At 61.4% G+C, this 57,671-nt stretch carries 47 protein-coding genes and 2 riboswitches (1 of these 49 running past the window's edge); of the genes, 28 read left to right on the top strand and 19 right to left on the bottom strand.

All coding sequences use genetic code 11. The features are described from left to right. The 3 genes from T3A99_RS06330 to T3A99_RS06320 form a co-directional block, all read left to right on the top strand. On the top strand, positions 1-672 hold the 3' portion of the coding sequence (locus tag T3A99_RS06330; protein ID WP_310662829.1) for an amino acid ABC transporter permease. It extends 9 nt beyond the left edge of the window; the window shows 672 of its 681 coding nt (coding positions 10-681); its start codon lies off the left edge, out of view; the stop codon is at positions 670-672. Between the two features lies 1 nt (position 673). Further along, a complete protein-coding gene (locus T3A99_RS06325; RefSeq protein WP_316911935.1) occupies positions 674-1,321 on the top strand; it encodes an amino acid ABC transporter permease in 648 nt (215 codons plus the stop codon). 194 nt (positions 1,322-1,515) lie between these two features. Further along, the gene (locus T3A99_RS06320) at positions 1,516-2,535 is read left to right on the top strand and encodes a hypothetical protein (protein WP_322834142.1); all 1,020 of its coding nucleotides are present in this window, start codon (positions 1,516-1,518) and stop codon (positions 2,533-2,535) included. 8 nt (positions 2,536-2,543) lie between these two features. Here the strand turns inward: T3A99_RS06320 and T3A99_RS06315 are convergent, their stop codons facing one another. Next, positions 2,544-2,738, bottom strand: a complete 195-nt coding sequence (locus T3A99_RS06315) for a hypothetical protein (RefSeq protein WP_047227792.1) — start codon at positions 2,736-2,738, stop codon at positions 2,544-2,546. A 279-nt stretch (positions 2,739-3,017) separates the two neighbouring features. On the opposite strand from T3A99_RS06315, the gene glsB reads away from it, so the two are divergent. Next, entirely contained in the window at positions 3,018-3,926 is a 909-nt protein-coding gene (gene glsB, locus T3A99_RS06310; protein ID WP_047227793.1) for a glutaminase B, read from the top strand. A gap of 55 nt (positions 3,927-3,981) precedes the next feature. On the opposite strand, the gene T3A99_RS06305 is transcribed toward glsB, so the two are convergent. Together T3A99_RS06305 and T3A99_RS06300 are read right to left on the bottom strand one after the other, a co-directional pair. Further along, entirely contained in the window at positions 3,982-4,311 is a 330-nt protein-coding gene (locus T3A99_RS06305; protein ID WP_047227794.1) for a hypothetical protein, read from the bottom strand. 649 nt (positions 4,312-4,960) lie between these two features. After that, on the bottom strand, positions 4,961-6,907 hold the full coding sequence (locus T3A99_RS06300) for a DNA topoisomerase III (RefSeq protein ID WP_047227795.1): 1,947 nt from the start codon (positions 6,905-6,907) through the stop codon (positions 4,961-4,963). Between the two features lie 241 nt (positions 6,908-7,148). On the opposite strand from T3A99_RS06300, the gene T3A99_RS06295 reads away from it, so the two are divergent. The 4 genes from T3A99_RS06295 (at position 7,149) to T3A99_RS06280 (ending at position 11,726) form a co-directional block, all read left to right on the top strand. Further along, complete coding sequence (locus T3A99_RS06295) at positions 7,149-7,556, top strand: response regulator (protein ID WP_047227796.1); 408 nt, start codon at positions 7,149-7,151, stop codon at positions 7,554-7,556. A 113-nt stretch (positions 7,557-7,669) separates the two neighbouring features. Continuing rightward, complete coding sequence (locus T3A99_RS06290) at positions 7,670-8,191, top strand: sigma-70 family RNA polymerase sigma factor (protein ID WP_047227797.1); 522 nt, start codon at positions 7,670-7,672, stop codon at positions 8,189-8,191. Continuing rightward, positions 8,188-9,147 carry a FecR domain-containing protein gene (locus T3A99_RS06285; RefSeq protein WP_107322639.1) on the top strand — a complete coding sequence of 320 codons (960 nt, stop codon included), beginning with the start codon at positions 8,188-8,190 and terminating at the stop codon, positions 9,145-9,147. Before T3A99_RS06290 ends, T3A99_RS06285 begins: the two co-directional genes overlap by 4 nt. Positions 9,148-9,248: 101 nt before the next feature. Further along, the gene (locus T3A99_RS06280; RefSeq protein ID WP_107322640.1) at positions 9,249-11,726 is read left to right on the top strand and encodes a TonB-dependent siderophore receptor; all 2,478 of its coding nucleotides are present in this window, start codon (positions 9,249-9,251) and stop codon (positions 11,724-11,726) included. Positions 11,727-11,768: 42 nt separating this feature from the next. On the opposite strand, the gene T3A99_RS06275 is transcribed toward T3A99_RS06280, so the two are convergent. After that, a complete protein-coding gene (locus tag T3A99_RS06275) occupies positions 11,769-13,391 on the bottom strand; it encodes an MFS transporter (protein ID WP_047227800.1) in 1,623 nt (540 codons plus the stop codon). Positions 13,392-13,598: 207 nt separating this feature from the next. After that, the gene (locus tag T3A99_RS06270; RefSeq protein WP_316911930.1) at positions 13,599-15,242 is read right to left on the bottom strand and encodes a GMC family oxidoreductase; all 1,644 of its coding nucleotides are present in this window, start codon (positions 15,240-15,242) and stop codon (positions 13,599-13,601) included. A gap of 129 nt (positions 15,243-15,371) precedes the next feature. Between T3A99_RS06270 and T3A99_RS06265 the strand changes: the two genes are divergently transcribed. From T3A99_RS06265 to T3A99_RS06250, 4 genes are all read left to right on the top strand, one after another. Continuing rightward, positions 15,372-16,256 (top strand): LysR family transcriptional regulator, encoded by an 885-nt coding sequence (locus T3A99_RS06265; RefSeq protein ID WP_322834141.1) that lies wholly within the window; start codon positions 15,372-15,374, stop codon positions 16,254-16,256. A gap of 159 nt (positions 16,257-16,415) precedes the next feature. Then, positions 16,416-16,787 (top strand): c-type cytochrome, encoded by a 372-nt coding sequence (locus tag T3A99_RS06260; RefSeq protein WP_047227803.1) that lies wholly within the window; start codon positions 16,416-16,418, stop codon positions 16,785-16,787. Positions 16,788-16,902: 115 nt separating this feature from the next. Then, complete coding sequence (locus tag T3A99_RS06255; protein WP_322834191.1) at positions 16,903-18,201, top strand: D-arabinono-1,4-lactone oxidase; 1,299 nt, start codon at positions 16,903-16,905, stop codon at positions 18,199-18,201. 74 nt (positions 18,202-18,275) lie between these two features. Continuing rightward, a complete protein-coding gene (locus T3A99_RS06250; protein WP_177513955.1) occupies positions 18,276-19,484 on the top strand; it encodes a DSD1 family PLP-dependent enzyme in 1,209 nt (402 codons plus the stop codon). Positions 19,485-19,623: 139 nt separating this feature from the next. Here T3A99_RS06250 and T3A99_RS06245 read toward each other — a convergent pair whose 3' ends face one another. Next, entirely contained in the window at positions 19,624-20,562 is a 939-nt protein-coding gene (locus tag T3A99_RS06245) for a SphA family protein (RefSeq protein ID WP_047227806.1), read from the bottom strand. A gap of 206 nt (positions 20,563-20,768) precedes the next feature. Here T3A99_RS06245 and T3A99_RS06240 point away from each other — a divergent pair, with 206 nt between their 5' ends. The 7 genes from T3A99_RS06240 (at position 20,769) to T3A99_RS06210 (ending at position 30,286) form a co-directional block, all read left to right on the top strand. Further along, the gene (locus T3A99_RS06240) at positions 20,769-21,809 is read left to right on the top strand and encodes an AraC family transcriptional regulator (RefSeq protein WP_107322645.1); all 1,041 of its coding nucleotides are present in this window, start codon (positions 20,769-20,771) and stop codon (positions 21,807-21,809) included. Positions 21,810-21,885: 76 nt separating this feature from the next. Next, positions 21,886-22,503, top strand: coding sequence for a transcriptional repressor LexA (lexA, locus tag T3A99_RS06235; protein ID WP_047227808.1), 618 nt, complete (start codon positions 21,886-21,888; stop codon positions 22,501-22,503). Then, the gene (gene imuA, locus T3A99_RS06230; RefSeq protein WP_047227809.1) at positions 22,503-23,135 is read left to right on the top strand and encodes a translesion DNA synthesis-associated protein ImuA; all 633 of its coding nucleotides are present in this window, start codon (positions 22,503-22,505) and stop codon (positions 23,133-23,135) included. Before lexA ends, imuA begins: the two co-directional genes overlap by 1 nt. A 7-nt stretch (positions 23,136-23,142) precedes the next feature. Further along, the gene (locus T3A99_RS06225) at positions 23,143-24,564 is read left to right on the top strand and encodes a Y-family DNA polymerase (RefSeq protein ID WP_076384029.1); all 1,422 of its coding nucleotides are present in this window, start codon (positions 23,143-23,145) and stop codon (positions 24,562-24,564) included. Next, the gene (locus T3A99_RS06220; RefSeq protein ID WP_416221546.1) at positions 24,540-27,638 is read left to right on the top strand and encodes an error-prone DNA polymerase; all 3,099 of its coding nucleotides are present in this window, start codon (positions 24,540-24,542) and stop codon (positions 27,636-27,638) included. The genes T3A99_RS06225 and T3A99_RS06220 overlap by 25 nt, the downstream gene beginning before the upstream one ends. 159 nt (positions 27,639-27,797) lie before the next feature. Continuing rightward, on the top strand, positions 27,798-29,909 hold the full coding sequence (locus T3A99_RS06215) for a hybrid sensor histidine kinase/response regulator (protein WP_107322648.1): 2,112 nt from the start codon (positions 27,798-27,800) through the stop codon (positions 29,907-29,909). 95 nt (positions 29,910-30,004) lie between these two features. Further along, complete coding sequence (locus T3A99_RS06210) at positions 30,005-30,286, top strand: hypothetical protein (RefSeq protein ID WP_047227813.1); 282 nt, start codon at positions 30,005-30,007, stop codon at positions 30,284-30,286. Positions 30,287-30,357: 71 nt separating this feature from the next. On the opposite strand, the gene T3A99_RS06205 is transcribed toward T3A99_RS06210, so the two are convergent. Then, positions 30,358-31,518 carry a hypothetical protein gene (locus T3A99_RS06205; RefSeq protein ID WP_173406788.1) on the bottom strand — a complete coding sequence of 387 codons (1,161 nt, stop codon included), beginning with the start codon at positions 31,516-31,518 and terminating at the stop codon, positions 30,358-30,360. Between the two features lie 444 nt (positions 31,519-31,962). On the opposite strand from T3A99_RS06205, the gene T3A99_RS06200 reads away from it, so the two are divergent. Then, a complete protein-coding gene (locus T3A99_RS06200) occupies positions 31,963-32,889 on the top strand; it encodes a hypothetical protein (RefSeq protein WP_274090993.1) in 927 nt (308 codons plus the stop codon). Positions 32,890-33,134: 245 nt separating this feature from the next. Here T3A99_RS06200 and T3A99_RS06195 read toward each other — a convergent pair whose 3' ends face one another. Continuing rightward, complete coding sequence (locus T3A99_RS06195; protein ID WP_047227815.1) at positions 33,135-33,656, bottom strand: DUF4142 domain-containing protein; 522 nt, start codon at positions 33,654-33,656, stop codon at positions 33,135-33,137. A 217-nt stretch (positions 33,657-33,873) separates the two neighbouring features. On the opposite strand from T3A99_RS06195, the gene T3A99_RS06190 reads away from it, so the two are divergent. After that, entirely contained in the window at positions 33,874-34,110 is a 237-nt protein-coding gene (locus T3A99_RS06190; protein WP_047227816.1) for a YdcH family protein, read from the top strand. Positions 34,111-34,174: 64 nt separating this feature from the next. Here T3A99_RS06190 and T3A99_RS06185 read toward each other — a convergent pair whose 3' ends face one another. The 3 genes from T3A99_RS06185 to T3A99_RS06175 form a co-directional block, all read right to left on the bottom strand. Then, positions 34,175-35,038: a LysR family transcriptional regulator gene (locus T3A99_RS06185; RefSeq protein WP_047227886.1), complete on the bottom strand. Its 864-nt coding sequence runs from the start codon at positions 35,036-35,038 to the stop codon at positions 34,175-34,177. Positions 35,039-35,312: 274 nt separating this feature from the next. After that, entirely contained in the window at positions 35,313-35,630 is a 318-nt protein-coding gene (locus T3A99_RS06180) for an SCP2 sterol-binding domain-containing protein (RefSeq protein ID WP_076384034.1), read from the bottom strand. Positions 35,631-35,681: 51 nt separating this feature from the next. Next, positions 35,682-36,392 (bottom strand): histidine phosphatase family protein, encoded by a 711-nt coding sequence (locus T3A99_RS06175; protein ID WP_047227818.1) that lies wholly within the window; start codon positions 36,390-36,392, stop codon positions 35,682-35,684. 229 nt (positions 36,393-36,621) lie between these two features. On the opposite strand from T3A99_RS06175, the gene sohB reads away from it, so the two are divergent. Then, the gene (gene sohB / locus T3A99_RS06170; protein ID WP_322834139.1) at positions 36,622-37,653 is read left to right on the top strand and encodes a protease SohB; all 1,032 of its coding nucleotides are present in this window, start codon (positions 36,622-36,624) and stop codon (positions 37,651-37,653) included. A 202-nt stretch (positions 37,654-37,855) separates the two neighbouring features. Here sohB and T3A99_RS06165 read toward each other — a convergent pair whose 3' ends face one another. From T3A99_RS06165 to metH, 4 genes are all read right to left on the bottom strand, one after another. Continuing rightward, entirely contained in the window at positions 37,856-38,350 is a 495-nt protein-coding gene (locus T3A99_RS06165; protein WP_047227820.1) for a DUF934 domain-containing protein, read from the bottom strand. After that, a complete protein-coding gene (locus tag T3A99_RS06160; RefSeq protein ID WP_322834138.1) occupies positions 38,334-39,992 on the bottom strand; it encodes a nitrite/sulfite reductase in 1,659 nt (552 codons plus the stop codon). The genes T3A99_RS06165 and T3A99_RS06160 overlap by 17 nt, the downstream gene beginning before the upstream one ends. Positions 39,993-40,530: 538 nt before the next feature. Then, complete coding sequence (locus T3A99_RS06155) at positions 40,531-40,749, bottom strand: DUF2970 domain-containing protein (RefSeq protein ID WP_047227822.1); 219 nt, start codon at positions 40,747-40,749, stop codon at positions 40,531-40,533. A gap of 113 nt (positions 40,750-40,862) precedes the next feature. Further along, positions 40,863-44,573: a methionine synthase gene (gene metH / locus T3A99_RS06150; protein ID WP_047227823.1), complete on the bottom strand. Its 3,711-nt coding sequence runs from the start codon at positions 44,571-44,573 to the stop codon at positions 40,863-40,865. Positions 44,574-44,727: 154 nt separating this feature from the next. Here metH and T3A99_RS06145 point away from each other — a divergent pair, with 154 nt between their 5' ends. After that, entirely contained in the window at positions 44,728-47,019 is a 2,292-nt protein-coding gene (locus T3A99_RS06145) for a fatty acid cis/trans isomerase (RefSeq protein ID WP_322834137.1), read from the top strand. 94 nt (positions 47,020-47,113) lie between these two features. Next, on the top strand, positions 47,114-47,698 hold the full coding sequence (nfuA, locus tag T3A99_RS06140) for a Fe-S biogenesis protein NfuA (RefSeq protein ID WP_003182850.1): 585 nt from the start codon (positions 47,114-47,116) through the stop codon (positions 47,696-47,698). Between the two features lie 192 nt (positions 47,699-47,890). Here nfuA and cobM read toward each other — a convergent pair whose 3' ends face one another. The 4 genes from cobM to T3A99_RS06120 all read right to left on the bottom strand — a co-directional run bounded on the left by cobM (position 47,891) and on the right by T3A99_RS06120 (position 50,009). After that, positions 47,891-48,637, bottom strand: a complete 747-nt coding sequence (gene cobM, locus T3A99_RS06135; RefSeq protein ID WP_047227825.1) for a precorrin-4 C(11)-methyltransferase — start codon at positions 48,635-48,637, stop codon at positions 47,891-47,893. 75 nt (positions 48,638-48,712) lie between these two features. Beyond that, positions 48,713-49,117, bottom strand: a complete 405-nt coding sequence (locus T3A99_RS06130; RefSeq protein WP_322834136.1) for a cobalamin biosynthesis protein — start codon at positions 49,115-49,117, stop codon at positions 48,713-48,715. After that, the gene (locus tag T3A99_RS06125; RefSeq protein ID WP_322834135.1) at positions 49,114-49,809 is read right to left on the bottom strand and encodes a CbtA family protein; all 696 of its coding nucleotides are present in this window, start codon (positions 49,807-49,809) and stop codon (positions 49,114-49,116) included. Before T3A99_RS06125 ends, T3A99_RS06130 begins: the two co-directional genes overlap by 4 nt. Before the next feature lie 11 nt (positions 49,810-49,820). After that, the gene (locus tag T3A99_RS06120; RefSeq protein WP_047227828.1) at positions 49,821-50,009 is read right to left on the bottom strand and encodes a CbtB domain-containing protein; all 189 of its coding nucleotides are present in this window, start codon (positions 50,007-50,009) and stop codon (positions 49,821-49,823) included. 101 nt (positions 50,010-50,110) lie between these two features. Continuing rightward, a riboswitch (cobalamin riboswitch) is annotated at positions 50,111-50,334 on the bottom strand. Positions 50,335-50,534: 200 nt separating this feature from the next. Continuing rightward, positions 50,535-50,749, top strand: a riboswitch (cobalamin riboswitch). 98 nt (positions 50,750-50,847) lie between these two features. On the opposite strand from T3A99_RS06120, the gene cobW reads away from it, so the two are divergent. The 4 genes from cobW (at position 50,848) to T3A99_RS06100 (ending at position 57,550) form a co-directional block, all read left to right on the top strand. Continuing rightward, on the top strand, positions 50,848-51,912 hold the full coding sequence (cobW, locus tag T3A99_RS06115; RefSeq protein WP_047227829.1) for a cobalamin biosynthesis protein CobW: 1,065 nt from the start codon (positions 50,848-50,850) through the stop codon (positions 51,910-51,912). A 3-nt stretch (positions 51,913-51,915) separates the two neighbouring features. Further along, positions 51,916-55,677 (top strand): cobaltochelatase subunit CobN, encoded by a 3,762-nt coding sequence (gene cobN / locus T3A99_RS06110; RefSeq protein ID WP_322834134.1) that lies wholly within the window; start codon positions 51,916-51,918, stop codon positions 55,675-55,677. 194 nt (positions 55,678-55,871) lie between these two features. Next, complete coding sequence (locus T3A99_RS06105) at positions 55,872-56,873, top strand: ATP-binding protein (RefSeq protein ID WP_322834133.1); 1,002 nt, start codon at positions 55,872-55,874, stop codon at positions 56,871-56,873. 53 nt (positions 56,874-56,926) lie between these two features. Next, positions 56,927-57,550 carry a vWA domain-containing protein gene (locus tag T3A99_RS06100; protein WP_409936844.1) on the top strand — a complete coding sequence of 208 codons (624 nt, stop codon included), beginning with the start codon at positions 56,927-56,929 and terminating at the stop codon, positions 57,548-57,550. Positions 57,551-57,671 lie beyond the last annotated feature (121 nt).

Below are 57,671 nucleotides of genomic sequence, written 5' to 3'. Positions count from 1 at the left end.
TCAAGCGAGCTGAGCAAGTCCCTCGACCTGCTGCCTTATTTTCTCGAAGTGCTGGGCATCGGCGCACTGACCACCCTGGGCCTGACGGCAGCGTCCTTTATCGTCGCGGCGCTGCTGGGGTTCGGCCTGGCGTTGATGCGCCTGTCGCGCAACCGAGTCCTGCAGTGGGTGGCCAGCGTTTATCTGGAGGTGTTCCGCAATATCCCGATCCTGACCCAGCTCTTCATCCTCTATTTCGGCCTGACGTACATCGGCATCACCTTGCCGGCTATCGGTGCGGCGATCATCGGGTTCGGTCTCAATGGGGCAGCGATGCTCTCGGAGGTGTTCCGTTCCAGCATCCTCAACGTTGATCGCGGGCAAAGCGAAGCGGCGTTCTCCATCGGCATGACCCGGGCCCTGGCGATGCGCATGATCGTGTTGCCCCAGGCCTTGAAAGTCTCGATTCCAGGCATGGCGAACTTCGCCATCGGCCTGCTCAAGGACACCTCGCTGGCTTCGGCCGCTGCCGTGCCGGAGCTGACGTTCAAGGCCAAGATGCTGGTGAGCGAGACCTACCAGACCAACCTGATTTATTTCCTGCTGGCCATCATTTACCTGGTGTTGAGCCTGGTGCTGTCCCACTGGGCGGCGCGCACCGAGCGGCGCCTCACTGTGATCAAGGAGCGCTGAGATGGGCTATGGCGAGTTGTGGGAAGCCACCCACGTCGAATTGCTGCAAGCGGCCTGGGCCACGTTGCGGCTGGCCTTTGGCGCGCTGGTGATCGGCCTGGCGGTCGGTTTGCTGGTGGCTTTGGCGCGATTGTCCGGCTCAAGGGCGTTGCGCCGATGCGCACTGTTCTACATCGAGATCTTTCGTGGGACGCCGGCGTTGGTGCAGCTGTTTATCGTTTATTTCAGCCTGACGGCGGTAGGCGTGCAGTTCAGCTCGTTCCAGGCGGCGATGATCGGCTTGGGGCTCAATGCAGCGGCGTACCTGTCGGAGATCTATCGCTCGGGCCTGGAGGCTGTGCCCAAGGGCCAGGTCGAGGCGGCGAAGGCCATCGGCATGCCGCGGCTTCAGGTGCTGCGTTGGGTCGTGTTGCCCCAGGCGATTCGCATTGTGCTGGCGCCCATTGGCAATGTGGCGATCTCCTTGCTCAAGGATACCTCCGTGGCCTCGCTGATCGCCGCGCCGGACCTGATGCTACGGGCGCAGGATCTGAGTTCTGTGTATTTCATGCCGCTGGAGACCTACGTGTTGGTGGGGGCGATGTATTTTGCCATGTGTTATCCGCTGTCGATGGTTGTGCGCAGGTTGGAGCGGCGGCGTAAATACTGATCACCCTTCACGCAGATCCTTGTGGGAGCGAGTCTGCTCGCGATGGCGGCGTATCAGTCGATATCCCTGTTGCTGATACACCGCTTTCGCGAACAGGCTCGCTCCCACATTGGTTTGTGTTTTTCCTCCAGGCCCGTGTTCCTCGCGACCTATACTCAACCCCGTGGATGACTTGACCTCGGGATGGCGCAATCGTGCTGCGTTCACTGATGCTGGCCGTTTTGTTGGTTCTGGCGGGGTGCGCCACGTCGCCGCGCGAGCAGCAGGTCGCCACCGTGGCGGTTTCCCAGGATACCTGGCGGCAGGTTGACCGGCAGATCGTCGCCGCGTCGAAAAGCGCTATCGAACAGGCCGGGCTCTACGCGCGCGGCTCGATGGAGCATTGGCGCCGGCTCGTGTATGAACGGACCGAGATTCAATTCATCCCCTGGTTCAGCAGCTACTGGACCCAGGAATGGCTGGCGGTGAAGGTCAGTTGGTATGCCGCCAGTGCCGAAGGCGAAGAGGACTCCGCGGCCACACGTCTGGCGGTTTATCTGCAAGAGCAGTACCGCGAGCAGGTGCTGGCACCTGTGGCGGTGGAAATCGACCCCGAGGCGATCAGGGCCAACGCGACGGGCTACTACGTGCGCCTGCTCAATCAACAGGTCCAAGTGATTGCCCGCCAGCACCGAATCCCGCCGGAGCTGATGAGTCGGCGCCTGCACGGCATTCCTGCCATCAGCCTGGGGCCGCCAGCGGCGCGTAACGCCTCGTTGTATGAGATGGCGCATACCGAGCCCCTCAATACATTGCCGGCGTACGCCGCGCTGATCGACCACGTCAACAAAGCCGCCGTGACAGGTTCGGGGCCATCGGATGCGGTGATCGCCACGGTGGCACAACGCACCAGTGAAAAAATCGAAGCGCAATTCGCCACGCGAGGTGCGGCCGGGGCGGCGGCAGCCGTGGCCGGGAAAGCGGCGGGGGCGTTGATCTCAGTTGGCGTGGCGGGGATTCGCGCGATCATTCATGAGGGCGAGCGTCCGGAAATGGAGACTCAAATCCGCAAGAGCCTCAGCGCAGCGTTCGACGAAGCCTGGTTCCAGTCGCTCAAGCATCCCCTCAGCGGGGTGATGGCACCGGTGTACTACCTGGCCGAGGAAATCGAAGGCAGCCTGGTGGCGGCGGACCTGGCCAATCGCGCGGTGGAGTTGCCAGCCATCAAACCGTGACGGACGGTTCATTCTGCCCCGAGGGTGACGCGGCAACCCTTGCGATGACGGATCTGTTCGTCCGAGGGCCGCTCCTTGATGAATTCGAAGCGCGGCTCTCCTTCGCTGTAGATCACCAGCCAGCCCCATTCCAGCTCACTTTCATCTTGACCGGGTCTGGGGGGCGAGGCCCACCAGGGTTCCTTCTGCATGATCTGTCGCATCGATGTCTCCTGCCGATTGATCCCTTCAACTATAGACCGCTCGATTGGATGACAAGCGCCCATGAAATCTCTTGAATTCTGTGGGAGCAAGGCTTGCCCGCGAAGCAGGCGATTCGGTTCCAGAAAGACCGCGTGAGCTTGATCGCGAGCAAGCTTTGCTCCCACGGATCGCCTCGCAACAGATGTTGCTGGTCTATTGAGTGTGCTCTGATCGCACCCATCAGCGTCTAGCGTCTGTATCCCCGCACTCGAACGGGGAATGATTGGACCCATGCGCATATGCAAGCATTGTTGAACGAGATCCTCGATGCGGTTCGCCCCCTGATCGGTCAGGGCAAGGTGGCCGACTACATTCCCGCCCTTGGCACCGTTGCGGCCAACCAGTTGGGCATTGCCGTCTACGGCAACGATGGCGAAATGTATTGCTCAGGTGACGCTGAAACGCCGTTTTCGGTGCAGAGTATTTCCAAGGTTTTCAGCCTGGTGCAGGCCATCGGCCATTCCGGCGAGGCAATCTGGGAGCGTTTGGGCCATGAGCCCTCCGGCCAGCCCTTCAATTCTCTGGTGCAGCTGGAATTTGAACGCGGTCGGCCGCGCAACCCGTTCATCAACGCCGGCGCCTTGGTGATCTGCGACATCAATCAGTCGCGTTTTGCCGCGCCAGCGCTTTCGATGCGTGATTTCGTACGGCGCCTGTCGGGCAATCCACAAGTCATGGTGGACGGCAAGGTCGCTGAGTCGGAATACCAGCACCGCGCCCGCAATGCGGCGATGGCCTACCTGATGCAGTCCTTCGGTAATTTTCATAACGACGTGGAAGCGGTGCTGCGCAGCTATTTCAGTCACTGCGCGTTGCGCATGAGCTGCATCGATCTGGCCCGGGCGTTCTGCTTCCTGGCCAACGACGGCTTCTGCAAGCACAGTGGCGAACAGATCCTGAGCGCCCGCCAGACCCAGCAGGTCAACTCCATCATGGCCACCAGCGGGCTGTACGATGAAGCCGGCAATTTTGCCTATCGCGTTGGCCTGCCGGGCAAGAGCGGGGTGGGCGGCGGGATTGTTGCCGTGGTGCCGGGGCGTTTCACGGTGTGCGTCTGGTCGCCGGAACTCAATGTCGCGGGCAATTCCCTAGCAGGCATGGCGGCGCTGGAATTGCTCAGCCAACGAATCGGCTGGTCGGTGTTCTAACGCCCAAAAAAAGGGCCCGTTCCAATCAGGAACGGGCCCTTTGTTTTAAGCGCGATCAGCAGAGGCGGTCGATGACCCGAACTTCAGAGGTGTTCTGCATCGACTGCCACGCCTGGGTCAGCGTTTGCAGCACGCGACCCATGAAGTCTTTGTCGGCCGCGGCCTTCTTGCCGACGTAGCCCTGGCCACGACGGTACATCTTCAACCGGGCACACAGGTCCTGCTGATTCTTCTCGAATTCGTCTTCCTGGGTGAACGGCGACAGGCAGTCCATATGGACCTGGCCATTCTTGCTGATCCACAGGATATGGCTGTCCAGGGTGTCTTTGTGTGCTGCGAACATGCGAGCCAGTTCATCAATAGATGGTTGATTATTCAGATTCATGTGTAAGCCCCTTGACCATTTGGTTGATCTGTCTGGTGGTTCGCAAAAACTTCGCTTCTTTCGGTAAGTGCCTGTCCAGTGCTGCATGGCTAGCACCGAAACCAGGCCGTCAGCACCCGGCCGTCTGACTTCGACGGGGTCGTGCATCGGTTGTGTAGTGTTATCGAAGGGCTGCTACGCAAATGCGCTACAACGAAGAGAAACAGCGAAGAACCTTCAGGCATTGTCAACTTTCGAGGGTCGACCACGCGCGTCATGAGGATCGTCGCCGACGTTTCTCGTCCTTGTCACCGGACGGTCATGCCAGGTCAGCACCTTCAATCTGCCTTGTGGGCAGTCCCTTATCCAAAAAACAGCTCGGCGGTCAGACGAGCTTGCTCAAGCATTTACCTGTACTCCCGATCGGGGAGACGTCTGCATCATGCAAGGCCAAATCGGAGGCGTCAACGGTTTTGTAGTGATTATTTTTGGTCACTACATATTGTCGGACAAAATGGTTTTGTTATGAAAATTCTGGATCAGGGCAGATATCCCTGTGGGAGCGAGCCTGCTCGCGATGGCGGTGTATCAGTCGGTATCCATGGTGACTAACATAACGCTATCGCGAGCAGGCTCGCTCCCACAGGGCGACGCGTCGAACATGTATTTATCAGGTCGTCTTGGCTTTGCTCGCCTTGCGAGGTGTACCGCTGGCCTTGCGCTTGGCCGGCTTGCGTTTGCTTTTCCATGGGGTGGCCCCTCGGCCGGCAGGGCTGGCCGGGCCGTGGATGGTCAGGCTCATGCCCTGGCAGCGGGCGATGTGTTTGCTCATCCAGGCGGCCTGGCGGGTCACGAACTCTTCCAGGCTCATCTCTCCGCTTTGCACCATGTCCAGCGCCTGCTCCCAGATGGCGGTAGTGCCTGGATCGGCGATGGCGCGGGGCACCGCATCGATCAGGCTGAAGGCCGCCGGTGTGGCGGACAGGGCCTTGCCGTTTTTCACCAGGTAACCGCGGTCGAGCAGGCCCTGGATGATCGAGGCCCGGGTCGCTTCGGTGCCGATGCCGGTGGTGTCCTTGAGCTTTTGCTTGAGCTGCGGATCCTCCACCAGCCGGGCAACGTTCTTCATCGCCTTGATCAGGTCGCCCTCGGTGAACGGTTTGGGGGGCTGGGTCCACAGGTCCTTGAGTTTGACCTCGTCCACGGCGCAGTCGCGACCTTCGACCAGGGCCGGCAAGGTTTGTGGTACCGGTGCTTCACGGCCTCGTGCCGGAGCCAGCGCTTCGGGCAGGGCGCGTTTCCAGCCGGGTTCGATGATTTGCTTGCCCACGGCCCGCAATGCCTGGGCGGCGCAGTCGAAGTCGGCCTGGGTCCGGTCGTATTCGTGGTTGGGCAGGAACTGCGCCAGATACCGCGCCCGTATCAGCGTATAGACAGCCCGCTGCTTGCCGGCGAGCTTGTCGAGGTTCTTCGCCGCAGCGGTAGGGATGATGCCGTGGTGGGCGCTGACCTTGGCGTCGTTCCAGGCCCGGGATTTGCGTTGGGGCTGCAAGTGCTCGCGCAGCGGCGCCAGACCCGGGTCGGCCTGGGCGAGGGCGGCGAGGATGGCCGCAGCTTCGCTGTGCTGGCTCAAAGGCAGGAAACCGCAATCGCTGCGCGGATAGGTGATGAGCTTGTAGGTCTCATAGAGCGACTGGGCAATGTCCAGGGTTTCCTGGGCGCCGAGGCCGAGTTTCTTCGAGCAGACTTCCTGCAGGGTGCCCAGGTCGAACGGCAACGGCGCCGCTTCGCGCAAGCGCTCGGTGCGCACTTTCATCACCCGGGCGGTGGCAGCGTTGCCCATGGCTTGGGCGGCGTCCTGGGCGAGGGCCTGGTTCAAACAACGTTCCTGATCGTCGCAGGCATCCGGGTCGGCGCGCCACTGGGCGGTGAACACAGTGCCGTCGTGGCGCAGTTGCACGTCGATGGCCCAATAGGCGACCGGTACGAAATCCGCGATGCTGCGGTCGCGATCCACCACCAGGCGCAGGGTGGGGGTCTGCACGCGGCCCACCGGCAGCACGCCCTGATAACCGGACTGGCGCCCCAGCAACGTGAACAGGCGGCTCATGTTCATGCCGATCAGCCAGTCGGCCCGGGAGCGGCCGAGGGCCGAATGGTAGAGGTTGAAGGTTTCGGCGCCCGGCTTGAGTGCGGCCAGGGCCTTGCGGATCGACGCTTCGTCCAGGGCCGACAGCCACAGACGCTGGATCGGTCCACGGTAGCGGCAATGCTCCACCAGTTCCCGGGCAATCATTTCGCCTTCACGGTCGGCGTCGGTGGCGATGACCAGCGTCTTGGCTTCCCCCAACAGGCGCTTGACCGCCTTGTACTGGCCCGCGGTTTTCGGCTTGACCGTCATTTTCCACTGCGTCGGCACGATAGGCAGGTCTGCCAGTACCCAGCGCTTGTAGCGGGCATCGTAGGCGTCGGGCGGGGCGGTCTCCAGCAGATGGCCGATGCACCAGGTGACTGTGATGTTCGCGCCCAGCCAGCAACCGTCACCGCGGCGCGTGGCACCGAGCACGGCAGCGATGTCTTTGGCCTGGGACGGTTTTTCACACAGGTACAGCTGCATAGCGCCCTTTTCCTAAGCAGATTTCATGGGGCTGTAGCATGGTCATGGATGGGCGTCGGAGCAAGTTTTATCTGTATGGATATACAGATAAAGCGTTGCGATGCGTTGCTCCAGGGCGGTTATCGCAACGTTTGGCGGTGTATTTGCACGCAGAATGAATTTCTCGCAAGGGCATCGCTCATAACTTGCAGAGCGGTTGAAACCGCAAAGAACGTTTATGGGGTCAAGGAGAGTCACTTACATGAATTCGATGCCAAAGGGCAACGGACAGGCGGCCGCGCGTTTGATTCTCGTCGTTGAAGATGATCAGACCATTCTGGAGTTCCTGTGTGAGATCCTGCAAGACGAGGGCTTTGCCGTGGAGCCCCGGGAAAGCGCCGACGCGGCGCTGGAATTCCTCAAGCAGAGCGCTGACGATGTGGACTTGTTACTCACCGATATCACCATGCCCGGCAAACTGAACGGCGCGGACCTGGCCAATTTGACCGGCGACCGGTGGCCACAGATACCCTTGTTGATCATGTCCGGTTTCGAAACCCCGGAAAGCGCCGGGATCAAGCATCATGCCTCGTTCATCGCTAAGCCCTGGGCGCTGGGGCAGATGCTGGATCTGGTGGAGAGCACGGTGAAAAATCACTCTGTGCATTGAGCAATGCCAAGAGGGTGAGGTGGCAGGCCTGGGACTGTGCATGTTTGGGTTGCAAGCGGCGATGCGCTCCATGACAATGCGAGTCATTATCAGTCGCGAATTATTCCATTGCCATGCCCGCCAACGATCTGTCCTTACGCAGTGCCGTCGACGTTCTGTACAGTGATCATCACAGTTGGCTCCAAGGCTGGCTGCGCAAGCGTTTGGGCAATGCTTTCGATGCCGCGGACCTGACCCAGGATACCTTCGTGCGCGTCATCAAGGCTCGCTCCGCGTTGGATATTCGTGAGCCGCGACCGTACCTGTCGATGATCGCCAAGGGGCTGTTGATCGATCTGTTTCGCCGCCGTTCGTTGGAACAGTCCTACCTCGAAGCCTTGGCCGCCATGCCGCAAGAGCAGCACCCGTCGCTGGAAGAACAGGCCATCCTGCTCCAGGCCCTGATGGAGATCGACCGCTTGCTGCTGGGGTTGGGGCCGCGTGTCAGGCAGGCGTTCATCCTGTCGCAGTTCGACGGCCTGACCTACCCGCAAATTGCCGAGCGCCTGGGCGTCAGCGTACGTACGGTGAATAACCACATGGCCAAGGCCATGGAACATTGCTGCCTGATGCAGATTCAATTGCAACTTTCATGAACCTGCCAGCCGAAGAGTTGCAAGCCATCCGTGTGGCGGCGCAGTGGTACGCCCGGCTTCACTCCGGCATCACGACCGACGCGGATCGAGCCGGGTGGAATGCCTGGCTGAGTGCAGACCCGCTGCATAGCCAGGCCTGGCAACGAATGACAGCGGTGGCTGAACAGATGGCGAGTGTGCCGGGCGCCCTGGCGGCACCGACCTTGAGTGAACGCCACAATCGATCCCGTCGCCAGGTATTGCGCAGCGTCTTGTTACTAACGTCCGCCAGCGGCCTGGGTTGGTTGGGCTGGCGCAGCCAGGCTACGCAGAACCTGCTTTGCGATTACCGCACCGCAGTGGGCGAGCGCCGCGAGTTTCAGCTGGCGGACGGCAGCACCGTGCTGCTCAACACCGACACCTCGGTCAATGTTCGTTTCGACGGGCGCCAGCGGCTACTGGAGCTGTTGTGGGGGGAGATCCTCGTCACGACGGCGATCGATCCCTTGCAGCGGCCTTTCAAGGTCATCACCGGTCATGTCGAAGTGCTTGCGCTGGGCACGCGTTTTATCGTCCGAGGCCAGGCGCGGGGCGGTGAGGTGGCGGTGCTTGAAAAAGCGGTCGAGGTGAGTCTCCCGACGATTGGCTCGAGGATGCGCGTCGAAGCCGGCCAGCGCCTGGATTTCAATGACCGGTCGCTGGGTACGCTGCGCGGCAACGATGTGTCGGTCGGTGCCTGGCAGAAGGGAAGCATCATCGCCATTGACCGTCCTCTGGCGGCGCTGCTGGATGAACTGTCGCGTTACCGCAACGGCGTGTTGCGTTGTGATCCGGCCATTGCCGACTTGAAGGTTTCCGGCGTGTTTCCCGTCGATAACACCGATCTCGCCCTGGCGGCGCTGGAGAGTGGCTTTTCGTTACGGGTGACCCGCTACAGCCGATTTTGGGTCCGGGTATCGAGCGGCGATCAGCGCTGACGTGGCGGCGCGATAAAAAAGAACACTGTCCTGCACTTTTTATCTCCATCGTTCGGCTCTTCCTCAGTGAGTTTTTATCGACCGTTTGGGGGAGGGGAAGCATGTCTTGGGTAAGCGCGCCAGGTCGTCTGGTGTTTGCAGTGAAAATCGGCTTGCTGGCAGCCGTGACCGGCAGCGTCGGGGTCGTGAATGCCAGTCCGGCTCCAGGTGCCTCGGCGCAGCAGCGTTCGGTGCAGGCCTACGATATCGGGGCCGGCAGCCTGGTGGATGTCCTGACCCGGTTCTCCAGTGCCGCCGGTGTCGCCATTTCGTTTGATGCCCGGCAACTCCAGGGCCTGCAATCGCCCGGCCTGAGAGGTTCGTTCGGCGTGGGCGATGGGTTTGCCCGCATTCTTGGCGGTAGCGGCCTGCAAGCCGACCTCCAGGCCAATGGCACGTACGTGCTGCGCTCCGTGCCGGCCAACGGTTCGGCCATGCAACTGGGAGCAACCACCATCGAGGCGCAGATGCTCGGAGCGACCACCGAGAACAGTGGCTCCTACACGACGGGGGCGGTCACGATCGGCAAAGGCGAGCACTCCCTGCGCGAGACGCCGCAATCGGTGACAGTGATCACTCGCAAGATGCTCGATGACCAGAACCTGAACACCATCGATCAAGTGATGGAAAAAACGCCCGGCATTACCGTCTACGACTCGACCATGGGCGGCAAATATTTCTACTCCCGTGGGTTCCGGATGTCCGGTCAGTATCAATACGACGGTGTTCCGCTGGACATGGGCAACAGCTATGTCCAGGCCGACAGTTTCAGCAGTGACATGGCGTATTACGATCGGGTCGAAGTCCTGCGCGGTGCCGCCGGGATGATGAAGGGCGCCGGCGGCACGTCCGGTGGCGTCAATTTCGTCCGTAAACGCGGCCAGGCCACGGCCCAGACCGAACTCAGCCTCTCGGGCGGCACCTGGGACAACTACCGCGGGCAGGTCGATACCGGTGGCCCGCTGAATGATTCCGGCACCCTGCGGGGCAGGGCGGTGATCGCCGAACAGAGCCGGCATTATTTCTACGACGATGCTCGGCGCAAGGACCAGATTTACTACGGTGCCCTGGACTTCGACCTGACGCCCGACACCACCCTCGGCCTGGGCCTGGCCTATGAGGACGTCGATGCGAGTCCTTGCTGGGGCGGGCAGCCGCGCTACAGGGATGGCAGCGATTTGAAACTCAGTCGCTCTACTTGCCTGGATCCGTCGTGGAACACCTGGCGTAGCCAGCGGACCACGGTGTTCAGCGATCTCAAGCATCAACTCAATGACGACTGGGCCGTGAAGGTGGCCGGTGTCTATACGAAAAACACCCAGGACATCAAATACGCCTTTGCATCCGGCTCGGTGACGCCGGGTGTCTCGACCACCAATGTGCTGGGCAGCATGTACGACTATGACCAGGTCGATTACGGCCTCGACGCCTACCTGGACGGCAAGTTCGACGCCCTCGGGCAGCAGCATGAATTGATCGTCGGCTTCAACGCCAGCCGTTCGGACAAGGACGATTTTTTCTCGGTCGCCTTCCTGCCGCAGCAACAGAACGTATTCGATCCGGATCGACACATTCCGGAACCGGATGACAGTTACTTCATCGAGAACTCGACGCGCGGTGGCCCGGTGAAAACCGTCACCCGGCAACAAGGCCTGTATTCGACCCTGCGCCTGAAACTGGCGGACCCATTGACCTTTGTCGTGGGCAGCCGGGTGAGTTGGTACAACTCCAAGACCGACTCGGTGTTCCTCACCGGCGGTTCGGAACACGCCAAGAGCACGGAGACAGGCCAGGTCACCCCGTTTGCCGCTGTGTTGCTGGACCTCAACGAACACCTGACGGCCTACGCCAGTTACTCGGACATTTTCACGCCCCAAGGCAACTACCGTTCCGAAAGCGGTTCGGCACTCAAGCCCCTGGTGGGTGAAAGCTATGAGCTGGGGATCAAGGGCGAATGGTTCGAGGGACGCCTGAACAGCGCCTTCAATCTGTTCCGCACGTTGCAGAAAGACCAGGCCCAGACCGACTACAACTCAAGCTGTGCGTCCTCGGACGGTTACTGCTACGAGAACGCCGGCAAGGTTCGCGCCCAGGGTTTCGAAGCCGAGATCAGCGGTGAAGTCATCGAGCGCCTGCAACTGCTTGCCGGTTACACCTACACCCAGACCAAGACCCTGAACGACATTGATACCAGCCTCAACGGCGGCTCGTTCAACAGCTATGTGCCGCGTCATGTGCTGCGTCTGTGGGGCGATTATGCCCTGGGTGGGGCGTTCGAACGGTTCAGCGTCGGTGCGGGGGTCAATGCCCAAAGCGACAATTTCCGGGTATCGCCGGCGACGGGGGAGAAGATCACCCAGGCCGGTTATGCCGTGTGGAATGGTCGCGTCGGCTACCGCATTGATGACACCTGGTCGCTGGCCCTCAACGGCAACAACCTGTTCGACAAGCGCTACTACAGCACCATCGGGACCGAGAGCTTCGGTAACTATTACGGTGAGCCGCGCAACCTCACCATGACTCTGAAGGCGCACTTCTGATCCGCTGGCGAGGGAACAAACGCCCTCGCCACGGTTTTGCCCTCAGTTTTTATCCAGGTCCACGTTCCGGGTTTCCCGCAGGCAAATCATGCCCACCACCAGGCTCACCCCGGTGATCATCACCGGGTACCACAGCCCGTAGAAAATGTCCCCGGTGTAGACCACCAGGGCAAACGACACGGTGGGCAGGAAACCGCCGAACCAGCCGTTGCCGATGTGGTAGGGCAGGGACATGGAGGTGTAGCGGATCCGAGTGGGAAACAGTTCGACCATCAGCGCCGCCAGTGGGCCGTAGCACATGGCTGAAATGATGATCAGCGCCACGATCAGTGCCACGATCATCGGCCGGTTGATCTGCTGGGCATCGGCCTGTTGTGGGTAGCCCGCCAGGGTCACCGCGCCGCGCAGGGCGGCTTCGTCGTAGCCTTCAAGCTTCACATCACCGACGCTGACCTGCACATCACTGCCGGCCGGCGCCGCGACACTGCTGTAGGGCAGGCCTTGCTTGACCAGGAAGGTCTTGACCTTGTCGCATGGGCTATCGAAACGGGCCTTGCCCACCGGGTCGAACTGGAAGGTGCACGTGGCCGGATCGGCGATCACGGTGATCGGCGCCTGACGGCTCGCCAGGTCAATGGCCGGGTTGGCGTAGTGGGCCAGTGTCTTGAAGATCGGAAAGTACAACGCCGTCGCCAGCAACAGGCCAATCATCAGTACCGGTTTGCGCCCGACCTTGTCCGACAGCCAGCCAAAAAAGATGAAGAACGGTGCGCCGATGACCACGCTGACGATCAGCAGGCTGTTGGCCAGGGCCGGATCCATTTTCAGGAACTGGGTGAGGAAAAACAGCACATAGAACTGCGCGGCATAGAAGGTCACCGCTTGCCCGGCGTTGATGCTGAACAGCGCGATCAGCACCACCTTGAGATTTTCCCACTTACCAAAGGATTCGCGGATCGGCGCCTTGCAGCACTTGCCTTCTTCTTTCATTTTCAAGAAGGACGGCGATTCATGCAGGCTCAGGCGGATCCAGGTGGAGATGCCCAGCAACACGATCGACAGCAGAAACGGAATGCGCCAGCCCCAGACCTCGAACTGATCGCCCGTGAAATAACGACAGCCCAGTACCACCAGCAGCGAAAGCAGCAGCCCGAGGGTGGCGGTGGACTGAATCCAGCTGGTGTGGAAACCGCGCTTGCCCATCGGCGCGTGTTCGGCGACGTAGGTGGCAGCACCGCCGTACTCACCGCCCAAGGCCAGGCCCTGGAGCATGCGCAGCACCACGAGGATGATGGGCGCGGCAATGCCGATGCTGGCGTAGTTGGGCAACAGGCCGACGCAGAACGTCGCCAGGCCCATGAGTACGATGGTGGCCAGGAAGGTGTATTTGCGTCCGATCATGTCTCCCAGCCGTCCGAACACCAGTGCGCCGAAAGGCCGCACGATAAAGCCGGCGGCGAATGCCATCAGGGCGAAGATGAATGCCGTGGTGTCGTTGACCCCGGCAAAGAACTGCTTGCTGATCACCGCCGCCAGGGCGCCATAGAGGAAAAAGTCATACCATTCGAACACCGTCCCCAAGGACGAGGCGAAGATGACTTTCTGGGTTTCCTGGCTGGTGCCGGCGCTGCGCGTGGCTTCCAGGGACTGAACATGTTCAGACATTTGGGTATCCCTCACAGTGATTGTTTTTGTTGTTCCACTGTCGACGCCGGGGTGGCGTCTCCTGTTTTGCTGCATACCTTGAATTCAAAGGGTTCCCCTTGTGGGAGCGAGCCTGCTCGCGAAAGCGGTATGCCGGTCGACATCATCGTGAGCTGATACACCGCCTTCGCGAGCAGGCTCGCTCCCACAGGGGGATTCTGTTGTTCTTCAGACCGTGGCAGGTTCCTTTTGGGGCGTGGTGCTGCGGATGTCCGCCTCGAGGATCATCTGCGCCGCCTTCTCGGCAATCATCAGCGTGGGCGAGCAGGTGTTGCCCGAGGTGATGCGCGGCATGATCGAGGCGTCGGCGATGCGCAGGCCGTTGATGCCGTGAACCCGCAGTTGCGCATCCACCACCGCGTCGCGGTCCTGGCCCATGCGGCAGGTGCCCACCGGGTGGAAAATCGTCGTGCCTATACGGGCGGCGGCCTGGTGCAGTTCTTCCTCGGTTTGCAGGCTTGGTCCCGGCAGGTATTCCACCGGCTTGAAGGCGCTCAACGCCGGGGCGGCGACGATGCGTCGGGTCAGGCGGATGGCGTCGGCGGCGACCCGCAAGTCTTCGGGATGGCTCAGGTAGTTGGGCTGGATCAGCGGCGCCTCGTGCGGGTCGGCCGAGCGAATGTCCACCCGGCCACGGCTTTGCGGACGCAGGTCACAGACCGACGCAGTGAACGCCGGGAAACTGTGCAGTGGTTCGCCAAAGCGTTCCAGCGACAAGGGCTGCACGTGGTATTCGAGGTTGGCCGAGGTCTGTTCCGGCCCCGAGCGGGCGAACGCGCCGAGTTGGCTGGGGGCCATGGACAGCGGGCCGCTGCGATCATAGAGGTAGCGCAGCCCCATGCCCATCTTGCCCCATAAAGTGCCGGCGATCTGGTTCAGGGTACGGGCGTTTTCCAACTGGTAGATCAGCCGCAGTTGCAGGTGGTCCTGCAAGTTGCCGCCCACGCCGGGCAGCTCATGAACCACGCCAATGCCCAGGCGTTGCAACAGGTTGCGCGGACCGATTCCCGAGCGCTGCAAAATACCCGGCGAGCCGACGGCGCCGGCGCACAGCACGATTTCCTTGCGCGCCTTGAACGTCATGCTTTTGCCTTGCCAACGGGCGCTGACGGCGTGGGCCCGGTTGTCACGCAACAGCACGCGGTCGACTTCGACATCGGTCATTACCGTGAGGTTGGGGCGCTGGCGAACCGGTTTGAGGAAGGCCTTGGCCGCGTTCCAGCGCACCCCGGCTTTCTGGTTGACCTGGAAATAGCCGCAGCCTTCGTTGTCGCCGCCGTTGAAGTCGTCCACGCTGGGGATACCGCTCTGTTCGGCGGCGGTGCGAAACGCATCGAGAATCGGCCATGACAGGCGCTGGCGTTCGACCCGCCATTCCCCGGCGGCGCCATGGAGCTCGGAGTCTCCGGCAAAGTGGTTTTCGCTCTGTCTGAACAACGGCAGCACGTCTTTCCAGGCCCAGCCAGGGTTGCCCTCGGCGGCCCAGCTGTCGTAATCCGCGGCCTGGCCGCGCATGTAGATCATGCCGTTGATGGAGGAGCAGCCACCCAGCACCTTGCCCCGTGGGTAACTCAGTGCGCGCCCTTGCAAACCCGCTTGCGCCTCGGTCTTGAAGCACCAGTCGGTGCGCGGGTTGCCGATGCAGAACAGGTAGCCGACCGGGATGTGGATCCACGGATAGTTGTCGCGCCCGCCCGCTTCAAGCAACAACACCCGGTGCTGCGCGTTGGCGCTAAGCCGGTTGGCCAGCAGGCATCCGGCAGGGCCGGCGCCCACGATCACGTAATCGTATTCATCGACGACAGGTTGCATTCGCGACCTCATTTTTGTTCTTGTGGGATGCATCCTAGTTGTTAGGTTTCGTCAAAAGAATGTTAGTTTTTGCGCAACCGCTGTGCGTTTTTAAACAGTCCTGCCTTCAGGCGTGTTCAAGGATGGCCCATGTTCGACTGGAATGACCTGCGCTACTTTCTGGAACTGCAACGCAGCGGCCGTTTGCTCACCGCCGCACGACGCCTGAACACCACCCATGCCACTGTGGCCCGGCACATCGAAGCCATCGAGAAAAGCCTGGACACTGCGTTGTTTGTCCAGCATGCCCAGGGTTATGAACTGACCCCCGCGGGCGAATCGTTGCTCAAGCACGCCGAAGCCATGGAAAACGTGGCGCTACTGGCTCAGGAGGACATCACCCAGTCCAGCGCGCCCTTGGGCAAGATCCGCGTGGGGGTGACGGAAGGGCTGGGCATCATGTTTTTAGCCAGCCGCATGGAGGGTCTGTTCCAGCGCTATCCGGGACTGGAGGTGGAGTTGGTGGCGGTGCCGCGTTTTGTCAGCATCCTCAACCGCGAAGTGGAAATCAGCATTCACCTCGAACGCCCGGTGGCCGACCTGCTGGTGACCCGCAAGCTCACCGACTACAGCCTGGCGCTCTACGCCAGCCAGGCCTACCTGGACCGCTCGCCACCGTTGCGCAGTCGCGAAGACCTGGCCCGCCATGCCTGGATCGGGTATGTCGACGACCTGCTGTTCAGCCAGGAACTGATGTTTCTCAACAGCTTTTGCCGCAACCCTCGGGTGGTGTTCCACAGCACCAGCGTCATCGCCCAGCAACAGGCTGCACGCTCGGGATTGGGGATTGCCGTACTGCCTTGCTACATGGCCAGCAGCGACCCGGCCCTGGTCCCTTTACTGCCCGATGAAACCCTCCGCCGCAGCTACTGGATCAGCACCCGCCGCGAGCTGCACAAATCCGTGCGCCTGCGGGTGCTCTGGGATTATGTGGTGCAGTTGTGCGAGCGCGAGCAGGGGCTGCTGCTGCCCTGATCGCCAATGTCCCTGGCCATCGATCATCCAGCGCTGGCCGCGCAAGTCCCCTTTTATGGCCCCCAATGACCTCAAGCCAACGCGCGGGCGTGCCTTAGTGTGAGTCTGTCTGACCCAACACAATAAAGGCGTGCTCATTGCGCCACCAAGAGGGGCCCCATGTCGGTACCAACGTCTTCAGCCTGGACTCACGCCGCGGCGATTCTTTCGCTTGGCGTATTGCTCGCCGGTTGCGGCGAAGAGGCCAAAACGAGCCCGCCCAGGGCCTTAACGAGTGTGCCTGCCGACGGAGCGCTGGCACAAATCTACGACAGCAGTTGCAAGCTCTGCCACGCCAACCCCGGTGCCGGAGCGCCCCTGACCGGCGACGCCAACGCCTGGGCGCCGCGAGTGGCCCAGGGCAGCGACACCCTGCTTGATCACACGATCAACGGCTACAACGGCATGCCGCCGATGGGGCTGTGCATGCACTGTTCCGAAGAGCAGTTCCTGGCCCTGATCGGCTTCATGTCCGGCCAGCCATTGCAATGACCAACAGGGGAACGACGGCATGACGATGGACTATTCACGGCGCCAGTGGCTGCAACGGGCCGCCGCTGTCGCGGCCCTCACGGCGCTGGGCAGCCAGGGCGCCCTGGCCGAGTTGATGCGCGCCCCGCGACTGATTCCGTGGCGCAATTGGTCCGGTGCGCAAAGTTGCCTGCCGGCAGCGCGTCTGGCTCCCAAGAATCTGGATGAACTGGTGCAAATCGTGGCCCGCGCCGAAGGGCGGATTCGTCCGGTGGGTTCAGGCCATTCCTTCAGCGCCCTGGTGCCCACGGACGGGACTTTGCTGTCGCTGGGTTTTTTCAGCGGTCTGCTGGATCACGACGTCGCCAGCCTGCAGGCCGAGTTCGGTGGCGGCACGCCCATGTCGCGCATGGGCCCGGCACTCAAGGCCATCGGTCAGGCGCTACCGAACATGGCCGACGTGGATTACCAGACCCTGGCCGGGGCCATCGCCACCTCGACCCACGGCACTGGCAAGGCATTCGGTTCGTATTCCGCGCAGGTGGTCGGGCTGCAACTGGTGACGGCCGGCGGCGAGGTGCTTGATTGCGATGCCAACCGCCATCCCGAAGTGTTCAAGGCCGGGCGGGTGTCACTGGGTGCGCTGGGGCTGGTGACCCGTGTGCGTTTGCAGAACCGTCCTGCTTATCGGCTGCGCGAGCGCCAGTGGGTGGCGAAAACCGAAGAGTTGCTCGAGGACCTGGACACCAACACTCGGGACAACCAGCATTGGGAAATGCAGGTGGTCACCCATTCCGACTATGCGTTGTCGATTGCCTTGAACGAAACCAGCGATCCGGCCACTGCACCGGTGAGCCCCGAGGAGGAGGGTGGCAACGAATTCGTCACCCTGATCGAAAAGCTCGACAAGTATGGCAGCGACTTTCCGACGATCCGGCGCACGTTGCTCAACAGCCTGCGGCTGGTGGCCGACTTCGAGGATCGGGTTGGCGATTCCCACGACATCTACGCCAATGCGCGCACCGTGCGCTTCAACGAGATGGAGTATTCAGTGCCGGCTGAACACGGTCCGGCGTGCCTGCGGGAAATCCTCAAGCTGATCCGCGACAAAGACCTGCGCACCTGGTTTCCCATTGAGTACCGCTACGTGAAGGCCGATGACATCGCCCTGAGCATGTTCGAAGGCCGCGACAGTTGTTCGATCTCCGTGCACCAGCATTACCAGATGGACCATCACAATTTCTTCGCCGCCATTGAGCCGGTCTTCTGGAAATACCAGGGGCGCCCGCATTGGGGAAAACTGCATTCCTTGAACGCCAGGACGCTCCAGGCGCTCTACCCACGCTGGAATGAGTTTGCCCAGGTGCGCCAGGCCCTGGACCCTGGCGGAAAATTCCTCAACGGGCATCTTTCAACGATTCTGGGAGCGAGCTGATGGGTTTCAATCGTCGAGGGTTCCTGGCTGGGACGGTGGGCGCCGGACTGTTGCTGGCCGGCGTCGGTGCCTGGCTGCGACCGCGGGACCAGGGCGGGCCGTACAGCGATTATTTCCGCCAGTTGAACCGGGAACTCAAGGCCCACGGTCCCATGCGACCGGTGATGCTGATTGACCTGGACCGACTCGATCACAACATCGACGTGGTAATGGCCTCGGTCCGGCGCGCCGGCAAACAGCTGCGCTTGGTGGAGAAGTCCCTGCCATCGCCGGGGCTGTTGAACTACATTGGCCAGCGAGCCGAGACTCGACGGTTGATGTCGTTCCACCAACCGTTTCTCAACCACGATGCGTTGCAGTTTCCCACGGCTGATATTTTGCTGGGCAAACCTCTCCCAGTGCGCAGCGCCGCGTTGTTCTATGAGCTTCACAAAGGACCCTTCGATCCGTCACGCCAGTTGCAGTGGCTGCTGGACACACCTGAACGGCTTGAGCAATACCGGGCCCTGGCCCAGGGGCTTGGTACTCGCTTGCGGATCAATATCGAACTGGATGTAGGCCTGCACCGGGGTGGGGTAGCCGACGATGCCACGCTGGAGGCGATGCTCAAGCTGATCCGGGCGAACCCGACGCACTTGGAATTTGCCGGGTTCATGGGCTACGACCCGTTCGTGGGCATGGGCGTGCCCGAGCTGCTGGCAACCCCTCAGGAGCTGCTGGCGCGGGTCATGGCGATCTACACCGCACGGGTGGATTTCGTGCGTCTGCGCTACCCCGACCTCTGGCATCCTGGCCTGACCCTCAACACCGCCGGCAGCCCCAGCTATCGCTTGCACGAACGGGAGAAACTGAGCAGTGAAGTCTCGGTGGGCACGGCCATGCTTAAACCCAGCCACTACGACCTGCCATCGTTGAACGAGCACGTACCGGCCGCCTACATCGCCACGCCGGTCTTGAAGCGCACCGGCCCGGTCAACATCCCCGCGCTGGACGACAAGTCGCGGATTTTTTCCTGGTGGGACGTGAACCAGCGCGGGACTTTTTTCATCTACGGCGGCAACTGGATGGCCGATCTCGAATCACCCTCAGGCTTGAAGCACAACGACCTCTACGGTCGCAGCTCCAATCAGGAAATGGTCAACGGTTCTGAAACGGTGGGGCTGGCGGTGGAGGACCAGGTGTTCCTGCGACCGACCCAGAGCGAGTCGGTGCTGTTGCAGTTCGGTGATCTGCTGGCCGTGCGCGGAGGGCGGATAGTCGAGATGTGGCCGGTCTATAGCTGACCACGGATCTTGTGGGAGCGAGCCTGCTCGCGATGACGGCGGTACATTCAGCATCAATGCAGGCTGATCCACGGCTATCGCGAGCAGGCTCGCTCCCACAAGGAATTGCTGGTGAGCCTGCCGGAATCGAATAGAGCGTTCACAACGCAAACGGAATACTGATCTTGGCCCAGAGCATTTCGCCTTCGGGGCGGTTCTCTACGTTGAACTCCTTGGCCCAGCGGATCTCGGCGCTGGCGTATTTGAGAAAGGTCAGGTGCAGCGCCGGACCGATGGCGAACACCTGGCCGCGCACGCCGTCATCCACGTCCTGACCGGCGAACTGCACGGTGCGGCCGTATTGTTTGTCGTCGGTGGTCTGCTTGAGGTAGTAACCGTTGAGCCCCAGCATCACGTTGTCCGTCAGCCGGTAACTGGCGGAGTAATCGAAGTGGAAAATCTGCCCTGAGCGGTAGTCGGTGTCCTTGTTCTCGCGATTGAAACTGTAAGTGCTTTTCATCGACACCTCGGTGTTTTCCGTGGGCAACCAGGTGAAGGAAAACAGCGGCTTGTAGGTGTAGAAATTGGTGCTGGTGTTGGCCAGGCGGTCGGTGCTGTATTCGCCGGTCGGCACGGTGATTTCCAGTGCGGCGGCCAGGGTCAGGTTTTTGCCCATGTCCCACAGCACGATGGGCGAAATGGTGGTATCGCCCATGCCTTCGCGAGTGTCCTGCAGGCCGAACACCGAGATTTCCTGTTTGATCCAGGGCTGGCCAACGTAGATACCCAGGCGTCCACCGGCCACCCGCAAAGGGCTCAGATAATCGATCCGGGGGACCACCGCCGTGGATTCGATTTCGACATCCGGGACTTCGCCGCCCAACGAACTGATGTTGAATTTCCTGGCCTTGTAATGGTTGTAGTAGAGGTTGAACGCAAACATGTGGTCGGGAAGGTTGTCGACGTCCAGCGGCAACACGAAGAAACCGTCGGTGCCGGTGCCGATGTTATCGACTCCGGTTTCGGTGGCCAGGGCCGGCAGGGCACAGGCCAGGCCGAGGGTCAGTTGCAAGGCGAATGTCGTGCGGGTCGGGTTCATGCGGGGGCTCATTATTATTGTTGGAAATGCACCAAAGGTCCGAGCCATACAAATAAGCCGTTCGCCGCCGACAGGGCAGGGTATTGGCGGCCACACAGGGGACATGGGCGGCCAGATTTTTGTGCCCCTCTATACGCTGGGTCATGCTAACGTTTATGAAACAACCGGTTACAAAGACGCCGCCTAACGTACCCCGGAACCCGCCCATGCAGATGAAAGTCATCGACCCGACCTATGAACTGGCGCTGGTGTCGCCGTTTCTTTTGCAAACCTTGGCCGACGTGGTGGCAGACCAGGGTTTCGATGCCGCCAGCCTGTGTCGCGGCCTTGGTTTCGGGCTCGACGATCTGCAGGATCCTGCCCAGCGGATTTCCTATCGCCAGGCCGTGGTCATGATCCAGCGGGCGCTCAAGCTGTTGCCTGATCGGGGCCTGGGCTTGTGGGTTGGCGATCGCAATGTATTGGGTACCCTGGGCCTGCTGGGCCACGTGTTGTCGCTGTGCGAAACCCTGCGCGATGCCTTTGCCCTGGGGATTCGGTATCAACACACCACCGGCGGTATCGCAGTCTCGAGTGTTGAAGAGGCCAGTGACCGGATCATGGTCGAGGCGACTTGCCGCCTGCCTTTTGCCGAGGTCCAGGTCTTTGCGGTCGAAGAGTTTTTCGCCAGCCTGATGGTGTACGGCAGGGCGTTGGCAGGGCCTGACTTCAGGCCCCAGGCCGTGGAGTTCATGCACGCTGCGCCGTCTTATGCCCAGGAATACCAAAGGGTCCTGGGGCCGGATGTGCGTTTCGGTTGTCGTCACAATCGCATGCTGATCGATGCCTGCTGGCTCGGCGTACGCCTGCCCAACCATCACCCGCTGGCCTTGCGTCAGGCCCTGGCCTTGCTGGAACAGGAGGCCACTGAGGTCCATCGCAAGATCGATCTGATCCAGGCGGTGGAGCGGGCGATTGCCCGGGACCTGACCCGTGGCAGCCACATCGAGAAAATCGCCAGCGACCTCAACATGAGCAGCCGCACCCTGCGCCGACGCTTGACCGAGCACAACCTGACCTTCGAAGCCTTGCTGGAACAGGTGCGTCGTGGCCGGACCCTGAACCTGCTGGCCAACCCCGACTGGTCCATCGAGCGCATCACCGAAGAGGTCGGCTACAGCGATGTGCGCAGTTTCCGCCGGGCGTTCCGGCGCTGGACCGGGATGAGCCCGAGCGCGTTTCGGACCGAGGGGTCGACACCGGCTTAGCCGGGACGGTCAATGGTCGGCTCCCTGTGGTTGACTGACTGGCGGTGCTTGTCAGAAAAAACCGACAAGAGTACAAATGTACTCCATGACGACTCTCACCCCCCGCCGTACCGCCATCCTGACCTTCATCCGCGAACGCATCGCCGAGCAGGGGCAGCCCCCCAGCCTCGCTGAAATCAGCGAGGCGTTCGGTTTCGCCTCCCGCAGCGTGGCGCGCAAGCATGTGCTGGCGTTGACCGAAGCCGGTTTCATCGAAGTCAATCCGCACCAGGCCCGGGGTATCCGCTTGCTGAACCAGCCGCCGCGTCCCGAGCTGCTGGACGTACCGGTGCTGGGGCGGGTGGCCGCCGGCCTGCCGATCGGTGCGGATGCCGAGGTCCACAGTCGCCTGATGCTTGACCCGGCGATGTTCACCAAGGCGCCAGATTACCTGCTACGGGTCCAGGGGGACTCGATGATCGAGGATGGCATTCTCGACGGCGACCTGGTGGGCGTGCAGCGTACGCCCCAGGCCTCCAACGGCCAGATCGTCGTGGCGCGCCTGGACGGTGAAGTCACCATCAAGCGCTTCGAGCGAATCGGCGAGCGGATACGTTTGCTGCCGCGCAACCCGGCCTACCAGCCGATCATTGTCGAAGCCGACCAGGACTTGGCCATCGAAGGCGTGTTCTGTGGCTTGCTGAGGCAAGGCTGATGGGCGCTGTCGTTGCGCTGGACACGCTGTTCAACGGTGGCCAGGTCTGGAAGGGCCGGCCCGCGCCCCCGGCTGCCAGCCCGCAGCCCACCGGTCATGCGGCCCTGGACGCGGCGTTGCCCAGCGGTGGCTGGCCGGAAGCGGCGTTGACGGAACTGCTGGTCGCCGCGCCGGGCGTGGGCGAGTTGCAACTGGTCTGGCCAACCTTGGCGCGACTGACGGCGGCGGGGGAGCGGATCGTGCTGGTGGCGCCGCCATTCGTGCCCTATCCGCAGGCCTGGCAGAACGCTGGGGTGGACCTGCGCCAGTTGTCAGTGATCCGGGCCGATGAGCGCGATGCCTTGTGGGCCGCCGAACAATGCCTGCGTTCGGGCAGTTGTGGCGCGGTGCTGTGCTGGCCCCGCCAGGCTGATGATCGCGCCCTGCGCCGCTTGCAAGTGGCGGCGGAAACCGGCCAGACCCTGGCGTTCGCCTGGCGCTCGATTCAGGAAGCCATCAACCCCTCGCCGGCGGCCCTGCGCATCGCCATCGATGGCCGGCCAGGGCAATTGCGGGTGCTCAAGTGCCGGGGCGGGCTGGCCCGTTCGACGCCGATTGCCTTCGCCACGCTCAGCACACCGACCGAGCATTGAGGTTGCGATGCGCTGGGTCTGCATACTCTTCCCGCAACTGGCGCTGGACGCCGCGCTGCGTCAGCGTCCCGATCCCGACGAGCCCTTGGCGCTGTTGACCGGTCCGGCCCAGCGCCGGGTCCTGCAAGCGGTCAATGACCCGGCACGGGCCCTGGGTTTGCGCCCCGGCCAGACCATGACGGCCGCCCAGGCCCTGAGCAAAGGGTTTGCCACGGCCGAATACGATGCGGCGCAGATCGAACACTGGCAACAGTTCCTGGCGGCCTGGGCCTACCGTTTCAGCTCCCAGGTCAGCGTGCATTACCCGCGCACGGTGGTGTTCGAGATCGAGTCGAGCCTGGGCCTGTTCGGCCCCTGGCCGGTGTTCGAGAAGCGCCTGCGGGCCGAGCTGACGCAACTGGGATTCCGGCATCGCATTGTCGCCGCCCCCAACCCGGTGGCGGCGCGGGTGTTGGCCAATGCCTACGACGCCCTGGTGGTGCCCGATATTGAAACCCTGCAAGCCTGCCTGGGGCAGATGCCGGTGGAGCGTATCGGCCTGGAACCCGACGTCGCCACGGCACTGTCACGCATGGGGTTGCGCCAGTTGAGCCAGGTCCAGGCCTTGCCCCGACACACCCTGGCGCGGCGTTTTGAGGCCCAGGTGCTCAAGCATCTTGATGCGCTGACGGGCTGCCGCACCCTGGCGCTGTCGTTTTACCTGCCGCCGGACCGTTTCGATGTGCGCATCGAGCTCAATTACGACGTGCAATCCCACCAGGCGTTGTTGTTTCCGTTGCGCCGGTTGACCGGTGATCTCTCGGCTTTCCTGTGCGGTCGCGACAGCGGCGTGCAACGCTTTGACCTGCACCTGGAACACGCCGGGTTGCCGGACACGCTGATCAAGGTCGGCTTGCTCAGCGCCGAGCGGGATCCTGCGATGCTTTTCGAACTGGCCCGTGGTCGGCTGGAACAGGTGCAGGTCGAGGCACCGGTACGTGGCTTTCGTTTGTGTGCCGAAGACCTGCCCAGTTTCGTGCCCCAACGCCTGGAGCTGTTCGACGAGCGTCCTCAACAGTCCTTGCCTTGGGAGCAATTGCGCGAGCGGCTGCGGGCCCGGTTGGGGGACGACGCAGTGCAGGGCCTGGGGTTTCGCGATGACCATCGGCCTGAATGTGCCTGGCAGATGACCTCTCAGCGCCAGCCCCAGGCATGTCCGGTGCGCGAGGGCGTCCGGCGTCCCGGCTGGCTGCTGGACGAACCCCAGGCCTTGCAGGAGAGCCAGGCGCGAATCCTCATGGGCCCGGAGCGCATCGAGTCCGGCTGGTGGGACGGCGCCGACGTGCGCCGTGATTACTATCTGATCGAAACCCGCGCGGGCCAACGGGGCTGGGCCTATCGACCGGTGGGCGAGGGTGGCCCGCTGTGGCTGCAGGGCTGGTTCGCATGAACATCGAATATGTCGAGCTGCATTGCCTGTCGAACTTCAGTTTCCAGCGCGGTGCCTCCAGCGCCCTGGAGCTGTGCCGTCGTGCGCAACAACAAGGTTACAAGGCCCTGGCAATCACCGATGAGTGCACCCTGGCCGGGATTGTCCGAGCCTGGCAGGCTGCCAGGGAGCTGGACCTGCACTTGATCGTCGGCAGTGAGATCCAGATCGAGAACGGTCCGAAACTGGTGCTGTTGGTGGAGAATCTGCAAGGCTATCAAGCCTTGTGCCGGCTGATCACCCGCGCCCGCCGCCGCAGCGAGAAAGGTCGCTATCGCATCGTGCGAGAAGACTTCGACGAGCCCTTGCCGGGATTGCTGGTGTTGTGGGTGCCCGGTGACAACGATTCCGACGAGCAGGGGCGCTGGTTGCGGAAGATATTCGCCGAGCGCTTGTGGCTGTCGGTCCAGTTGCATTGCGGGCAGGACGACCGGCGTCGGCTGGCGGACTTGCTGGCGCTGGCCGAGCGTTTGGACCTTCCAGCCGTGGCCACGGGAGACGTGCACATGCATGTGCGCGGCCGGCGCGCCCTGCAGGACACCATGACCGCCATTCGACACCACGTCACGGTGGCCGAGGCCGGCCAGCGCCTGCACCCCAACGGCGAGCGCCACCTGCGCAGTCTCCCGGCCCTGGCCGAAATCTACCCGCGCGCCTTGCTCGACGAAACGTTGAACATCGCCCGGCGCTGTACGTTCGACCTTGGCCAACTGCGTTATCAATACCCCCGTGAACTGGTGCCTGAGGGGCATGATCCAGCGTCCTGGCTGCGGGAATTGACCGAACGCGGTATGCGCGAGCGATGGGCCAAGGGTGTGGAAGACAAAGTACGGGTACAAATCGATAAAGAACTGACTCTGATCGCCGATCTGGGCTACGACAGCTATTTCCTCACCGTACAGGACATCGTCAGCTTCGCCCGCAGCCGCAATATTCTTTGTCAGGGGCGTGGCTCAGCGGCCAACTCGGCGGTGTGCTACGCCTTGGGGATCACCGAAATCGACCCGAGCCAGACCAGCATGCTGTTCGAGCGATTCCTGTCCCGGGAGCGCAACGAACCGCCGGACATCGACGTCGATTTTGAACACGAGCGTCGTGAAGAAGTGCTGCAGTACGTGTTCCAGCGCTACGGCCGCCATCGTGCGGCATTGACGGCAGTGGTCAGCAGCTACCACGGTGCCGGCGCGGTGCGGGACGTCGCCAAGGCCTTGGGCTTGCCGCCGGATCAGGTCAACGCGCTGGCCGACTGTTGTGGGCGCTGGAGTGACGAGGCGCCGCCAGTGGATCGCCTGCGCGAAGGTGGCTTCGACCCGGACAGCCCGGTGTTGCGCCGGGTCCTGAGCCTGACCCAACAACTGATCGGTTTTCCCCGGCATCTGTCCCAGCACCCTGGCGGCTTCGTGATCTCCGAACAGCCTCTGGACACTCTGGTGCCGGTGGAGAACGCCGCTATGGCCGAGCGCACCATCATCCAGTGGGACAAGGACGACCTGGACGCGGTCGGGTTGCTCAAGGTGGATATCCTGGCCTTGGGCATGCTCAGCGCAATTCGTCGATGTTTTGATCTGATCGCGCAGTACCGCGGCCAGCACTACACCTTGGCGACGTTGCCCAAGGACGACGCGGCCACTTACGAGATGATCACCCGCGCCGACACCATTGGCGTGTTCCAGATCGAGTCGCGCGCACAGATGGCGATGTTGCCTCGGCTCAAACCCGAGTCCTTTTATGACCTGGTTATTGAAGTGGCCATCGTGCGACCGGGGCCGATCCAAGGCGGGATGGTGCACCCGTATCTGCGGCGTAAAAATAAGGAAGAAGCGGTGACTTACCCCTCCAAAGCGTTGGAAGAAGTGCTCAAGCGCACCTTGGGCGTGCCCCTGTTTCAGGAGCAGGTCATGCAGATCGCCATCGTTGCGGCGGATTACAGCCCCGGCGAAGCTGACCAGCTGCGTCGTTCCATGGCGGCCTGGAAACGTCACGGCGGCCTGGAACCGCATCGGGAACGCCTGGCGGCGGGGATGGCGAAAAACGGCTACACAGCCGAATTCGCCGCGCAGATCTTTGAACAGATCAAGGGCTTCGGCAATTACGGTTTTCCCGAGTCCCATGCCGCCAGCTTCGCCTTGCTGACCTACGCCAGCAGTTGGCTCAAATGCCATGAACCGGCGGCGTTCGCCTGTGCCCTGATCAACAGCTGGCCCATGGGGTTCTACAGCCCGGACCAGATTCTGCAGGATGCCCGCCGGCATCAGTTGCAGATCCGCCCGGTGGACGTGCGCGCCAGTGACTGGGATTGCAGCCTCGAACCCATGGAAGGCCGACAACCGGCGCTTCGCCTGGGGTTGCGCATGATCAAGGGCTTTCGCCAAGAGGATGCCCATCGCATCGAAGCGGCCCGCCGGCATCGGCCCTTCAGTGACGTGGCCGACCTTGGCGAGCGCGCGCAACTCGATGCCCGGGCCCAGGCGCAACTGGCCGACGCCGGTGCCTTGCGGGGCTTGGCCGGTGATCGTCATCGCGCTCGCTGGGAGGTGGCCGGGGTACAGAAACAGCTGGGCTTGTTCGCCGGTTTGCCCAGCCAGGAAGAACCGCCCGTGGACCTGCCAAAACCTACGGTGGGGGAGAATCTGTTCGCCGATTACGCCAGCGTCGGTACGACACTGGGCCCCCATCCACTGGCTTTGCTGCGCCCCGAACTGCGCGCCCGGCGCTGTCGCAGCTCGCGGGAGCTGCAGGATGTGGAGCATGGCCGCAACGTCAGCGTCGCCGGGCTGGTCACCGGCCGCCAACGGCCAGGTACGGCCAGCGGCGTGACTTTTGTCACCCTGGAGGATGAGTTTGGCAACCTCAATGTGGTGGTCTGGCGCGACCTGGCCGAGCGCCAACGCAAAGCGTTGGTGGGTTCGCAATTGCTCAGGGTCGACGGGCGTTGGGAAAGTGTCGGTGAGGTTCGTCACCTGATCGCCGGCCGCCTGAGCGACCTGACCGAGTTGCTGGCGGGTATCCAGGTGCATAGCCGCGATTTCCGCTGAACCCGGCTGCCACACAGCAAGCATGTCGCCAGCCCGGACAGGTTTGCATCATGACCTGCCCATGAAACCAAACGCCAGCGCAGCGCTCGAAGCTCTGAGCACAAGGGACTTGTGGTATGCCGATTCCCTGCTGGCATTTTCGAGGTTCAGAATCGACTCATGCAGTTCTTATCCCAGAATCATGGATGCCCCGGTTGGGGCGGTGAAATGGCCGGGCGTATCCGGTCGTTCGATTGGAGCCAGACCGAACTGGGTGCCATCGAGCACTGGTCCGCCAGTCTGCGCAGCGCAGTCCAGGTGCTGCTGGCGTCGCCTTTGCCGATGGTCATGTTGTGGGGCCGTCAGGGCTTCATGATCTACAACGATGCTTATGCCGAGTTCGCCGGCGGGCGCCATCCGTACCTGCTGGGCTGCGCGGTAGAGTTGGGCTGGCCGGAAGTGGCCGAATTCAATCGTCACGTACTGGATGTCTGCCTGGCCGGTGGCACCTTGTCCTATCGCAGCAAAGAGCTGGTACTGCTACGCAATGGCAAGCCCGAAGATGTCTGGATGGACCTTTATTACAGCCCGGTGCCCGACGATGATCAGTCTCCGGGCGGCGTTTTGGCGATCGTCGTGGAAACCACCGAGCTTGTGCTGACCGAGCGTGCCCGCCAGGAGGCCGAACGCAGCTACCGCGCCGTCAACGAGCGCATTCAGTTGGCCCTCTCGGCCGGGCCACTGCTGGGGTCGTTTGTCTGGGATATCCAGAACGACACACTTTCCGGCGATGAGCGTTTTTCCCGCACGTTCAATTACCCGCCAGACACGCCTCTGGATGCACTGCCTGTCGAGATTGCCCGCCAGAACATCCACCCCGATGATCTGGAGGAGGTGAACCGGCGGGTCGAACTGACCTTGCGTACCGGAACCCCCTACAACGCTGAGTATCGGGTGCGTCGACTCGGCGGTGATTACCTGTGGGTGCTGGCCAGCGGCCGATGTGAATTCGATACGTTGGGCCGGCCGTTGCGTTTCCCCGGTGTGCTGATTGATATCAACGAACGCAAGGCGGCTGAAGCATCGCTGCTCAAGTTCACCCGTGATCTGGAGCAGCGTGTCGCCGAGGAAGTGCATGCGCGGTTGACGGCCGAAGAGCAGTTGCGCCAGTCGCAGAAACTCGAAGCCATTGGCGGACTCACCGGCGGTGTGGCTCATGACTTCAACAACTTGCTGCAGGTGATCGCCGGCAACCTGCACCTGTTGGCTCGCCACGAACCGCACAACGCCAATGTGCAGCGGCGGGTCAGTGCCTCCATCGAAGCGGTGGAACGGGGCGCCAAACTGTCCTCGCAATTGCTGGCGTTTGCCCGCCGCCAACCGTTGTCACCGGCGGTCTACAACCCACGACGAATCTTCGACGGTCTGGGCGAATTGTTGCAGCGGGCCTTGGGCGAAACCATCCAGATCGAAGTGACCTTGCCCGCCGAGCCCTGGTGCATCCACGTCGATCGCAATCAGCTTGAAAACGCTTTGCTGAACCTGGCGATCAATGCCCGCGATGCCATGTGTGGTGAGGGCACCATCGGCCTGATCGGCGAAAACATCGTGCTCGACGAATCGTCCTGCGCCGGTAAAGACATTCCGGCCGGTGACTATGTGCGCCTGTCGGTGATCGACCGCGGCGCGGGCATGCCACCCGATGTCCTGGACCATGTGTTCGAGCCGTTTTTCACCACCAAGACTGACGGCCAGGGCACCGGGCTTGGGTTGAGCATGGTGTTCGGGTTCGTCAAGCAAAGTGGCGGGCATATCGAGATTACCAGTGACGTGGGAGAGGGCACGCGAGCGCAGATGTATTTCCCCCGCAGTCGGCAACCTGAAACAGGTGAAGAGGCCCCACACAGCCCGCTTCTGACCGGTGGGCAAGAGACGATTCTGGTGGTGGAGGATAACGAAGAGGTGCGCAGCGCGTCGGTGGAGCTGCTGGAACAGTCCGGTTATCGGACCCTCACGGCCGCCAACGCTGATGCGGCCATGGCGCTTTTGCTCGAAGGTGCCTCGGTGGATCTGATTTTTACCGATGTGGTCATGCCTGGCCTGATCAAGAGCTCTGACCTGGCGGCCTGGGCCAGGGTACAGACTCCGCCTATGCCCATACTGTTCACCTCGGGCCACACCCGGGACATCATCTCCCGCAACCACCAGTTGAGCCCCGATACCCATCTGCTGAGCAAACCTTACGGCCCGGATGCCTTGATCACCATGGTGAGGACTGTGTTGGGCAGTTGATCGCGGCGCGCTAAACAAATGGAACCGAAGCCGCCATGCCACCTTCAAATGACCATGACCGGTCATCAATCCGGCCTGTCATGAATGAGGTGCCTATGAACCAAGATCCTGCAAACACCCAGCAACAAGGCCAGACGCAGGCCCCGTCACCGCGCAATGATCCGGCGATCGATCCTCAGGTTTCCCCTGAGCCCGCTGGCACCCAGCCAGTCAGCCCGGCTGGGGCAGGCAAGGCCCAAAGCGCCGACAGCGAAGTCGATCAAAAAAATCACCACCAGGACAACGACAACACCTTCAGCCCTGGCTTCAAGCCTGACCCGGACCGCCCGGAATCCGGTGAGAGCACTGACGCCGATATCGATACGGATGGCGGTTAGCCAATGAGCCCTGCTTCTTTTCTTGAAGCTGGGCTTTCGGATTTCACGACGCCGTTGGGTGGCTGGCGCATCTATTGAGTGGATGAGTGAGGCGACAGGTCCATCCGATACCCAGCCCCCGGCTTGCCTTCATGTAATGCCGACTGGATTTTTTCATACAATGCATTGGCCTCGGCAGTCGTGATTGACCGCGAGCAATCCCGCAATACGACGCGCAACAGAGCATTTTCCTGGCCGGGTAACAGCCCGAGTCGCTCGATGGCTTGTGGTGGTAATTCAGACGAAGTCCAACGACCTTTGACTTGCATCTCCTCAATCCAACCAGAGCAGTCGCCAGCCGCCTGGAGCATTTTCTCAGTCAGTACTTCCTCACTCAAACCCGGAGTCACGGCCACTGAAATGTCCCGAGTAATTGAAGGCAAACGCGAAACCGTACTCCAAGGACGTAAATCTTGCATCTGGGCCTGAACTCGCTCATTAGGGTCACGCAGCAGGCGAATATCCGGGATTCCCTTTCGTAGCATAGTCAACCGGTCCAGCCCCATCCCCAACGCCAGACCGCCATGACGCTGCGCATCGATTCCCAGCCGTTGCAATAACGAAGTGGCAATAAGCCCACACTCCAGCACTTCGACAGCAGAACCATCGTTTATCACATTCACCTCAATGCCACCTTCGGTGTAATGATGCGGACTGTCGCTGTAAACCCAAGGTTTATCGGGGACGGCGACCCCAAGGATATCGCCGACCAAGCGCAAAAGGTGTCCGCGCGCCGAGAGCTCGGGTTCACCCAGCACCCATATGTCCATCTGATGTGGCTCGGCGCAGTGCCAACGATCACGACTGTCGCGGCGGAACGTGATGCCCGGAGCGGCCAGCAAAATGACCTCTCCAGGCTTGCGTTCCTGAGCCGAACGTTGCAGCACAATTGGAATCTGGCTAGTGGTTTGTGTACGCAACAGTGAATGTTCGTCTATCCACCGGGTGTGTTCGCTGCCTAGAGTGATTTCTGCCGGGTCATAACCGAGCAGTCCGTAGTTCTCTTCGGCGGATACGATTCGTGGGCCGGTCTGTATTAGAGCCTGCGGCCACCCAGCACTGACCAGCCCTTCAATTATTTCGTTCATGATCAGGCGGACTGCATGTGCGGGCGAGTGCGCCTCAGTCAGATCTGTAATGGATAACGCCTGCTGAAGCGCGACGTCAGTCAGGTATTTCTTGGTAACACCCATTATTGGCCCCTTTGAATCAGTGTTTGCTACGGCTTGAACAGTCGGAGGAAAAACCTATCAACACTAGACCAAACAAACAACTTAATAAGGCGGATTTTGGTGTTTTCAGAACTCAGCTACAGATGCTTCCTACATAAATAATCTATTTTTATTGTCTGCTATTCTCAGTAGAAGTATTGGTTCTAAAAAGCGATCAAAAAATCATTTAAAAATCAGCATGAATTTGAACTAATACGACCACCCCCTTGAGCCGCAAGGGGGAAATAAGGTAAAGGTGAAATCATGAAGAAGCAGAAAGTAATTCAGGAAAAACTTAATCGTATTACCTCAGGTCCAGAAAATTTTGGGTGGGCTCCATTGGCTTGGGCCTATATGGGTGATTGATATCGTTTGATTCAGAAGGGTGGCATGGATCAGCCACCCTTTTTCATAAGGAGCTACTTTATGTCGTCCATGACAAATATCCATACACTTTTTGGCGCTGAGGAATTCTGGGTTGTCGCCGATTCAGAGCAATTTCTTAACAAGTGTTCTAATCAAGGGCTAAAAACTGCGCATATCACCAAGGTCGAAGCTCTGCCTCGCAATAGCATAATTTTCTCCTTCAGCAACAGTGCCGCCAAACTCACATTAGAGATTGCGCAAGCCACACCCAGAAAGAGAAGTGTTTTTTGTGCTGCACAAGTTTTCGAGCCCTCCCTGAGTTGTGCAAGTTATAGTCTGAATTTATTGCTAAATAGCGATTTCAAGAAGGCGCTGAAAAAACAGCGCGCCGTATTAAATATGCTTAATTCTTATGATTTGTTTTCAGTTACAGGCAACGGTTCTTGCGGGCGCGTTACTCTATTGCCCAAGTCAGAGCCTTATGCGCTGATTGCCGAGGATGTCTCTGGCGATTTCATACATTCCGTCGCCGAATTTTTCGAAGTTCATTATGCTCACATGAAGCCTCAAGAACCCTGCCCATTTTTTTTTAGTGGGGAGCTAAATATTTCTGGAATTCTGACTGTCCTGAGAAAGCCTAATCCGATGTTGCCCGAAGATATGAAAATGAAACTTCAGCAGCTATCTGATACCCTTTCTGAGAACGGAGGATTGCTGACTGTCGTGGAGAATAAGGTAACGTCTCTACGAACTGGTAATGGTGAATATATAGAAGTCTTGAAAATGGCCGCAGGAACTCGAGGTCTCGAATTAACCGAATTCGCCATCGGTGTCAACGATGAAATAGCGCCTCTTATAGATTACAAGATGAACTCGCAATTGAATGAGGGTGTCGGCGGTGTTCACTTGGCTATCGGAGATGGCTCTAGTGGTTATCACATTGATTTTCTTAGCCCAGCGGCCAATGTCAGCCCCATAACTCAATAACCTTAATAACGGCGAATGGCAAAGAGAGCAACTCCTCACTGGGTCAGGACTAATGCTCTCTTTTTGGTGAAGTAAAATATCAAGGGGGCGCTTCTCGAAGTTGCTCAGAGGCATTTCGGTATGCTGAGAGGTCCTCACGTTTGAAACCAAGAATGCCCTGCCAGATTAAACCAGCAGGGCTTCTCGGTCAGGCTGATGATCTCGTTAAACCCTACGTTATGATCGGGCTTTTTTTACATTCTCTGCTATTTACTTGGATGAGCGGCCTGGAGTTTCTTGGCCATTTCCAGATGTTTTTCCAAGTCTGGAAGCATTTTTTGCGCGAACGCCTTCAGCTCGGTGTTGCCGGGCTTCTTGTCGTCCGTGACGGTCTCGGCTTCTTTCTTGAACAGGGCAATGGTTTCTTCGTGGGCCATCACCTGGTTGTTGGCGTAGGCCGCATCAAACGATTCCTCGCGCATATCGAGAATCTTGGCCTTGGCCTTTTTCACCAGCGTGGTTTCGTCCGGCACTTCGATATCGTGTTTTTTCGCCAGCGAGATCAACTCCTCGTTAGCTTTGGTGTGGTCGGAAATCATCATGTTGGCGAATTCCTTGACGTCCGCCGAACTGCTTTTTTCCAGGGCCAGTTTGCTGGTTTCGATTTCCGCGATACCACCGGCCGCCGCGTTGTCGACGAAGTCGCTGGAAGTCGCGGCCCAAGCCATTCCCATACTGGTGCTCAAGGCAACTGCCAGGCCGAGTTGACGCAGGTTGAATCCGTCCATAGGTAAGTCTCCACACAGGTTGTACAAGGGACTTGTGTCGTCCTGTTCAATGGAGAGCGGCGGGCGGACAAAGGTTTGATTGCAAAGCGGTGCGGTACGACGAACGGTCACCGCTGGTCGGATTGGCGGTCGACAGAACCCCGTCGGCGAGGCCATTCTGATAGTCGACGAGCGCCGTAGAAGGCGTTAGCCATCGTTCTACCAAAGGAGGTGTTCCATGCCGGTGATCCACGATTTGTGCCAGGATCTCAACTGCACAAAAGACGACATCCAGCAAAAGCGCAGCGAGAATCCCAGGCTCGACTCGTTACTTCTCAAGTATTCCCAAATAGATGCCGAAGTGGTCGACGCCGAGAAACCGTCCTCCGCGGCACTGTCCGATGTTGCCCTGAAGACGCTCAAGGAGAAACGTTTGCAGGTCAAGGACGAGATCGCGCAGTACTTGCAGGGATAGTCCTAGGGCCGGGCTGTCGGTGAGGAGCCCTCTGCTTGCAGGAGGGCTTTTTTCGGCAGACTCGTCAGGTCAGCGGGTCCCAGCGCTGGGACCAGTCGCTGCCGGTCGTGACGATCTGGCGCAGCACTTCGAACGCTTGCTGCAACGCCGCCGAATCCCGATCCCTGGAGTACACGAGGTAAGTCGGGTAGTTGAATTCCGGCGCCTTGGGCACCCGCTCCAGGATGCCGCTGTCCAGGTAGCTTTGCACCACTCGGGTCCGGAAGTAGCCGCTGCCGCCGTTCTCCAGGATGTACTGCAGGGCCAGGGGGCCGAGGTTGAAGGTCACAGCCGCCTTGGCCTTGTCCGGCAGCGCAGTGTCGTGCTGACGACGGAAGTCGGCACTCCAGTCGATGTACACGTAGGGCTCTGGACGGGTCGCCAGGCGCACCAGGATCAGTTTCTCTTCCAGCAACTGTTCCACTTGCAGCCTCGGCCAGTATTCGGGCTGATACACCACGGCGGCATCCAGCAGGCCCAGTTCCAGTTGTTGCAGCAGTTTTTCGCCATCGCGGATGTCCATGCGCAGGGCATGGCCGGGGATTTTATGGCGCAGTTCCTCGGCCCAGGCGAGCATCAAGGGGTTGCATAGACTGACCTCGCCACCGAGGTGCAAAACGTTGCGAAAGCCTTCGGGCAAGGGCAGGTCTCGGCGGGCCGCTTCCCAGGTCTGCACCAGTTGATTGGCATACACCACGAACGTTTCACCGTCGGCAGTCAGGCGCGCGCCGGCACGGTTGCGCACAAACAGCACGCAGCCAAGCTGGCTTTCAAGCTTCTGGACTCGCGCCGTGATAGCCGTCTGGGTGACGTGCAGCTTGTCGGCCGCGGCGGCGAGGCTGCCGTGGCGGACGATTTCCAGAAAGGTGCGGGCGAGGTCGATGTCCATGGTCAGGCCGATACGGGGAAAGCGGGGATTGTACGACACCTGCGAACTACCGCAGGGTCCTTTGCTGAATGTACCGGCGCTATCGCGAGCAGGCTCGCTCCCACAATTGCTCCGGGTGATGAGGATTGAGCGTCGCTCCAGATCCCCTGTGGGAGCGAGCCTGCTCGCGATAGCGATGGATCGGCCAGTGGAAATGCTCAAGTAAAAACACAAATCCCGCCACAGAGGCGGGATTCGTTTGCAGCCAGGGCGCCCGTAGAAAGGGCAAGCAGACTCAGGCCGGGAACAATTCGGACAGCTTCATCGACAGCATCATGTCGCCTTCGACGCGCAGCTTGCCGCCCATGAACGCTTGCATGCCGTCGGTATCGCCGCTGACGATGCCCTTGAGGGTTTCGCTGTCCATGATCAGCGTGCAGTTGGCGTTCTCATTTTCGCCTTCTTGCAGCTCACAGGTGCCATCCTTGACGATCAGGGCGTATTGCTTGTCTTCGTCGGTGATGTTGAAACCAAATACCAGGTCCAGGCCGGCAGCGGCGGCAGGGTTGAACTTGGCTTTCATGGCTTGTACGGCGTCGGCTACGGAGGTCATGGTTTCGATCCTTATTTGGGTTATACAGCAAGGGTCTACAGTGATCCGGACTCAGCGAAAGGTGATGAGGTCCGGGGCCTTCAGCAGTTGCAGGTGGGCATGACTGTTGAAGGAAGCCAGGGCCACCTCGCGGCCCCTGAATTTCAGGTGGTTGAGCGAGGTGTTGACGATTTGCCAGTTCAGTTCGAAGGCCTGCCGCGCAGGCATCTGGGTGATCAGGTGGAGCAGGGCGGTGATGGTCCCGCCGGAAGTGAACACGGCGATTTTCTGGGAATTGTCGGCTTGCTCCAGAATGCGCTGCAGGCCGGTCTGCACGCGTTCGACGAAACCCAGCCAGCTTTCCAGTTCGGGCGGGTCGTACTGGCCGCTGAGCCAGCGCTCGATGATCAACGCGAAGATGCGCTGGAACTCGGCGCGGTTCTGTGCGGCATTGCGCAGAATGTACAGGGCTTCGGGTTCCTGGGGCAGCATGTCCGGCAGCAGGGCGCGGATCACCGCGTCGGCATCGAACTCATTGAACGCCGAATCGATCTCCAGCCCGGGAACCGGCAGCCCGGCGGCGGACATCTGGCCCAGCGCACCGGTGGCGGTATCCTGCTGGCGACGCAGGTCGCCCGAGAGGCAGCGATCGAACACGACACCCAGTTCGGCCAGGTGGCTGCCCAGCACTTGCGCCTGGCGTACACCGTTTGGCGAAAGGACATCGTAGTCGTCCGCACCAAAGGAGGCCTGGCCATGTCGAATCAGATAGATACTGCCCACGTCCGCGTCATCCCGGTACGTTGAAGGTTTGGCGAGGTTATGAGGATGGCGGTGAGCTGTCAATGAAAAAACATACGCTTGTTTGAAATGCCTGTTACAGCCTTGTCCAGCTGCGCTCCCGTTAAGGTAACCACAGGTTTCACGGCTGGTCGTGGCGCAGGCGCATGGGTATGCTGAACGTGTTGAGTGCCCGCCCTTGAGCGGCGTTTTGAATTTATTAGGAGCCATCGTGGAGTTTTTCATCGAATACGCCAGTTTCCTGGCCAAGACCGTGACGCTGGTGATCGCCATCCTGGTGGTGCTGGCCAGTTTTGCTGCCCTGCGCAGCAAGGGCCGGCGCAAGTCTGCCGGCCAGTTGCAGGTGAGCAAACTCAACGACTTCTACAAGGGACTGCGTGAGCGCCTGGAGCAGACGCTGCTGGATAAAGACCAGCTCAAGGCCCTGCGCAAGACCGAAGGCAAGGCTGAAAAGGCCGCCAAGAAACACAAGGACAAGCCGGCGGCCAAGCCTCGGGTATTCGTGCTGGATTTTGACGGTGACATCAAAGCCTCGGCCACCGAGAGCCTTCGTCATGAAATCACCGCATTGCTGACCCTGGCGACCCCGAAGGATGAAGTGGTGTTGCGCCTGGAAAGCGGTGGCGGCATGGTCCACAGCTACGGTCTGGCCTCCTCGCAACTGGCCCGGATCCGTCAGGCCGGCGTGCCGCTGACGGTGTGCATCGACAAGGTCGCGGCCAGTGGCGGCTACATGATGGCGTGCATCGGCGAGAAGATCATCAGCGCGCCTTTTGCCATTCTTGGCTCCATCGGCGTCGTGGCCCAGTTGCCAAACGTCAACCGTCTCCTGAAGAAGCACGACATCGATTTTGAAGTGCTGACGGCCGGTGAATACAAGCGCACGTTGACGGTGTTTGGCGAAAACACCGAGAAGGGTCGGGAGAAGTTCCAGGAAGACCTGGACATCACCCATGAGTTGTTCAAGAACTTCGTGTCCAACTACCGTCCGCAACTGGCCATTGATGAAGTGGCGACTGGCGAAGTCTGGCTGGGCGTCGCAGCATTGGACAAGCGCCTGGTGGACGAGCTGAAAACCAGCGATGAATACCTGGCCGAACGAGCCAAGAGTGCCGAGCTGTACCACTTGCACTACGCCGAGCGCAAAAGTTTGCAGGAGCGTATTGGCATGGCGGCCAGTGGTTCGGTGGACCGGGTGCTGCTCAGTTGGTGGAGCCGCCTGACCCAGCACTGGTTCTGGTAACGGCTAACACTGTGGGAGCGAGCCTGCTCGCGATGACGGTGGTTCATCCAGCATCACCTGCTCAGGCGAGCCGCTATCGCGAGCAGGCTCGCTCCCACATTGGGTTCAGGGTGGGCTGAAGATCAGGTTCCGCACCAATCATCCATCCATAAAAAAGCCCTGAACCGGAACACCCGGATCAGGGCTTTTTTTGTATCAGGTTTCAGCGACGACGAAACAACGGCAACGGTTCGTCAGTGGCAGCCTGGTAGGTCACCGAGAAATCCTTGAGGCTTTCGAGGGCTTCAAAGGGGTCCTTGTCGGCGCGCAAGGCAAAGGCGTCGAAACCGCAACGGCGCATGTAGAACAGTTGGTCGCGCAGCACATCGCCAATCGCCCGCAATTCGCCCTTGAAGCCATAACGCTCACGCAGCAGGCGAGCGTTGGAGTAGCTGCGACCGTCGGTGAAGGCCGGGAAGTTCAGGGCGATGACCTGGAACTGATTGGCGTCATCACCGATTTCCTCCGCCTCTTCGTCGGCGTCCAGCCACACACCCAGGCCGCCATCGCGGGCCTTGAGGGCGTGAGCATGATCGCGCCACAGGGCCAGGGGCACGATCAGGTCGTCGCAGTTGGAAATACCATCGAGGGTCGCGTCCTTGGGCAGCAGGTGCCAGGTTTCGTCGATAACCTCGTCGTTCTTAATTATTCGCTGCATAGACGCGTTCCTTGAAGGGGTCGATGCCGATACGTTGATAAGTGTCGATGAAACGCTCGTCTTCGGTACGTTGTTCGATGTAAACGTCGATCAGCTTCTCGATCACGTCAGGCATGTCGTCCTGGGCAAACGATGGGCCGAGGATCTTGCCCAGGCTGGCGTCGCGGCTACCGCTGCCGCCCAGGGAGACCTGGTAGAACTCCTCGCCTTTCTTGTCCACGCCCAGGATGCCGATGTGGCCGACGTGGTGGTGACCACAGGCGTTCATGCAACCGGAAATGTTCAGGTCCAGCTCGCCGATGTCGAACAGGTAGTCCAGGTCGTCGAAACGACGCTGGATCGACTCGGCGATAGGGATCGACTTGGCGTTGGCCAGGGAGCAGAAATCGCCGCCCGGGCAGCAGATTATGTCGGTCAGCAGGCCGATGTTCGGCGTGGCGAACCCTTGCTCGCGCAACTCGCCCCACAGGGTGAACAACTGGCTCTGTTCAACGTCCGCCAGGATGATGTTCTGTTCGTGGGAGGTGCGCAGTTGACCGAAGCTGTAGCGCTCAGCCAGATCGGCCACGGCGTCCAGCTGCTTGTCGGTGATGTCGCCCGGCGCGACGCCGGTCGGCTTCAGGGACAGGGTCACCGCGACGTAGCCCGGCTTCTTGTGGGCCAGGGTGTTGCGGGTGCGCCAGCGGGCGAAGCCCGGATGTTCTTTGTCGAGCGCGGCCAGCTCGGCGTCCTGGTTGCTCAGGGCCTTGTAGTCCGGGTCGACGAAATGCTTGGCTACGCGATGGACTTCGGCTTCGGTCAGGGTGGTCTGGCCGCCGCGCAGGTGAGCCATTTCGGCCTCGACCTTTTCGGCGAACACTTCTGGCGTAAGAGCCTTGACCAGGATCTTGATCCGCGCCTTGTACTTGTTGTCACGACGGCCGTAGCGGTTGTACACCCGCAGGATGGCGTCGAGGTAGCTCAGCAGGTCCTGCCATGGCAAGAACTCGTTGATGAACGCGCCGACCACCGGCGTACGGCCCAGGCCGCCGCCCACCAGCACACGGAAGCCCAGCTCGCCCGCGGCGTTGTAGACCGTCTCCAGGCCGATGTCGTGGACTTCAATGGCCGCACGGTCCGAGGTCGAGCCATTGATGGCGATCTTGAACTTGCGCGGCAGGTAGGCGAATTCCGGGTGGAAGGTGGTCCACTGGCGAACGATCTCGCACCAGGGGCGCGGGTCGATCAACTCATCGGCCGCGACACCGGCGAACTGGTCGGTGGTGACGTTGCGCAGGCAGTTGCCGCTGGTCTGGATCGCGTGCATCTGCACGGTGGCCAGTTCAGCCAGGATCTGGGGCACATCTTCCAGGGCGGGCCAGTTGTACTGGACGTTCTGGCGGGTACTGATGTGGGCATAGCCTTTGTCGTAGTCGCGGGCAATCTTGGCCAGCATGCGCACCTGACGCGAGGTCAGTTGGCCATAGGGCACCGCTACGCGCAGCATCGGGGCGAAGCGCTGGATATACAGGCCATTCTGCAAACGCAGAGGGCGGAATTCTTCTTCGCTCAGCTCGCCTGCCAGATAGCGTCGGGTCTGATCACGGAACTGCTTGACGCGGTCCTCGATGATCCGCTGATCGTACTCGTCATATACGTACATATAAGTCTCGTTCTCAGGCTTGGGCCGATCAGAAACAGCTGCGTGTTGGCTCGCTGGAATCGGATTCTGCCTCGGCAATTCTGCGCGCACGGCCGCGCACTCCTACAGGAGCCGGTGCAAGATACCTGTTTTGAGTTATGCGCAAAAGTGATGTTTGAGTATATGTAAAGAACCAAATCGACTAATGGGATTGATTATTGCCTAACCCACATTTGTCGTGCGGGCAATCATCGTCTTAACTGTGGTCGAGTCCCTATGCAATCACCTACAAAACCGACAAGAGGCGATGCAATGAGCAATCCGACCAAAGCAAGGAAAAGCGACAGTACTGTTGATGCCTGGGCCATTTTGTTCCTGATTATCCTGGTGGTGGGCACCGCGGTGTTCTGGGTCAGTCACCAATAGAGTGGTGGTGAAAAAACTGTGGGAGCGAGCCTGCTCGCGATAGTGGTGGTTCAGTCAATCATGAAGTGACTGACAAACCGCTATCGCGAGCAGGCTCGCTCCCACAGGGGGGTTACGTGTGTCGTAGACAGATTTACAACCCCGCCAGATGCACCACCAGCTTGACGATGCCAAACAGTGTCAGGGCGAAGATCACCGTGAAGGCGATGCCCAATACCACGAAGTGACTCGGCTTGCCGTGGGTGAAGTCACGGGCGCGATTCTTGCCGCTCTGCACGCCGAAGGCGGCAGCCAGCACACTGTGCACCATCTGCCACAGGGTCGGCGGCTTGTTGTCGATCGGATCGTCCATAAATCCCTCGTCTGCCATGGGTTTGGAACAAGCATAGACAAAAGATCGCAACCTGCGGCAGCCCCTACAGCAATACACAAAACCCTGTAGGAGCCTGCGATCCTTTAAGGCTCTTAGTTGTCGTAACCCAAATTCGGCGCCAACCAGCGCTCAGTCACGCTCAAGTCCTGGCCTTTGCGCGCGGTATAGCTCTGGACCTGATCCTTGTCGATCTTGCCCACGGCGAAGTATTGCGCCTGGGGATGGGCGAAATACCAGCCGCTGACGGCTGCCGCCGGGAACATGGCGTAATGCTCGGTGAGGAATACGCCGCTGCGTCCAGCCTTCAGTTCGCTGGCCTCGGGGTCGAGCAGGCGGAACAAGGTGGCCTTTTCGGTGTGATCCGGGCAGGCCGGGTAACCGGGGGCAGGGCGGATGCCGGTGTATTGCTCCTTGATCAGGGCGTCGTTGTCCAGGCTTTCGTCCTTGGCGTAACCCCAATGTTCCTTGCGCACCTGCTGGTGCAGCCATTCGGCGCAGGCCTCGGCCAAGCGGTCGGCCAGGGCCTTGACCATGATCGAGTTGTAGTCGTCGCCGGCTTCCTGGTAGGCCTTGGCGACTTCTTCGGCGCCGATGCCGGCGGTGGTGATGAAGCCGCCCACGTAGTCGGTCACACCGCTGTCCTTGGGCGCGACGAAGTCGGCCAGGGAGAAGTTCGGCTTGCCATCGGTCTTGATGATCTGCTGGCGCAGGTGATGCAGGCGGGCCAGTGGCTTGCCATCCTCGCCATAGACTTCCAGATCGTCGTCATGCACCTGGTTGGCCGGCCAGAAGCCGAACACGGCGCGGGCGCTGATGAGTTTCTCGTCGATGAGCTTGCGCAGCATCGCCCGGGCATCGGCGTACAGGGCAGTAGCCGCTTCCCCGACCACTTCGTCGGTGAGGATGCGCGGGTACTTGCCGGCCAGGTCCCAGGAAATGAAGAACGGTGTCCAGTCGATGTATTCGGCCAGGACGTTGAGGTCAATGTTGTCCAGCACCTTGGCGCCGGTAAAGGTCGGCTTGACCGGCTGGTAGCTGCTCCAGTCGAACTGCGGTTTTTTCGCCACGGCGGCCGGGTAGCTCAGGCGTTCGGTACGGGCGCTGCGGTTGGCGGTGCGCTCGCGAACGTCGATGTACTCCAGGCGGGTTTTCTCGACGAATGCCGGCTTGAGTTCCTTGGACAGCAACTGGGTGGCCACGCCCACGGCGCGCGAGGCGTCGGTGACGTAGATCACCGCGTCGTTGCTGTACTTGGGTTCGATCTTCACTGCCGTGTGGGCCTTGGAGGTCGTGGCGCCACCGATCATCAGGGGCAGGTGGAAATCCTGGCGCTGCATCTCGCGGGCCACATGCACCATCTCGTCCAGGGACGGAGTGATCAGGCCGGACAGCCCGATGATGTCGCACTTCTGCTCCTTGGCCACCTGCAGGATCTTCTCTGCCGGCACCATCACGCCCAGGTCGACCACGTCATAGCCGTTGCAACCGAGCACCACGCCGACGATATTCTTGCCGATGTCGTGGACGTCGCCCTTGACCGTGGCCATGAGGATCTTGCCCTTGGCTTCTGGCTTGTCGCCTTTTTCCGCCTCGATGAATGGAATCAGGTGGGCCACGGCCTGCTTCATCACCCGGGCGGACTTCACCACTTGGGGCAGGAACATTTTGCCGGCGCCGAACAGGTCGCCGACGATGTTCATGCCGGCCATCAACGGGCCTTCGATGACTTCGATCGGCCGGGCGAACGACAGCCGCGATTCCTCGGTGTCTTCGACGATGTGCGTGGTGATGCCCTTGACCAGCGCGTGTTCCAGGCGCTTGTTCACTTCCCAGCCACGCCACTCTTCGGTTTCCGCTTCCTTGACGCTGCCGTCGCCCTTGTACTTGTCGGCGATGGCGAGCAGGGCGTCGGTGCCTTCAGGCGTGCGGTTGAGGATCACGTCTTCCACCGCGTCGCGCAGTTCCACCGGGATCTGGTCGTAGATCTCCAGTTGGCCGGCGTTGACGATGCCCATGGTCAGGCCCGAGCGGATTGCATAGAGCAGGAACACCGAATGAATCGCCTCGCGCACCGGGTTGTTGCCCCGGAACGAGAAGGACACGTTGGACACGCCACCCGAGGTCAGCGCATAAGGCAGTTCGTCGCGGATGTAGGCGCAGGCGTTGATGAAATCCACGGCATAGTTGTTGTGCTCTTCGATACCGGTGGCGACGGCGAAGATGTTCGGGTCAAAGATGATGTCTTCCGGCGGGAAGCCGACTTCATTGACCAGGATGTCGTAGGAGCGCTTGCAGATTTCCTTCTTGCGCGCTTCGGTATCGGCCTGGCCAGCTTCGTCGAAGGCCATCACCACCACGGCGGCGCCGTAGCGTTTGCACAACTTGGCGTGATGGATGAACTGCTCGACGCCTTCCTTCATGCTGATGGAGTTGACGATGCCCTTGCCCTGGATGCACTTGAGGCCCGCTTCGATCACTTCCCACTTGGAGGAGTCGATCATGATCGGCACGCGGGAAATATCCGGTTCGCCGGCAATCAGATTGAGGAAGGTCACCATGGCCTTCTTCGAATCGAGCATGCCCTCGTCCATGTTGATGTCGATCACCTGGGCGCCGGCCTCGACCTGCTGCAGGGCCACTTCCAGGGCTTCGGTGTAGTTGTCTTCGCGGATAAGGCGGGCGAACTTGGCAGAGCCGGTGATGTTGGTCCGCTCACCGACGTTGACGAACAAGGAGCTGCGATCGATGGTGAACGGTTCCAGGCCCGACAGGCGGCAAGCCCGCGGGATCTCCGGAATCTGGCGCGGTGCGTAGCCGGCCACGGCCTTGGCGATGGCTTCGATGTGCGCCGGGGTGGTGCCACAGCAGCCGCCGACGATGTTCAGGAAGCCGCTTTGGGCAAACTCTTCGATGACTTTGGCGGTGTCCACCGGCAGTTCGTCGTATTCACCGAATTCATTGGGCAGACCGGCGTTCGGGTGCGCCGATACGTGGGTGCTGGCCTTGTTCGACAGTTCTTCGAGGTACGGGCGCAGTTCGCTGGCACCGAGGGCGCAGTTCAACCCAACGGAAATCGGCTTGGCGTGGGCGACGGAGTTCCAGAAGGCTTCCGTGGTCTGGCCGGACAGGGTGCGGCCGGACGCGTCGGTGATGGTGCCGGAGATCATGATCGGCAGTTCGACGCCTAATTCCTCATACACCCCTTGCACGGCGAAAATCGCTGCCTTGGCATTGAGCGTGTCGAAAATGGTTTCGATGAGGATCAGGTCGGCGCCGCCTTCGATCAGGCCCTTGGTGGCCTCGGTGTAATTCTCCACCAGTTCGTCGAAGGTCACGTTGCGGTAGCCGGGGTTGTTCACGTCTGGCGACAGCGAGCAGGTACGGCTGGTCGGGCCCAGCACGCCGGCTACGAAGCGCGGCTTGTCCGGTGTTTCCAGGGTCTTGGCGTCGGCGACCTTGCGGGCCAGGCGCGCGCCTTCCAGGTTCAGCTCGTAGGCCAGGCCCTGCATGCCGTAGTCGGCCTGGGACACCTGGGTGGCGTTGAAGGTGTTGGTTTCCAGAATGTCGGCACCGGCATCCAGGTAGGCTTTTTCGATGGCGCCGATCACATCCGGACGGCTCAGGACCAACAAATCATTGTTGCCCTTGACGTCGCTCGGCCAGTCGGCGAAACGCTTGCCACGATAGTCCTGTTCCTCAAGCTTGTAGCTCTGGATCATCGTACCCATGCCGCCGTCGAGGATCAGAATGCGTTCCTTGAGGGCCTGCTGGAGAAGATAAAGGCGAGCGCTGCGATCGGACATAGGACTACCTGGAAAAAGACCATTACGAAGGCGGGGATGATAGCAAACCTGTACAGGATTTGATCATGGGTGGCTTTTGCATGAATCCTGCTCATGTTTGCATCGCGATGGCGGCCCGGTAGAATCGCCGGATTATCTCTTAGGGACCCGAGACATGCCGTACCGCGTCTTATTCGGCAGTCTGTTGCTGCTGTTGTCTTTTTACTCAGTGGCAAAGGATCCCGCCCCGGCGATTTCCTACACTCGCGATATCCAGCCGATCTTCACGGAAAAATGCGTCGCCTGCCACGCCTGCTATGACTCTGCGTGCCAATTGAACCTGGGCAGTGGCGAAGGCGTGTCCCGGGGCGCGAGCAAGCTGCCAGTCTATGACGGTGAACGACGCCAGGCTGCCGAACCCACCCGTTTGTTCTATGACGCCTCCGGCCAGCGGGCCTGGCAGCGCAAAGGCTTCTATTCCGTGCTGGATGCTCAAGGCAGTCAGGCCGCGCTGATGGCGCAGATGCTCGAACTGGGCCACAACACACCGTTGCAGCCCAACGCCAAGCTGCCCCAGGACATCGTGCTTGGGCTTGAGCGTGACAACAGCTGCCCGATGCCGGGGCAATTCGACGAGTACGCCGCCGCGCATCCCAAGGAAGGCATGCCTCTGGCGGTCACTGGCCTGACCGACCAGCAATATCAGACCTTGCAGCGCTGGCTGGCCGCGGGTGCACCCATCGATCAGCAAGCGCTGGCGCCGAGCGCCGCCGAAGCGTTGCAGGTGGTGCAGTGGGAAAACCTGCTCAACGCCCCCGGCGCCCGGGAAAGCCTAGTGGGCCGGTGGTTGTTTGAGCACTGGTTTCTGGCGCACATCTATTTCAAGGATGGCGAGCCGGGGCATTTCTTCCAGTGGGTACGTTCGCGCACGCCTACCGGCCAGCCAATCGATCTGATCAACACCCGCCGCCCGAACGATGACCCAGGCACCCGTGTGTATTACCGGCTCTGGCCGGTACAAGGGGTGATCGTGCACAAGACCCACATCACCTACGGGTTGAGCGCGGCGAAAATGGCGCGGATCAAGAGCCTGTTCTACAGCGGCAGATGGCAGGTCACTGCGTTGCCAGGGTACGGCCCGGAGCGCCGGGCCAACCCGTTTTCCACCTTCGAGGCGATCCCGGCCCAGGCCCGCTATCAGTTCATGCTCGATAACGCCGAGTATTTCGTGCGCACATTTATCCGCGGCCCGGTTTGCCGGGGCCAGATCGCCACGGACGTGATTCGCGACAACTTCTGGGCGTTGTTCCAGGCCCCGGAACATGATCTGTACATCACCGACCCCAATTACCGCGGCCAGGCCACGCCGTTGCTGGCGATGCCGGGGCAGAATGACGACGTGGGCAGCGTCCTGAGCCTGTGGCTGGACTACCGGGACAAGCGCAACGAGTACGAAGCCTTGCGTCGCGACAACTACGCCGACCTGCCTGCGCCCAGTTGGTCGACGCTGTGGGCCGGCAACGACAATGCCTTGCTGAGCATTTTCCGGCATTTCGACAGTGCTTCGGTCACCAAGGGCCTGATTGGCGAGGTGCCGCAGACGATGTGGCTGTTCGACTTTCCATTGCTGGAGCGCACTTATTATCAGTTGGCGGTGAACTTCGACGTGTTCGGCAACGTGTCCCACCAGGCCCAGACGCGACTGTATTTCGACCTGATTCGCAACGGTGCGGAGCAGAACTTCCTGCGCCTGATGCCAGCCGATTCCCGCGAGGACTACCTCAACGATTGGTATCAGTCGGGCGGAAAATTCAAGATGTGGCTCGATTACGAGGCCATCGACGACGATAAACCCACCGCGCTCAAGCTTGACGAAGATGATCCCAAGCGCGATTTCGTCCAGCAATTGCTGGTTCGTTATGGCGACTTGAACGCGCGGCCCGATCCGATCAACCGGTGTAATGGCGCCTATTGCTCGCGTCCGAACATTGATCCGGCCTTACAGAACGCCGAACAGGCCCTCAGTCGCCTGTCTTCCCGACCGGCGGCGGGCCTGAGCGTCATCAACCAGTTGCCGGAAGCGACCATGTTGCGCGTCGAAACCGTCAGCGGTCGCCGTGAGGTCTACAGCCTGCTGCGCAACCGCGCCCACAGTAACGTGGCATTTTTGCTCGGCGAGGCGCTGCGATACCAACCGGGGCTGGACACCTTGACGGTCTATCCGGGCGTGCTGAGCAGCTATCCGAACTTCATCTTCAACATCCCCGCCGAGCAAGTGCCGGCCTTTGTCGACGCCATGGAGGGCGCCCGGGACGGGCAGGCGTTCGAGCGGATTGTCGAGCGCTGGGGCATTCGGCGTAGTCACCCGCAGTTCTGGCAGTACTTCCATGACCTGAGCCACTACCTGCAGGAGACGCAGCCGCTGGAAAGTGGGGTGCTGGACATGAATCGCTACCAGAACCTCTGACCAGGATATTCGAGTGCTTTCCTGACAAAAATACTAGGACTTTGTCCGGCGCGATGATTGGCGTAAACTGCCGACAAGCCTGCGAGGAGTTTCCATGACCGCCATTACCATTACCGATGCCGCCCACGATTACCTGGCCGACCTGCTGTCCAAGCAGAACACCCCAGGTATCGGGATCCGCATCTTCATCACCCAGCCCGGCACCCAGTACGCTGAAACCTGCATTGCCTACTGCAAGCCGGGGGAAGAGAAACCTGAAGACACCGCGCTGGGGCTCAAGAGCTTCACCGCGTACATCGACTCGTTCAGCGAAGCGTTCCTGGACGACGCGGTGGTCGACTATGCCACCGACCGCATGGGCGGCCAGTTGACCATCAAGGCGCCGAACGCCAAGGTGCCGATGGTCAATGCCGACAGCCCGGTCAACGAGCGCATCAATTATTACCTGCAAACCGAAATCAACCCGGGGCTGGCCAGCCACGGCGGCCAGGTATCGCTGATCGACGTGGTGGAAGACGGCATCGCCGTGCTCCAGTTCGGCGGCGGTTGCCAGGGCTGCGGCCAGGCCGACGTGACCTTGAAGGAAGGCATCGAGCGCACCTTGCTCGAGCGTATCCCGGAGCTCAAGGGCGTGCGCGACGTGACCGACCACACGCAGAAAGAAAACGCCTACTACTGATAGGTGTTCGCTGCGGATAGAAAAAACGGCGCCCGTGAGCGCCGTTTTTTTATGGGTGGATCCGACATCCGCGCAAGCTGATCCACCGCTATCGCGAGCAGGCTCGCTCCCACATTGGGGCCGCGGTGACGTTCGATTTTTTTAATCGCCGCAAATCCCTGTGGGAGCAAGCTCGCTCTTAAAGTTGTATTTTCAGGGCCTGTAGAGATGCGCGTGCCCGGCGCGGTAGAGCGACGACTCACTGAACACATCATTACCCAGCACGCGTCCCACCAAGATCAGCGCCGTGCGTCGAAAGCCCTTGGCCTGGACCTTTTCGGCAATGTCAGCCAGCGTACCCACCACCCAATCCTGATCCGGCCATGTCGCCCGGTGAATCACTGCGATCGGACAATCCGCGCCGTAGTGGGGCAGCAGTTCGCTGACGATTTTTTCCAGATGATTGACGCCCAAATGAATCGCCATGCTCGCCCCGTGCTGCGCCAGGCTGCCCAGTTCTTCGCCGGCGGGCATCACGGTTTTGTCTGCGTAGCGGGTGAGGATCAGGCTTTGGGACACGTCCGGCAAGGTCAGTTCGGCGCCCAGCAGGGCGGCGCAGGCGGAGGTCGCGGTCACGCCGGGGATGATCTCGAACGGGATGTCCAGTTCCCGCAGGCACCGAATCTGCTCGCCAATGGCGCCATACAGGCTCGGGTCGCCGGAGTGCACCCTGGCCACGTCCTGGCCCTTGAAGTGAGCGGCCTTGATCAGCTCGATAATCTGCTCCAGGTGCAGTTCGGCGCTGTTGACCACCTGTTCGGCGCTGTGGCCTTCCAGCACGGCTGTGGGCACCAGGGAGCCGGCGTAGATGATCAGCGCGCAGCTGCGGATCAGTCGCTGGCCTTTGACAGTGATCAGTTCCGGGTCGCCAGGGCCGGCGCCAATGAAATATACGGTCATGACCGGTTCCTAAAGGTGAGTCGGCGACCCTTTGAATGAAGATCGCTCATGATCCAGGGCGCGAATTATCGGGTTTTACGACGTCACCGCCAATGCCAGTGTGGCGCTTGGGGTCTTTTGGCGAGGAATCAACAGCGTCGCAGGTGTCGCGCCCAACCGGTCGGCCAGGGCCAGGGCAGCGCTTTCGGCGATGCCATAGCAACCGGTGCGTTCAAAAGCGATCTCGGAGCGGTGACTGAGCCGCTCCTGGTAGCTGGACAATTGCTCGGCATTGAAACAGGTCAGCGGCAACTCCAGTTGCTCGGCCAGCTCCAGCAGGCCCGGCTCGTCACGCTTGAGGTCGATACTGGCCAAGGCGCGAACCTCAGAGAGCTCGATGCCGTGTGCCCGCAAAGTCTGATCAAGCAGTTCTCGCAGCGTGCTGGCCGGGCAGCCGCGTTGACAGCCCAGGCCGACCACCAGGATCGGCCCGGTGCTCATGCGTCGTGCTGAGCCTGGTCGCCACGCCGGAACAACCATGCGCTGACCAGGCCCAAGGCCAGCCAGAACGCGACGTTGGTCACTTGCGAGGCGAGCTTGAACTGGCTTTCAAGTGCTTCGGGCGCCAGCATCGAGTGGACCTCAGGCTGCGGCGCACCGATAACATGGGGCACCAGCAAGGTCGCCACGCCCAACAGTTTGAGCAACCAATGCCTGCCGAAGACAATCAGGGCGATACCTACCGCAGTGGAGGCCGCCGTGCCGATCCACCACATCTGCCGTTGGGCCAGATCGGCCGCCGCCGTACCAGGCAGCTCCGGTGGCAGGCCGAGGGTGGGGGCCAGGACAAACGTGGCATAACCGGCCAAACCCCAAAGCAATCCCTGGGACGTGCGAGTCGGCGCCCGCAGGGTGTACAAGCCCGCCAACATCAGGGCGAAACCCACCGCGACTACCAGATTGCCGCCGGTGGTGGAGAGCAGTCGTTGCCAACCGTCTTCCGGCTCCCACGCTTGGGCATCATGGGAGTGAACGGCCCCAGCGGCGTGCTCATGGTGCTCGGTAGTCGGTGCGCTTTCGTAGGTTTCGGCCTGCAGAATCAGCGGCGATACCCAGAAACTCTGGAGGAGGGTTAGCAGCAGGGCGGCCAGCAACCCGCTGAAACCGGCGGTTTGCGCGATACGCTTGATCATGTCGTCAGGTCTCAATGGCACGGGAATGCGGCGCTGTGGCGGGTGTCGTGGGCCGCGTTGTGCACCGCTTCGATGTGGGAGAAACCGGCGAAATAGACCAGGCCTGCACCGAGGATCGAGGCGAAAATCGCCGCGCTCAGGCGCTGGCTCAGGGTCGTGGAGCTGCTGGCGGTACGGGCGGTGCTGCTGATGGTCGACATGGCGCTTCCCTATGGTCTCTTGTCATCGGGTGAAGCGAGCGCAATGAAACCCCGGGCGCAGGCCCGCCAAGGTTCGAACAGCGCCCGCCCACCGCGGGTTTGTTGATGCATGAGTCATGGGCCGGTCTCCGGGCTCGCGAGGGGCAGGGCTTGTGCCTGGCCGACAAGCGTCACCTTCCCATACCGTGAGGCACAGTGGATCTGACGCTTCTCTCGCTTACCGTTGCGGGGGCAGCACCGGACTGACGTGGCCTTGAAGTAAAGCACACGATTCACCGGTTTCCCGTTTCACCCTGTGAAGGGCACCCGTAACTAGGCGCACAGGAGAGCATGGGCGGGGGCGGGGCGTCAATTGGCTGATACCCGTTGCGCCCATCGCGAGCAGACTCGCTCCCATAGTTGAGCTTTGTTGAACATGAATTTTGTGATCGGCGAAATTTACTGTGGGAGCGAGCCTGCTCGCGATAGGGCCCGCAAGACACCACAGAACTCACCTGCGAACATTGACCCGCCCCCACACCCTGCGTAGCCTTGCGCCTTCGAGGTTCTTCGGCATTGGCCGAAGCTAAGAAGGGAACGCGGTCCAAGCCGCGGCTGCCCCCGCAACTGTGAACGGTGATGTTTCTGCAAGGCCACTGTGCATGCTCTTGACCAAGGGTGCACGGGAAGGCGCAGTCACTGCCAGTCGAATGACTGGCCCGCCGTCAGCCAGGAGACCTGCCTCGACACAGATTCTCACTACAACCGGGCGGGGTGATCCGGTGGCGAAATCTTCCGCGTGCGCCCATGCGTGCGGGTTGTCGTCCCGTTTGCCCGCCACCTTGCCAAAGGGCATCCGATGAAAACACTGGCCAAACTCCCTGTCACCATCGTCACCGGCTTCCTCGGCTCGGGTAAAACCACCTTGCTGCGGCACATGCTCGACAACGCCCAGGGCCGCCGCATCGCCGTGATCGTCAATGAGTTCGGCGAGCTGGGTATCGACGGCGAGATCCTCAAGCAGTGCTCGATCGGCTGCACCGAAGAAGAAGCCAACGGTCGCGTCTATGAACTGGCCAACGGTTGCCTGTGCTGCACCGTGCAGGAAGAGTTTTTCCCGGTGATGCGCGAGTTGGTGGCGCGGCGCGGTGACCTCGATCACATCCTTATCGAAACCTCGGGCCTGGCCCTGCCCAAACCGCTGGTCCAGGCTTTCCAGTGGCCGGAAATCCGCAGCGCCTGCACCGTCGATGCGGTCATCACCGTGGTCGACAGCCCGGCCGTGGCCGCCGGCACGTTCGCCGCGTTTCCGGACCAGGTCGATGCCCAGCGCAAACTTGACCCCAACCTGGACCACGAATCACCGCTGCACGAGCTGTTCGCCGATCAACTGGCGAGCGCCGACCTGGTGATCCTCAACAAAGCCGACCTGATCAGCCCTGAAGACCTGGCCAAGGTGCGCCTGGAAGTGGCCGAAGAACTGCCGCCGGCGGTCAAGGTCATCGAAGCCAGCAGCGGCCGCTTGCCTTTGGAAGTGTTGATCGGCCTGGGCGCCGGCTCCGAGGAGCACATCGACAGCCGCCACAGCCATCACGATCATCACCATGACGGCGACGATGACGACCATGATCATGACGCGTTCGACTCCATTTCCATCGAACTGCCCCAGGCCGACGAAAGCCTGCTGCTGGACGCGCTGACCCAGCTGGTGGTCCAGCACGGCGTGCTACGGGTCAAGGGGTTCGCGGCCATTCCTGGCAAGCCGATGCGTTTGCTGATCCAGGGCGTGGGCACGCGCTTCGACAAACATTTCGACCGGCAGTGGGGCGCCGATGAAGCGCGGGTGACCCGTCTGGTGCTGATCGGCCAGGCGCTGGATGCCGGGCTGCTCGAAGCGCAATTGCGCGCCGCCCTCAGCGTCTAAGCCATGCACCTGCTCAGGACCCAGCCCGGCGGTTTCGTGTCGGACGACAACATTGCCGATCTCGGACAAACCCCCGCCGAGCTGGTGATCCTGTGCAGCGGCGACTCCAGCCTGGCGCTGCTGGCCGAAGCGGCGCGGCAGTTGCCGGACGACTATCCGCAGTTTCGCCTCGCCAACCCGATGCAGGTGCAAAACCACGCCTCGGTGGATCTGTATTTCGACGACGTGTTGCGTCACGCCAAGGTCATCCTGCTTTCCCTGCATGGCGGCATCGGTTATTGGCGCTACGGCATTGAACGTCTTATGGAACTGGCCGAGCGCGGGGTGAAGCTGATCCTGGTGCCGGGGGACGATCGACCCGACCCGGAACTCAGCGACCTGAGCAACGTGCCCAATGAGGATCGGGACCGGCTCTGGCAGTTCCTGCGCCAAGGCGGTTTGGGCAATGCCCTGGACCTGTTCCATAACCTGGCCAGCCAATGGTTCGGTCGCGACTATCCTTGGGGCGAACCGCAAACCCTGCCGCGCACGGCGATCTACCATCCGGAACGAACCAACGCCAGCCTGAGTGATTGGCAAAGCGACTGGCGGGCCGGGCAGCCGGTGGCGGCGGTGCTGTTTTATCGCTCCCACCTGCAAGCAGCGAACACGGCGTTCATCGACGTGTTTTGCCAGCGTCTGCAAGCGGCGGGGCTCAATCCCTTGCCCATTGCCGTGGCGAGCCTCAAGGAGCCCGCTTGCCTGGCCTTGGTTGAAGACTGGCTGGATGAGGTGGCGGCGGGGGTGATCCTCAACACCACCGGTTTCGCCCAATCGAGCCCCGAAGCGCCGCACTTGCGACCATTTCGCCGCAACATCCCGGTGATTCAGGCGATCTGCGCCCAGGACAACGAGCCTGGCTGGCGCGCCAGTGAGCAGGGTCTGGGCTCGCGGGACCTGGCGATGCACATTGCCCTGCCGGAACTGGACGGGCGGATCATCAGTCGCCCCATCAGTTTCAAGGACCTGGCCTGGCGCAGCGAGCGCAGCCAGAGCGATGTGGTCTGCTACCGGGCCGTGCCCGAGCGCATGGATTTTGTCGCTGAGCTGGCGTGGCGCTGGACTACCCTGGCGTGCCTGCCCAACTCGCAAAAGCGCGTGGCGCTGATCCTCGCCAACTACCCGACCCGGGATGGGCGCATCGGTAACGGCGTCGGCCTGGACACCCCGGCGGCGGCAGTGAATATCCTGCGGGCCTTGGAGGCCGAGGGCTATCCGCTGCCGGCTGAACTGCCTGCGAGCGGCACCGCGCTGATCCAGCAGTTGCTCGGCGGGGTAAGCAACGACCTGGACAGTCTTGACCAGCGGCCCTGTCACCAGAGCCTGGCGCTGGATGCTTACCGGGCCATGTTCGACGCATTGCCCGAGGCCAATCGCCAGGCGGTGCTGGAGCGCTGGGGCGCGCCCGAACAGGACCCGATGTTCCGCGATGGCCGGCTGATGATCGCGGGTGTGCGCCTGGGCCTGACGTTCGTCGGCATCCAGCCGGCTCGAGGCTATCAGGTCGATCCGAGCGCCGTGTACCACGACCCGGACCTGGTGCCGCCCCATGGCTACCTGGCGTTTTATTTCTGGCTGCGCAACACCTACGGGGTCCACGCGCTGATTCATGTCGGCAAGCACGGCAATCTCGAATGGCTGCCGGGCAAGGGCGTCGGGCTGTCGGAAAACTGCTGGCCGGATGCGCTGCTGGGACCGTTGCCGAACATTTATCCGTTCATCGTCAATGACCCCGGCGAGGGCGCCCAGGCCAAGCGTCGCACCCAGGCCGTGATTATCGATCACTTGATGCCGCCGCTGACCCGGGCCGAAACCTATGGGCCGCTGCGTAACCTTGAGCTGTTGGCTGACGAATACTACGAAGCGCAACTGCTCGACCCACGCCGCGCCCGGGAACTGCAGCGAGACATTCTGAATCTGGTGCGCGAGACCCACATCGACCGCGAGTTGCAACTGGACGGCGACGCTGACGTGGCAATCTGGCTGCCGCGCCTGGACACTTACCTGTGCGATCTGAAGGAGTCGCAGATCCGCGACGGCCTGCACATTTTTGGCGAGTCGCCCACACAACGGTTGCGCATCGACACCTTGCTGGCGTTGCTGCGCATTCCCCGGGGGGATGGCAAGGGCGCGCAGTCGAGTTTGCTGCGGGCCCTGGCCAAGGCCTTTGCACTGGGTTTCGATCCGCTGGATTGTGCGCTGGCCGAACCCTGGACCGGCGCTTGTCCCGAAGCCTTGCGTCGGCTCAGCGACGAACCTTGGCGGACCGCTGGCGATACTCGTGAACGTTTGGAATTGTTCGCCGGGCAATTGATCGAGCAGGCCCTGGAGGGCGTGGTCGCGCAACTTGAGGCGCCGGGTTGGGAAACGGTGAACAGCATTATTGAAAACCTGCGCGGCGTCGTGGCTCCGCGTCTGGACGCTTGCGGTCCGGCGGAAATGCGCGGTTTGCTCGATGCCTTGAGCGGGCGCTTCGTGCCGGCCGGCCCCAGCGGTGCGCCCAGTCGCGGGCGCCTGGATGTGCTGCCCACCGGGCGCAACTTCTTCTCGGTGGACGTGCGCAACCTGCCGACTACCACCGCGTGGCGCATCGGTTTTCAGTCGGCGTCCCTGATCCTTGAGCGGCACTTGCAGGACCACGGCGATCACCTGCGTCAATTGGGGCTTTCGGTGTGGGGCACCGCCACCATGCGCACCGGCGGTGACGACATTGCCCAGGCCATGGCGTTGATGGGCGTGCGTCCGGTGTGGGCCACGGGCAGCCAGCGAGTCGACGATTTCGAGATCCTGCCGTTGAGTCTGCTGGACCGGCCTCGGGTCGATGTCACGCTGCGGGTCTCCGGGTTCTTCCGGGACGCCTTTGCCAATCTGATCCGCCTGTTCGATGCAGCGGTGCAGGCCGTCGCCGCCCTCGACGAACCGGACGACATGAACCCCTTGGCGGCGAAGGTGCGCAGCGAGCGCCAGGCCCTGTTGGAATCGGGCCTTGACCCTGAGGTCGCGGCCCGTCAGGCCGGGTGGCGGATCTTCGGCGCCAAGCCCGGCGCCTACGGCGCGGGTGTGCAGGGCGCCATCGACGGCCGCCTGTGGCAGAGCCGCGAAGACCTGGCGCAGGTCTACCTGAATTGGGGTGGCTACGCCTACGGCGCCGGCGATGAAGGCACTGCCGCCCGGGAGCAGTTCTCCCGGCGCCTTAGCCAGGTGCAGGCGGTGTTGCAGAACCAGGACAACCGCGAACACGACCTGCTCGACTCCAACGATTACTACCAATTCCAGGGCGGCATGCTGGCGGCGGTGGAGACCCTTGGCGGCGCAACGGCGGCCAGTTACCACGGCGACCACAGCCAGCCGGACTTGCCCAAGATCCGCACGTTGAAAGAAGAGCTCAACCGCGTCATTCGTTCCCGGGCGGCCAATCCGAAGTGGATCGACGGGATCAAGCGCCACGGCTATAAAGGTGCGTTTGAACTGGCGGCGACGGTGGACAACCTGTTCGCCTTCGACGCCACCACGCAGTTGATCGACGATCACCAGTACGCCTTGCTGGCCGAGGCTTATCTGCTCGACCCGGACACTCGCGATTTCGTCCGCCAGCACAACCCCGATGCCTTGCGCGACATGACCGAGCGCATGCTCGAAGCGCAGCAGCGCGGAATGTGGCAGGAGCCCGGGGAGTATCGAGAGGCGCTGGAGAACTTGTTGTTGGACATAGAAGAAGACAGCTGACTTGCCCATTCGACGGGCTATACACAACCCCTGTGATGGGTTGACCTGTGGTGAGGGGGTTTATCCCCGCTGGGCTGCGAAGCGACCCTCTTGTCCACATTGGGAGGCCTGCTTTGCAGTCCAACGGGGATAAATCCCCTCGCCACAAGTACTCTGTTCACATCGACGTTACCGACCACCTTTGAGAGTTCAACATGACCGACACCCCTCATTTCCCGCTCTGCGCCGTGGTCGGGGCCGATGACCTGAAACTGGCCCTGTGCCTGGCTGCGATCGATCCGAAAATCGGCGGTGTGCTCATCGAAGGCCCACGGGGCATGGCGAAGTCTACGCTGGCCCGGGGGCTGGCGGACCTGTTGGCCAGCGGTCAGTTCGTCACCTTGCCTTTGGGCGCCACTGAAGAGCGGCTGGTGGGCACCCTGGATCTGGACGCGGCCCTGGGGGAGGGGCGCGCGCAGTTCTCTCCCGGCGTTTTGGCCAAGGCCGACGCCGGGGTGTTGTATGTCGATGAAGTGAACCTGCTGCCCGACCACCTGGTGGACCTGTTGCTGGACGTGGCCGCCAGCGGCACCAACCTGATCGAGCGTGACGGCATCTCACACCGGCATTCGGCGCGTTTTGTATTGATCGGCACCATGAACCCGGAAGAGGGTGAATTGCGTCCGCAGTTGCTCGACCGTTTCGGCCTGAACGTGGCGCTGGACGGCCACACCGCACCGCTTGAGCGCGGGCAGATTATTCGTCGGCGGCTGGATTTCGACAGTGATCCGGCGGCGTTCTGCGCGGAATGGGAACCGACCCAGCGGCAGTTGCGCGAACGCTGCCAACAGGCTCGCGACCGGTTGATGCAGATTCCTCTGGATGACCAGGCGCTGGCGCAGATCACCGAGCGTTGTTTTGCCGCTGGGGTCGATGGCTTGCGCGCGGACCTGGTCTGGCTGCGGGCCGCCCGCGCCCATGCTGCGTGGCGCGGGGCGGATGCCATTGCCGTTGAGGACATTGATGCGGTCGCAGAGTTTGCATTGCGTCATCGCAGGCGCGAGCCTTCGGCCCCTGCGCCGTCCCAGGCGCCGCCAGCCACCGCCGATCAAACCGCCAGGCCTGACGAAGGCCAGGGCCAGTGGGGTGACCTGCCGGCCCGGGCATTGCCCACCGGCACTCGGCGTGACGTGCCGAGCTGGCCAAAAAAGCCCTAGGCATTCGCCCCCGTTCGCCCGCGGGGGTGAATGCCAGACCCCGTGCGGGACGGTTGGACCAGGGGCGCCAGGGCCGCAGCAAAGCGGCGGCCAGCGGGGCGGTGAACTGGCCAGGCACCTTGCTCGCTGGCCGTCCACGCCTGCGTGAAGACCTGCGTTTTCAGCAACGCCATCGTTCGCCCCATGAACTGTGGCTGGTCATCGTCGACGCCTCGGCCTCGACTCGTCGTCATCAAGCCTTGAGCGATGGCAAAGGCCTGCTGGCGCAACTGTTCGATGACGCCTACCGCCAACGCGCCCGGCTGGCCTTGCTGACGGCCAGCGGCAGCGCACCAGCCTGGCAGGTGCAAGGGCTCAAGGCCTCGGCCGGGCTACGGGACTGGCTCGACGGCCTGGGCGCCGGCGGCGGCACGCCGTTGCTGGCGGCGCTGAACGAGGCCGGACGCTGGTTGACGGCCCGGCGCAAGCGCTACCCGACCGAGCAACAGCGGGTGTTGCTGATGACCGATGGGCGAGTCAAACAGCAGCTGACACTGCCGCCCCTTGATTGCCCAAGCCTGTTGATCGACATCGAACGCGGACCGATTCGCCTGGGCCGGGGCCGGCAATTGGCGGGGCAGTTGGGGGCGCAGTATCGGCATATTGATGAAGGACTACCGGGCTCGGATGTTCGCTGACTGACATGGCCTTATCGCGAGCAGGCTGAACTGGTCAAGTAATTCTGGACACCAGTTAAGGTTTCACGCCGCCAGTTTCTCCATGGCTACCGGCGACCGGTAGTCGTTGTAGCTATGGAGC

It is taken from the genome of Pseudomonas sp. N-137 (genome assembly GCF_034555295.1).
Lineage (GTDB): Bacteria > Pseudomonadota > Gammaproteobacteria > Pseudomonadales > Pseudomonadaceae > Aquipseudomonas > Aquipseudomonas rhizophila.
This window is presented reverse-complemented; position numbering and strand designations above follow the sequence as displayed.

Coding starts and splice junctions, on each gene's coding strand:
- T3A99_RS06215 (WP_107322648.1), top strand. CDS start 27,798: ATGCAGTTCTTATCCCAGAATCATGGATGCCCCGGTTGGGGCGGTGAA.
- T3A99_RS06260 (WP_047227803.1), top strand. CDS start 16,416: ATGTCGGTACCAACGTCTTCAGCCTGGACTCACGCCGCGGCGATTCTT.
- T3A99_RS06180 (WP_076384034.1), bottom strand. CDS start 35,630: ATGACCTCCGTAGCCGACGCCGTACAAGCCATGAAAGCCAAGTTCAAC.
- T3A99_RS06210 (WP_047227813.1), top strand. CDS start 30,005: ATGAACCAAGATCCTGCAAACACCCAGCAACAAGGCCAGACGCAGGCC.
- T3A99_RS06300 (WP_047227795.1), bottom strand. CDS start 6,907: ATGCAGCTGTACCTGTGTGAAAAACCGTCCCAGGCCAAAGACATCGCT.
- T3A99_RS06155 (WP_047227822.1), bottom strand. CDS start 40,749: ATGGACGATCCGATCGACAACAAGCCGCCGACCCTGTGGCAGATGGTG.
- T3A99_RS06145 (WP_322834137.1), top strand. CDS start 44,728: ATGCCGTACCGCGTCTTATTCGGCAGTCTGTTGCTGCTGTTGTCTTTT.
- T3A99_RS06195 (WP_047227815.1), bottom strand. CDS start 33,656: ATGGACGGATTCAACCTGCGTCAACTCGGCCTGGCAGTTGCCTTGAGC.
- cobN (WP_322834134.1), top strand. CDS start 51,916: ATGCACCTGCTCAGGACCCAGCCCGGCGGTTTCGTGTCGGACGACAAC.
- metH (WP_047227823.1), bottom strand. CDS start 44,573: ATGTCCGATCGCAGCGCTCGCCTTTATCTTCTCCAGCAGGCCCTCAAG.
- T3A99_RS06290 (WP_047227797.1), top strand. CDS start 7,670: ATGCCCGCCAACGATCTGTCCTTACGCAGTGCCGTCGACGTTCTGTAC.
- T3A99_RS06285 (WP_107322639.1), top strand. CDS start 8,188: ATGAACCTGCCAGCCGAAGAGTTGCAAGCCATCCGTGTGGCGGCGCAG.
- T3A99_RS06120 (WP_047227828.1), bottom strand. CDS start 50,009: ATGTCGACCATCAGCAGCACCGCCCGTACCGCCAGCAGCTCCACGACC.
- T3A99_RS06225 (WP_076384029.1), top strand. CDS start 23,143: ATGCGCTGGGTCTGCATACTCTTCCCGCAACTGGCGCTGGACGCCGCG.
- T3A99_RS06165 (WP_047227820.1), bottom strand. CDS start 38,350: ATGCAGCGAATAATTAAGAACGACGAGGTTATCGACGAAACCTGGCAC.
- cobM (WP_047227825.1), bottom strand. CDS start 48,637: ATGACCGTATATTTCATTGGCGCCGGCCCTGGCGACCCGGAACTGATC.
- T3A99_RS06160 (WP_322834138.1), bottom strand. CDS start 39,992: ATGTACGTATATGACGAGTACGATCAGCGGATCATCGAGGACCGCGTC.
- imuA (WP_047227809.1), top strand. CDS start 22,503: ATGGGCGCTGTCGTTGCGCTGGACACGCTGTTCAACGGTGGCCAGGTC.
- glsB (WP_047227793.1), top strand. CDS start 3,018: ATGCAAGCATTGTTGAACGAGATCCTCGATGCGGTTCGCCCCCTGATC.
- T3A99_RS06245 (WP_047227806.1), bottom strand. CDS start 20,562: ATGAACCCGACCCGCACGACATTCGCCTTGCAACTGACCCTCGGCCTG.
- T3A99_RS06255 (WP_322834191.1), top strand. CDS start 16,903: ATGCGCGCCCCGCGACTGATTCCGTGGCGCAATTGGTCCGGTGCGCAA.
- T3A99_RS06105 (WP_322834133.1), top strand. CDS start 55,872: ATGACCGACACCCCTCATTTCCCGCTCTGCGCCGTGGTCGGGGCCGAT.
- T3A99_RS06130 (WP_322834136.1), bottom strand. CDS start 49,117: ATGAGCACCGGGCCGATCCTGGTGGTCGGCCTGGGCTGTCAACGCGGC.
- T3A99_RS06280 (WP_107322640.1), top strand. CDS start 9,249: ATGTCTTGGGTAAGCGCGCCAGGTCGTCTGGTGTTTGCAGTGAAAATC.
- T3A99_RS06275 (WP_047227800.1), bottom strand. CDS start 13,391: ATGTCTGAACATGTTCAGTCCCTGGAAGCCACGCGCAGCGCCGGCACC.
- T3A99_RS06200 (WP_274090993.1), top strand. CDS start 31,963: ATGTCGTCCATGACAAATATCCATACACTTTTTGGCGCTGAGGAATTC.
- cobW (WP_047227829.1), top strand. CDS start 50,848: ATGAAAACACTGGCCAAACTCCCTGTCACCATCGTCACCGGCTTCCTC.
- T3A99_RS06240 (WP_107322645.1), top strand. CDS start 20,769: ATGCAGATGAAAGTCATCGACCCGACCTATGAACTGGCGCTGGTGTCG.
- T3A99_RS06270 (WP_316911930.1), bottom strand. CDS start 15,242: ATGCAACCTGTCGTCGATGAATACGATTACGTGATCGTGGGCGCCGGC.
- T3A99_RS06265 (WP_322834141.1), top strand. CDS start 15,372: ATGTTCGACTGGAATGACCTGCGCTACTTTCTGGAACTGCAACGCAGC.
- T3A99_RS06125 (WP_322834135.1), bottom strand. CDS start 49,809: ATGATCAAGCGTATCGCGCAAACCGCCGGTTTCAGCGGGTTGCTGGCC.
- nfuA (WP_003182850.1), top strand. CDS start 47,114: ATGACCGCCATTACCATTACCGATGCCGCCCACGATTACCTGGCCGAC.
- T3A99_RS06315 (WP_047227792.1), bottom strand. CDS start 2,738: ATGCGACAGATCATGCAGAAGGAACCCTGGTGGGCCTCGCCCCCCAGA.
- T3A99_RS06205 (WP_173406788.1), bottom strand. CDS start 31,518: ATGGGTGTTACCAAGAAATACCTGACTGACGTCGCGCTTCAGCAGGCG.
- T3A99_RS06190 (WP_047227816.1), top strand. CDS start 33,874: ATGCCGGTGATCCACGATTTGTGCCAGGATCTCAACTGCACAAAAGAC.
- T3A99_RS06295 (WP_047227796.1), top strand. CDS start 7,149: ATGAATTCGATGCCAAAGGGCAACGGACAGGCGGCCGCGCGTTTGATT.
- T3A99_RS06305 (WP_047227794.1), bottom strand. CDS start 4,311: ATGAATCTGAATAATCAACCATCTATTGATGAACTGGCTCGCATGTTC.
- lexA (WP_047227808.1), top strand. CDS start 21,886: ATGTACTCCATGACGACTCTCACCCCCCGCCGTACCGCCATCCTGACC.
- T3A99_RS06185 (WP_047227886.1), bottom strand. CDS start 35,038: ATGGACATCGACCTCGCCCGCACCTTTCTGGAAATCGTCCGCCACGGC.
- T3A99_RS06325 (WP_316911935.1), top strand. CDS start 674: ATGGGCTATGGCGAGTTGTGGGAAGCCACCCACGTCGAATTGCTGCAA.